The following is a 57,300-nucleotide window of genomic DNA, read 5'->3' as shown; positions in this document are numbered from 1 at the left end:
TGCGCCCGATGGTGCAGCTCGACGGTGGCCGCTTCGCCACCTCGGACCTCAACGACCTCTACCGTCGTGTGATCAACCGCAATAACCGACTCAAGCGCATGATCGACCTCGGCGCGCCCGAGATCATCGTGAACAACGAGAAGCGCATGTTGCAGGAGTCCGTGGACGCGCTCTTCGACAACGGCCGTCGTGGCCGTCCCGTCACCGGCCCGGGTAACCGTCCGCTGAAGTCTCTGTCTGACCTGCTCAAGGGCAAGCAGGGCCGCTTCCGTCAGAACCTGCTGGGTAAGCGCGTGGACTACTCCGGTCGTTCCGTGATTATCGTCGGTCCGCAGCTGAAGCTGCACGAGTGTGGTCTGCCGAAGCTCATGGCCTTGGAGCTGTTCAAGCCCTTCGTGATGAAGCGTCTGGTGGAGCACGACTACGCTCAGAACATCAAGTCCGCGAAGCGCATGGTGGAGCGCCAGCGCCCCGAGGTGTGGGACGTGCTGGAAGAGGCCATCTCCGAGCACCCGGTGATGCTCAACCGTGCCCCCACCCTGCACCGCCTGGGTATTCAGGCCTTCGAGCCGGTGCTCGTCGAGGGTAAGGCTATTCAGCTGCACCCGCTGGCCTGTGAGGCCTTCAACGCCGACTTCGACGGTGACCAGATGGCCGTGCACCTGCCGCTGTCCGCCGAGGCTCAGGCCGAGGCCCGCATCCTGATGCTCGCCTCGAATAACATCCTGTCCCCGGCCTCCGGTAAGCCGCTGGCCATGCCGCGTCTGGACATGGTGACCGGCCTGTACTACCTGACCCTAGAGAAGACCCCGGATCAGCTCGGCGGCGAAGGCGCCTACAGCGCTGCCACCGAGGATGGTCCCGAGCAGGGCGTGTACTCCTCCTACGCGGAGGCCATCATGGCCCGCGACCGTGGGGTGTTGGGCCTGCAGGCCCCGATCAAGGTGCGCATCTCGCACCTGCGCCCGACCGCTGAGATCGAGGCGGAGCAGTTCCCCGATGGCTGGCAGCCCGGCCAGGTGTGGACCGCCCACACCACGCTCGGACGCATCATGTTCAACGAGCTGCTGCCGTGGAACTACCCGTACCTTGAAGGCATCATGGTGCGTAAGGGTGGCGGCCAGGACAAGATCATGCTCGGCGATGTGATTAACGATCTCGCCGCCAAGTACCCCATGATCACCGTGGCCCAGACCATGGACAAGATGAAGGATGCTGGTTTCTACTGGGCAACCCGCTCCGGTGTGACCATCACCATGTCCGACGTGCTGGTGCTTCCGAACAAGCACGAGATTCTCGAGCGCTACGAGGCCTCGGCCCGAGAGATCGAGAAAAAGTACTGGGAGAAGGGTGCTCTCACCCCGCGTGAGCGCTATGACCGCCTGGTGGAGCTGTGGAAGGACGCCACCGACACCGTGGGGCAGGCCGTGGAGGACCTCTACCCGGACGAGAACCCGATTCCGATGATCGTGAAGTCGGGCGCCGCCGGTAACATGCGTCAGATCTGGACCCTAGCCGGTATGAAGGGCATGGTTGTGAACTCGAAGGGTGACTACATCACCCGCCCGATCAAGACCTCCTTCCGTGAGGGCCTGTCGGTGCTCGAGTACTTCAACAACTCCCACGGTTCCCGTAAGGGCCTGGCCGATACCGCTCTGCGTACCGCCGACTCGGGTTACCTGACCCGTCGTCTGGTGGACGTCGCCCAGGATGTGATTGTGCGCGAGGACGACTGCGAGACCCGCCAAGGCATTCGCGTGGCCATCTCCGAGCCGGTCACCGATGCCTCCGGCGAGATCACCGGCTACACCCCGGATCCGCTCAATGAGACCAGTGTGTACGGCCGCGTGCTCGCCGCCGATGCCACCACCGACGAGGGCGAGGTTGTGCTGCCCGCCGGTACCTACATCGGCGAAGAGGAAGTCACTACCCTCATCGCTGGCGGGATCCAGGTCATCAAGCTGCGTTCGGTGCTCACCTGTGAAACCCCGGCCGGCGTCTGCGCCAAGTGCTATGGCAAGTCCATGGCCACCGGTAAGCAGGTGGAGATCGGCGAGGCCGTTGGTATTATCGCCGCCCAGTCGATTGGTGAGCCCGGTACCCAGCTGACCATGCGTACCTTCCACCAGGGTGGTGTCGGTGGCGACATCACCGGCGGTCTGCCCCGTGTGCAGGAGCTCTTCGAGGCCCGTGTGCCGAAGAACCGCGCTCCGATCGCCTCGGTGGCTGGTTCCGTCAAGCTGGAAGACACCGGTAACTTCTACACCCTCACCATCGTGCCGGACGACGGCTCCGATGATGTGGTCTACGAGAAGCTCTCCAAGCGTCAGGGCCTGGCCCAGGTGCGCGTACCCATGGAGTCCAACCCGCAGTCCACCATCGAGCGCACCCTGCGCGAAGGCGACCGAGTGGAAGTGGGCCAGCGCCTGCTCCGCGGCCCGGCCGATCCGCACGATGTGCTCGAGCACCTCGGCCGACGCGGCGTCGAAAAGCACCTTATTGATGAGGTGCAGGCGGTGTACCGCACCCAGGGTGTGGCGATCCACGATAAGCACATCGAGATCATCATCCGCCAGATGCTGCGCCGCGGCACCGTGATCGAGTCCGGCTCCACCGAGTTCCTTCCCGGTACCTTGGTGGACCTCTCCGAGGCGAAGGCTGCCAACCTCGAGGCCCGCAAGTCGGGTGGCGAGGCCGCACAGCTCCGCAGCGAGATCATGGGTATCACCAAGGCCTCGCTGGCTACCGAGTCGTGGCTGTCCGCCGCGTCCTTCCAGGAGACCACCCGTGTGCTCACCGATGCCGCTATTAACAAGCGCTCGGACAAGCTCATTGGCCTCAAGGAGAACGTGATCATCGGTAAGCTGATCCCGGCCGGCACCGGTATTTCGCGCTACCGCAACATTGCGGTCAAGCCCACCGAAGCCGCCAGCAGCCCGGCGTACTCGATCTCGCCCTTCGGCGATGCGATCTACGATCCGGACGGAAGCTACCAGGAGTTCACCGGCGCCAATGTGCCGCTGGAGGATACGAACTACCACGCCTAGTTCGGCCCTCGGTCTGCATTAGTACACAGCCCTTCTACCCTTCATCATCCGCCACAGAATTCGGCGGGGAGCGGCTCCTCAAAGTGGGAGAGGAGCCCTCCCATAACCGCTGAATACACGAGCGGCGAAGAACGGGTAGGAGGGCTGTTCTGTGTGTCACGGTGCCTACGGTCTAAGCTAATGCCGAACCTCGGAGCACACAGACAAGGTGAGATATGAGAATTTTATGGCCGTTGCGCGGCGGAATAGCGGTGATCGCGGCGTGCACCCTCGCCGGCTGCACCATCGGTATGGACTCCGATAGCCCCGTCACAGAGTCCAGTTCTTCGAACCCACGGCCCTCCTCAACCACCCGCGCCGGGGTCCCGCGCATCGATCATGCGGCGCTTGACGACGCCGTCTCGCAGCTAGAGAAACGCTATGGCCCCTTGGGTATCGCCGTCGATGGCGAGGTGCATGGCAGCCTCACCACGGGAGCAGCATGGTCCACCTCCAAGGTGGCCATCGCCATTGCCGCCGAGCGCGTCGGTGTGGCTGATCCCAGTGTGGTGGAGGCCGCCATCGCGGCCTCGGACAATGCCGCGGCAGAGATTCTGTGGAATGCCATCGGCGGTGGGGAAGAAGCGGCCCTCGCGGCCAATGAGGTGCTGCGCGATGGCGGCGATACCGAGACCGATTACAACGCCTTCCACCAAGGCCAATTCACTCCATATGGCCAAACCGAGTGGGCGTTGAAGGATCAGGTGCGTTTCGGTGCCAGCCTGCCCACCCTCGAAGGGGCAGAAACCATCTACGAAGCCATGGGTGATAGTGCTGAGCACCAGCCCTATGGGCTTGCCGTCCTGCCCGAACCGCGTTTCAAGGGCGGCTGGGGCCCCGATGATGCTGGGCGCTATCTCGTGCGCCAATTCGGGATCGTGCTGGGGCCCGATAACCGAGACCTACCGATCGCCATCATGGCCGAGCCCAAGGATGGCAGCTATGAATCCGGGCAAGAGGCGCTCACGGCGCTTGCTCGCAAGCTCAAGGATAGCGCGCGCACCTCGAGCTAAGCCGCGGAATTACTTCTGGATGGGAAGTGGAGCTCAGTGATTCTGCAGGTGGGGCTCTTGATTGTGGGATGGGTGTGAACTATACTTGCCCAAGCTTGAAAAAGATTTTTTGGGCGGCTTGCCATCACAGTGCCTGTGTGCTGCAAGAACCACCCCTGACACACCACCCAGTAGGCCAGCGAGAGCGGCTGACTGGGTTTGCCGTGTCTTGATTATTGGTTCTTTCATCGCCGGGTTGCGGTGGCAAGGAAAAATAAAGAGAACACCCGAAGACTGCGTAGAGGGCACAGTGGGCGTAAGCCCGCAGTGTTCACTGAGGGACTGCTAGGCGGACGCCTCCTGCGGCCGCCGGTGATGTCCTTGTGGAGTAGCTCCAGCACCATAGCCTCACCATGGGAATCCAGGTAGCTGTCTATTCGACGCGCTAGTCAGATACAGAAAGAAGTTCATGCCAACTATTCAGCAGCTGGTCCGCAAGGGCCGACATGATAAGACCGCAAAGGTGAAGACCGCGGCTCTTAAGGGCTCTCCGCAGCGCCGTGGCGTGTGCACCCGCGTGTACACCGTCACCCCGAAGAAGCCGAACTCCGCGCTCCGTAAGGTCGCCCGTGTGCGTCTGACCTCCGGTATCGAGGTGTCCGCCTACATTCCGGGCGAGGGCCACAACCTGCAGGAGCACTCCATGGTGCTCGTGCGTGGTGGTCGTGTGAAGGACCTCCCCGGTGTTCGTTACAAGATCGTGCGCGGCGCACTTGACACCCAGGGTGTGAAGGACCGCAAGCAGGCACGTTCCCGCTACGGTGCGAAGAAGGAGAAGTAAAACATGCGTAAGGGCAAGGCACCTGTACGTCCTGTAGTTAAGGACCCGATTTACAACTCCGAGCTCGTCACCCAGCTGATCAACAAGGTTCTGCTGGACGGCAAGAAGTCCACCGCTGAGCGCATCGTCTACAGCGCTCTCGAGATCTGCAAGGAAAAGACCGGCACCGATCCGGTGGGCACCTTGGAGAAGGCTGTTGGAAACATCAAGCCCGACCTCGAAGTTCGTTCCCGCCGCGTGGGTGGCGCCACCTACCAGGTTCCGGTCGAGGTTCGTCCCGGCCGTGCAACCACTCTCGCACTCCGCTGGATGGTGACCTTCACCCGTCAGCGCCGCGAGCACACCATGGTTGATCGTCTCGCTAATGAGATCCTCGATGCCGCAAACGGCCTCGGTGCTTCCGTGAAGCGCCGCGAGGACACCCACAAGATGGCTGAAGCTAACCGCGCATTCGCCCACTACCGCTGGTAGTGTCATTTTTCGTGTCCTGCTTGATGGGCGCCCCACTGGGAGATGCTTTGCATCTCACTGGTGGAGGCGAGCCCGAACAGCACGGGCGATGAGCCGCCATAGAGATGGCGTCGACTAGCTAACGGGCGATACGCTCGCGCGGATAGCTGAGAATGAGACAACTGTATCCACTCAGGGCGCCATTTGGCGGCCTACACCAACCAACAATTGGGGATTTACTGTGGCACAAGAAGTGCTTAAGGATCTAAAGAAGGTCCGCAATATCGGCATCATGGCCCACATCGATGCCGGTAAGACCACCACCACCGAACGTATTCTGTTCTACACCGGTATTAACCGTAAGGTCGGTGAGACCCACGACGGTGCCTCCACCACCGACTGGATGGAGCAGGAGAAGGAACGCGGCATTACCATTACCTCCGCAGCAGTGACCTGCTTCTGGGAGGGTAACCAGATCAACATCATCGACACCCCGGGTCACGTTGACTTCACCGTTGAGGTGGAGCGCTCCCTGCGCGTGCTCGATGGCGCTGTTGCTGTCTTCGACGGCAAGGAAGGCGTTGAGCCGCAGTCCGAGCAGGTGTGGCGTCAGGCTGCAAAGTATGACGTCCCGCGTATCTGCTTCGTGAACAAGATGGACAAGATGGGCGCGGACTTCTACTTCACCGTCCAGACCATCGTGGACCGCCTGAACGCGAAGCCGCTCGTTATGCAGCTCCCGATCGGTGCTGAGGACGACTTCGACGGCGTTGTCGACCTGCTCGAGATGAAGGCCCTCACTTGGCGTGGCAAGACCGATATCGGTACCGAAGCCACCGTCGAGGAGATCCCGGCCGATCTGCAGGAGAAGGCCGAGGAGTACCGCGAGAAGCTGCTCGAGGCCGTGGCTGAGTCCGACGAAGAGCTCATGGAGAAGTACTTCGGCGGCGAAGAGCTGACCATGGACGAGATCAAGGGCGCCATCCGCAAGATGACCGTCAACTCCGAGATCTACCCCGTGTACTGCGGTACCGCCTACCGCAATAAGGGTGTCCAGCCGCTGCTCGACGCTGTTGTGGACTTCCTGCCGAACCCGCTCGACGTGGGCGAGGTCGTGGGCCACAAGGTGGGCGAGGAAGAGGTCAAGCTGACCCGCAAGCCCTCCGACGACGCCCCGCTGTCCGCTCTTGCCTTCAAGATCGCAGCGCACCCGTTCTTCGGTAAGCTCACCTTCATCCGCGTGTACTCCGGTACCGCTGAGCCGGGCGAGCAGGTCCTGAACTCCACCAAGGACCGCAAGGAGCGCGTGGGCAAGATGTTCCAGATGCACGCCAACAAGGAGAACCCTGTTGAGAAGGCACACGCTGGTAACATCTACGCCTTCATTGGCCTGAAGGAGACCACCACTGGTGACACTCTCTGTAACGCCAATGACCCGATCATCCTCGAGTCCATGGACTTCCCGGATCCCGTGATCCAGGTGGCCATCGAGCCGAAGTCCAAGGCCGACCAGGAGAAGCTGGGTACCGCTATCCAGAAGCTGGCCGAAGAGGACCCGACCTTCACCGTGAACCTGGACGAGGAGTCCGGCCAGACCGTCATCGGCGGTATGGGCGAGCTGCACCTCGACGTTCTGGTTGACCGCATGAAGCGCGAGTTCAAGGTTGAGGCCAACGTGGGTGCCCCGCAGGTGGCGTACCGCGAGACCATCCGCAAGCCCGTGGAGAAGCTCGAGTACACCCACAAGAAGCAGACCGGTGGTTCCGGTCAGTTCGCGAAGGTCATCATCTCCATCGAGCCCTACGCACCCGATGCAGAGGAGCTCGAAGAGGGCGAGTCCGCAACCTACGCATTCGACAACCAAGTCACTGGTGGCCGCATCCCGAAGGAGTACATCCCCTCCGTGGACGCCGGTATCCAGGACGCTATGCAGTACGGCTTCCTCGCTGGCTTCCCGCTGGTGAACATCAAGGCCACCCTGCTCGACGGCCAGTACCACGAGGTTGACTCCTCTGAGATGGCCTTCAAGCTCGCCGGTTCCCAGGCGCTGAAGGAAGCTGTTGCCAAGGCAAAGCCGGCACTGCTCGAGCCGCTGATGGCCGTCGAGGTCATCACCCCCGAGGAGTACATGGGCGAGGTTATTGGCGATATCAACTCCCGCCGTGGCCAGGTTCAGTCCATGGACGACCGCTCCGGCGCGAAGGTTGTCAAGGCCCTCGTTCCGCTGTCTCAGATGTTCGGTTACGTCGGTGACCTGCGTTCGAAGACTCAGGGTCGTGCTAACTACACGATGATCTTCGATTCCTACGCAGAGGTTCCCACCAACGTGGCGCAGGACATCATCGCCGAGCGCACCGGCGCCTAAGCTCCGGCCGTGCCCTGGTTTCCAGCGAGGTTTTTGCCAGACCTAGCTGGGAACTGCGGGTAACGGCCCGCTGAGCGGGCACACTCTCCATGAGAGAGACCCGTTGAGCAGGCCGTTACCTGCGTTGGCCCGCACGCACCCATATCCTTATCCATCAGGGACGAAGGACGATGGTGGCGATGGGCCGGAATGGAAGTGAGGATGGTTTGAAATCTGCCATCACCACACCTATTATCATGTAACTGGCAATAAATGACCCGCTATATCTTCCTAAGTGAGATGCAACCGCATTGAGCCTATGGGGAAATAGCAAACAACTTGTGGCTGCGAGAGTCGTAGCCACCGCGAAGTCCAGGAGGACACAGAAGTGGCAAAGGCTAAGTTCGAGCGTAACAAGCCGCACGTAAACATCGGTACTATCGGTCACGTCGACCACGGTAAGACCACCACCACCGCAGCTATCACCAAGGTTCTGGCAGAGAAGTTCCCGGACCTGAACGAGGCTTCCGCTTTCGAGGCGATTGACAACGCCCCCGAGGAGCGCGAGCGCGGTATTACCATTAACGTTTCTCACGTTGAGTACGAGACCGAGAAGCGCCACTACGCACACGTGGACGCCCCGGGCCACGCCGACTACATCAAGAACATGATTACCGGCGCTGCTCAGATGGACGGCGCAATCCTCGTGGTTGCCGCTACCGACGGCCCCATGCCGCAGACCCGTGAGCACGTGCTGCTCGCTCGCCAGGTTGGCGTGCCCTCCATCCTCGTTGCACTGAACAAGTGCGACATGGTGGATGACGAGGAAATCGTCGAGCTCGTCGAGATGGAGGTCCGCGAGCTGCTGGCCGACCAGGAGTACGACGAGGAAGCTCCGATCGTTCACATCTCCGCTCTGAAGGCTCTCGAGGGCGACCAGAAGTGGGTTGACTCCGTTGCTGAGCTCATGCAGGCTTGCGATGACTTCATCCCGGATCCGGTCCGCGAGACCGACAAGCCCTTCTTGATGCCGATCGAGGACATCTTCACCATCACCGGCCGCGGCACCGTGGTTACCGGCCGTGTGGAGCGCGGCAAGCTCGAGGTCAACGACGAGGTCGAGATCCTGGGTATCCGCGAGAAGTCCCAGAAGACCACCGTCACCGGTATCGAGATGTTCCGCAAGATGATGGACTACACCGAGGCTGGCGACAACTGTGGTCTGCTTCTGCGTGGTACCAAGCGCGAGGACGTCGAGCGTGGCCAGATTGTGGCCAAGCCGGGCGCCTACACCCCCCACACCCAGTTCGAGGGTTCCGTCTACGTCCTGTCCAAGGACGAGGGCGGCCGCCACACCCCGTTCTTCGACAACTACCGTCCGCAGTTCTACTTCCGCACCACCGACGTTACCGGTGTCGTGAAGCTTCCCGACGGTGTCGAGATGGTTATGCCTGGCGACAACGTTGACATGTCCGTCGAGCTGATCCAGCCCGTCGCCATGGACGAGGGTCTGCGCTTCGCTATCCGTGAGGGTGGCCGCACCGTGGGCGCTGGTCGCGTTACCAAGATCATCAAGTAATGATCTTCACGTCCTAGCCAGCACTTAGCTGCTCGCTAGAGCGAACTCATCCCCCTAGGTTCTCCTAGGGGGATTTTTCATGCCCGTGTGCCGCCGCTCGCGCAAGTGCAGCCCGGCGAAAGCTCCGCCTGCCCCGCTCACCACCCTGTGGCACGCTGTCAGTTTGGCCGCGGCTAAAGGGGATAGCCAAGCAAGCCCATGCAGCCGCCACGGGTACCTCAACGCCGCTGAGCGGCTACTGGCGGTTCCCCAAGGGCACCACGAGAGAGAAATACGCGGAGTGTGTGGCTTACCCGAACATGTGGAGCGGACCGCCGGACCAGGCCCACCCCATCGGGCTACCCAGCGCACGGAGGCAGCCTCACTGCGTGCACTGTGACGCTAGGGGAGTGCGCACCGAACGTGCGGGCCGCCGCGGCTGCGGTGTGCGGGGCAGAGACGCAGCAGCGCCCCTGCTCGCCGTAGCGAGGGGGCGCTGCTGGTCCAATGAGCTGTCGAGGAAGTCCAATGGCTCCTAGACGGTGCTATTGGTGGAGATGCGGCGCTGATTCGGCAGCATCTCCAGGATGTAGCGAATCGCGATCTTGGTTTCCGGCAGGGCCTCGTCGAGGCTGTGGCGGATGGAGTCGAGCTCCGGGAGGAGGCCGCTGTGTAGCGAGGCCGGCTTCGCCAGAATCGTGAACTGCATGGTGGGCTCGGAGCGATCGACGTACACCTTGGTGCGGACGCGCTCCACGCCGTCGATGGTCTCGATGGAGTCTGCGGCGGCATCGGCGAGGTCAGCGACCTCGACACTAATGCGCCCGTGCAGATCCTCGGTACCGCCGAGTCCCGTGCCGGCAGCCTCCACCGAATCCCGGGAGGCGGTACCTCGAGAGAAACGATGGGTGCGCAGGTTGGCGATGATCAGCGGCAATCCGATGAGGACGGCCACGGCGATGGTTACGGCTAGACCGATGATCCAGCCGCTGCCCTCCACGGCGTCGGGCCAATTGGGGATGTCAAGCCATGCGAAGATGTCTTGGGCCCACTGGGCGTCGAAAAGCGTACCAATAAACGGGGCAGCGAAGGCGCCGAGGAGCAGAGCTACGAGGAACACCACGAGACGGTCAATAAAAGAAAGGCGGGTAGTCATCTAGCTTTCCTTTCCGTCGTTGTGAGTGGTGATCTTCAGCTTCATGGACGAGGAGAGTGCATGAACGTGCTTCTCCTCTTCCGCGCGCAACTTGTCCAGCATGGCTTCGTCGGCGAAGTCAGTCTGTACCTGCACGCCTGCCTTCTTCTTCCGCACAGTGCTCTCCGCGGCGCGCACCCCAGGAATGCTGAGGGCGGTGGCGGTGAGCAGGCGGGCGAAGTCCACGCGACGAATATGCAGGGTGGTATCACCGTAGCTGTATTCGAGGTGCGTGGTGGAGCGCGGTTTGAATGCGATAAACAGCAGGATCAGGGCAAGCGCGGCGCACGCCCCGGCGACTGCAAACATCCACGTGGCCCACTGATCGACATCGCGCAGATAATTCAGCACGGGTTCGATCCAGCTGCTCTGGTTGGTATCGGAGAGCAGGACCCAAAGTTCCCGGCCGGCGATAGCGCCGGCGGCGACGAGGAGCAGGCCGATGAAGATCGCTACTCCGCGGGCTGCGGGTTGTGCTTTCATCGTGCGGACCTCCTCTTCTGGGGTGTGGGCTGGTAGACCGCACTGGGATGAACCACAGGACGGATGGTGGGCTTTTGCGGGTTACGACGTGGCTCGATGAGACGCGGACGCTTCGGCGCGCTCGGGCGGAAAGGCTCGATCGGCTTCGGCGCACGCACCTCCACCACGGGCACGCGGCGGGCCCGCACGGGGGTGAGTGCTGGGCGCTCCGAGGCGCTGGGGTGGTAGGGCTCGGTCGGCTGCGGGCGCTGCGCCGGACGCACGGGCACCGTGTTCACTCGCACGGGAGTGATTTCGGGGCGCGGGCGGACACGGGGCGAGTGCGGGGTGGCGCGTTTCGGCGCCTGCACCGGCACCGCCGTGATGCTCTTGGGAGCTTGCACCACGATCGGCTCTTGGCGCTGCGGCGCGCGTACCGGACGTGGTTCGGCGCTGCGATTGACCTTAATGGGCTGAAGCGGGGAACGCTCAGCTACCTCGATTTCAGCGAGCGCAGCACTCTGCTTATCGACACTCACCTCGCGGCCTTTTACGCCGGGGTAATAGTCAGCGGTGGTGATGGCGGTGAGCTGCTCGGGGCGGCGATTCACCAGCTCCACGGGGGTGGGGATGGGATCGTAGTGGCGTAGCTCCTCGAGAGAGAGTCGCTGTTCGCCACGGACCACGGTGCCAACAACCACGGAGACTGATTCACACTCGTAGTCGAGATAGGTCTTCACCGCGCCGGCGATAGCGCGGCGGGCCATCTCTGCCACAGAGGTCACTGGGGCAGGGAAGGAGCAGGCGATGAAGGCCTCCACAGAGACGGTGCGGTACTCGTTGTCCACGAGGGCGTCGATACGCGGGAAGCTGCGGCGGCCAAGCCGCTCGAGCTTCACTGTGCCGGGGACAGCGTTCAGCGCTTCGAGGATGATCGTGCGAGTGACGCGTTCGTCGATGCTGGTGCGGCCGCGGCCATCAGTAGTACTGGGGGCCGTCACGTGCTATCCCCTTCCGCGATTGTTCACGGAGTCGAATGCGCGTCGCAGGTCGATCTCGCCACCGAAGTGGGCCCCGAGGACGCCGCCGAGGGCGCCCAGCGCGAGCGCAAGGAAGAAACCGCCGAAGCCGCCGAAAATGCCAGCGAAGGCAAGCGCGAGGCCAATGACGATTCCGAGTTCAAATTTACTCATGGAATGTGTCCTTGAAGTCTAGAAATGATGTGGGGTTCACGCCCTGGGAAGGGGTGAACCCGCTACGCGGCGACGTCGGCGATGGTGACATCGATAGCGCCAGAAACATAAGGGGATGCAACCTCGCGGCACCGTTGTGCCACGCCCTGTAGGTCAGAGAGGGCATCCTGGGTGACCACGAGATGGATCTCCAGTCGCTGGTCGCCATTATCGGACGTGCGCTGAGCCAAACCCGGGTAACGAACACCGGGATAGAGAAGCGCAATCTGCCCGTATCGCCCGGAGTGGAGGGAGTCAACCCCGTCCACTCCGAGGAGAGCATCGCTCAGTTCTGCCGCGTGTGTCTGGTCAAGACGATGCGGTGTATGAGACATATGGTTATGAACGCTGATGAGGCTGTTCGCAGTCGCGTTTAGTTGACGCGAGGAGCGGCGGACTCTTCCTCGTCCTCGTTCTCGTCCTTAGGGAGGTTGACGTCGTGAACCACAACGTTGACCTCGGTGACCTTCAGGCCGGTCATGGACTCGATAGCGTCGATAACGTTCTGGCGGATAGCCTCAGCCAGCTCGTGGATGGCTACGCCGTACTCGGCGATGATGGCGACGTCGGCAGCAGCCTCGGTCTCGCCAACCTCAACGTCCACACCCTGGCGCACGTCGGTGCCAGCGTTGAAGGAGTCGCGCAGAGCGCCAACCATACGAGCAGCGCCGCCGCCTAGGTCGTGCACACCGGAGACCTCGCGGGCAGCGATGCCAGCGATCTTGGCAACCACGACGTCGTCGATGCTGGTGCGGCCGCGCTGGGTGTCCAAAACGGAATCGTTCTTGACGTCGATGTCGGTGCCGGTCTTCTTCTCGTTCTCAGCCATGAGAAATTCTCCTTTATATAAAGTATTGAAAATTCTGTGCCGCCCCCTTTATCACCAGAGAACTTATCTCGAGGTGAGACGGCCCAATATGCAGGGCCGAGGGTGTTCGGCGGTCGTGCGGTCTTAATAATTAAGGCCGCCCTCGCCATTTTAGACCTAACCTGCTGGTTTGGCACCCTTCGGTAGGTATCAGTTCAGTAACGAAGAAAAATACGTTAACGACCGCCTTTTACGCCTCAAGGGGCTATTTTTCAATCTTCTTAGTGGAATTGTGTGCGGGTTAGACACATCGTCGCGGCGCGGGATAAACAACAGAAAACCTCGACCACCGCGTGGGTGGTCGAGGGTAAGGTGGTCGGGCGCGCTAGGCGTTACTTAGCCAAAGAGTGGGAAACTGCTCGGGTCCGAGAAGGAGTTGACGAGCAGGATGGTTCCGCCGGACAGAGCGCCAATGACGTGGCGTTTTCCGTCCGCGCCGGCCACGTGTAGCGGGCCACCGGAATCACCCTGAATGGTGGGCACAACGGCAACGACGGTGGAGGACTCCGGATCGGAATAGACAATCACGCCACAGGTGCGCCCCAAGGAGCCGCCTTCCTGGCAAGCAGTACGGCCAACGAGGTCAGGAGTGATGGCCTGGGGCTCGCCGAGTTCCCAAGGGGAGTTCCATGCGTCGTAGAACGGATTGCCCTTGACGAGCTCGCTCAGGATGGGACGGTGGTGCGAATAGGAGTGGATGGTGGTGGCGTCATACTCTACGTTAGCGGCGAGCGGGAATACCGCTACGTCCTGTACCTGAGGGGGCAGAAGCTCGTTGTTCTCGCCATAGAACGTCTTGAGCTCGTCCAGCTCGGCGTCGGTGGCGAGAACCTGGTTATCGCCGGCGGAGCGGACGGAAACGACGTCGGCTTCTTCGAAACAATGGCCCGCGGTGACGCCCCACGCGCGGCCATTGTTGTCCTGGCGAATATCGGTGAGGGTGCAGCCATAGGTGTTGCCATCGGCAGTGTCCATCAGGATGGAGTCACCGGCATGGGTGGTGGCGTTGGCAACTGGGGCGAATGCGACGGCTGCGGCCATGATTCCGGCGGCCACGGTGGCGAAAAGGGAGGAAGGCTTCATTAATCTCATTCTCTTCGGTGGTAACTGGGGGAGCGACTCTCTCGTCATGGTAACACCCGATGGCGCTGTAGCCGAGGCCCCGAGGTAAGGGCATCCTGTCTGGATGCTGGTTCCGTGCGGCCTGAGGGGTGGCCTCGTCCGAGGCTACAGCGTGCTCCGGAGACGAGGACTTCCTCGTGCCGCCTGATGTGCGGCACGTAATGTAAAACGATTTCGCGCTGCGTTGCGTTACATCGGCCGGTGAATGTGGGCGTGGGGCGCGGCTGACGAACCGAGGGGGCGTCGACAAGCATCATGCGGAGCGGAAAATCAGCAACTACTTGCGCTTATAGCGGGCTCTGTGTTTAAATACTTGAGTTGCCTTAACACGGCGGCGCCTCAAAACCGCCCTCTAGCAGGGTGGATAGGGGTTGGCCGGCGCTGGTAGGGCAAGCATGAACCACCTTCTGCCACATCTTCGGATGTGGCCGTAGAGATGGAGTCCGCACACAAGGTTGTGCGGAGACCGGATCGCGAAGAAGGGGCATGGTAAGTAAACAGCGGCAGTATGGAAACCGGATGAACAATCCCTTCCAGCTTGGATAACTACGGTCATCGTCTCGCTCTCATCCAGTGTGAACTAGGGGGAAGCGGAACTAGCACGTAGGGATACAAAGCACTGGGCGTGATGTTTGCATCATGCACCCAACTTTCTTTCCTACTTTGTGAGAAACCGACAAGTAACACTGGCGTTGCGACCAGCCCCAACTGACCGGCCGGACAACGTTATAGAGAACATGAAAGCGATTCCCACCACTCGAATTCGATGTGGGACAAGCGAGGAAGAGGATTAGCGTGGCGGGACAAAAAATCCGCATTCGGCTCAAGGCCTATGACCATGAGGCGATCGATGCGTCTGCACGCAAGATCGTGGAGACGGTCACCCGCACAGGCGCCCGTGTTGTCGGCCCTGTGCCACTGCCCACTGAAAAGAACGTGTACGCCGTTATTCGTTCTCCCCACAAGTACAAGGACTCTCGCGAGCACTTCGAGATGCGCACGCATAAGCGCCTGATCGATATCCTCGACCCGACGCCGAAGACGGTTGATGCCCTCATGCGCATCGATCTGCCGGCCAGCGTCGACGTGAACATTCAGTGATCGACGAAACTTTTTGGCACGGAGAATAAATAATGAGTGAACAAGAGATCAAGGGCATTCTGGGTACCAAGCTCGGCATGACCCAGGTCTTCGACGAGGAGAACCGCGTTGTGCCGGTGACCGTCGTCGAGGCTGGGCCCTGTGTGGTTACCCAGATCCGAACCGTTGAAACCGATGGCTACAACGCCATCCAGATCGCCTATGGCGACATCGACCCTCGCAAGGTGAACAAGCCTGGCGCTGGTCACTTCAAGAAAGCTGGCGTTACCCCTCGCCGCCACCTCACCGAGATTCGTCTCGACGATGTGAGCGGATATGAGGTCGGCCAGGACGTGACCGTGGAGATCTTCGAAGGCATTGACTTCGTGGATGTCACCGGCACCTCCAAGGGCCACGGCTTCGCCGGCGGTATGAAGCGTCACGGCTTTGCTGGCCAGGGCGCAGCCCACGGTAACCAGGCCGCTCACCGCCGCGTCGGTGGCATTGGCGCCTGCGCTACCCCGGGTCGCGTTTTCAAGGGCAAGCGTATGGCTGGACGCATGGGTAACAACCGCGTCACCACCCAGAACCTGAAGGTTCAGAAGATCGACGCCGATTCCAACCTGTTGCTCATCAAGGGTGCTATCCCTGGTGTACGCGGTGGAATCGTAACCGTTAAGACCGCAGTGAAGGGCGGTGCACACGCATGACCAATCTCAAGCTTGACGTCCACACCGCTGACGGTGGCACCGACGGCCAGGTTGAGCTGCCCGCATCCATTTTCGACCAGGACGCCAGCATTGCGCTGATGCACCAGGTTGTGAATGCACAGCTCTCCGCCAAGCGTCAGGGCACTCACTCCACCAAGACCCGCGGCGAGGTCCGCGGCGGTGGTAAGAAGCCGTGGCGCCAGAAGGGCACCGGCCGTGCTCGCCAGGGTTCCATCCGTGCTCCGCACTGGACCGGTGGCGGCATTGTCCACGGCCCCAAGCCGCGTAACTACGCTCAGCGCACCCCGAAGAAGATGATCGCCGCCGCTCTGCGTGGCGCTCTCTCGGACCGCGCTCGTCACGACCGCATTCACGTGGTCTCCGAGCTCGTGCCGGGCCAGGTGCCTTCCACTAAGAAGGCCAAGGGCTTCCTCGAGCGTCTCACCGACCGTCGTCAGATTCTGGTTGTCGTGACTCGCGAGGACATCACCGCGCGCAAGTCCGTCAACAACCTGCCGCACGTTCGTACCCTCGTCGCCGATCAGCTCAACACCTACGATGTGTTGTACTCCGACGACGTCGTGTTCTCGGTTGAGGCACTGAACGCCTTCGTGACCCGCGCACAGCGCGTCGAGAAGGAGGAGAAGTAATGGCTAAGATCGCCAATCCCCGCGACATCATCATCGCTCCGGTTGTCTCCGAGAAGTCGTATGAGTTGATGGAGCAGAACACCTACACCTTCCTGGTGGACCCCCGCGCCAACAAGCGCGCTATTGGTCACGCCATCGAGGAGATCTTCGGTGTCAAGGTGGCTCGCGTCAACACCGCCAACCGTGAGGGCAAGCGCAAGCGCACCCGCACCGGCGGCTACGGCCAGCGCAAGGCAACCAAGCGCGCCTACGTGACTCTGCGCGAAGGCAGCGACGCAATCGACATCTTCGGCGGTTCGGCCGCGTAACCCGCGAGTCGAGACATTAAGGACTGAGAAAGTATGGCTATTCGTAAGTACAAGCCGACTACGCCGGGTCGCCGTCAGAGCTCTGTCTCCCAGTTCGAGGAAATCACTCGTTCCACCCCGGAGAAGTCTCTGCTGCGCCCGCTGAGCAAGACCGGTGGCCGTAACGTACACGGTCACATCACCGTTCGCCACAAGGGCGGCGGACACAAGCGTCGTTACCGCGTGATTGATTTCCGCCGTAACGACAAGGACGGTATTCCGGCCAAGGTCGCTCACATCGAGTACGACCCGAACCGTACCGCCAACATCGCTCTGCTTCACTATGCCGATGGCGAGAAGCGCTACATCGTGGCGCCGAAGAACCTGAAGCAGCACGCGATCGTTGAATCCGGCCCCAATGCTGATATCAAGCCCGGCAACAACCTGCCGTTGCGCAACATCCCGACCGGTACCACCATTCACTGCGTGGAACTGAAGCCGGGTGCTGGTGCCAAGCTGGCTCGTTCCGCTGGTGCCTCGATCCAGCTGCTCGGTAAGGAAGGAAAGTACGCTGTGCTGCGTATGCCCTCCTCCGAGATCCGCCGCGTGGATGTGCGCTGCCGCGCCACCATCGGCGAGGTCGGAAACCAGGATCAGATCAACATTCGCTGGGGCAAGGCTGGCCGTATGCGCTGGAAGGGCGTACGTCCTACCGTCCGCGGTGTCGTGATGAACCCGGTTGACCACCCGCACGGTGGTGGTGAAGGCCGCACCTCTGGTGGTCGCCACCCTGTGTCGCCTTGGGGTAAGAAAGAAGTTCGTACCCGCAAGCCGAACCGTTACAGCAACGACATGATCGTTCGCCGTCGTCGTTCCAACAAGAAGCGTTAAGAGGAGGGAATTTAGATGCCACGTAGCCTCAAGAAGGGCCCGTTCGTCGATGAGCACCTCCTCAACAAGGTGGATGTTCAGAACGAAAACGGTACCAAGAAGGTAATCAAGACCTGGTCTCGTCGTTCCACCATTCTTCCCGATTTCATCGGTCACACCTTCGCCGTCCATGACGGTCGCAAGCACGTGCCGGTGTTCGTGGATGATTCCATGGTGGGCCACAAGCTAGGCGAGTTCGCACCGACCAAGACCTTCAAGGGTCACGTCAAGGATGACAAGAAGGGACGTAGGTAAGCGATGAGTGACCAAATCACTACCGCCCGCGCTACCGCGCGCTTCGTCCGGGTCTCCCCGATGAAGGCACGTCGTGTCGTGGACCTGGTCCGCGGCAAGTCCGTGTCCGAAGCACTCGCGATCCTGAAGTACGCCCCCCAGGGCGCTTCCGATCCGGTCGCGAAGGTCGTTGCTTCCGCTGCGGCTAACGCAGAAAACAACTTCGGTCTGGACCCGAAGACCCTGGTTATCTCCCAGGCATGGGCAGACGAAGGCCCGACCATGCGCCGGATCCGTCCGCGCGCCCAGGGTCGTGCTTTCCAAGTTCGCAAGCGCACCAGCCACATCACCGTGGTTGTCGAGAGCCAGAAGGAAGGTGCCTAAGCATGGGCCAGAAAATCCATCCCCACGGCCTCCGGCTGGGTATCACTTCTGACTGGAAGTCCCACTGGTACGCCGACAAGAACTATGCAGACTACCTCGCTGAGGACATCAAGATCCGCGAGTTCCTCTCCAAGGGTCTTGACCGCGCTGGTATCGCCGATGTTGTCATCGAGCGCACCCGCGATCGCGTCCGCGTCGACATTCACACCGCCCGCCCGGGCATCGTGATCGGCCGTCGTGGTTCCGAGGCCGACCGCATCCGCGGCCAGCTGGAGAAGCTGACCGGCAAGCAGGTCGCCCTCAACATCCTCGAGGTCAAGAACATCGACGCTAACGCTCAGCTGGTGGCTCAGTCCATCGCCGAGCAGCTCGCTAACCGCGTTGCTTTCCGTCGTGCTATGCGCAAGGCCATCCAGTCCGCGATGCGCCAGCCGCACGTCAAGGGCATCAAGGTGCAGTGCGCCGGTCGTCTCGGCGGTGCCGAGATGTCCCGCACCGAGCGCTACCACGAGGGTCGCGTTCCGCTGCACACCCTGCGCGCCGAGATCGACTACGGCACCTACGAGGCCCACACCACCTTCGGCCGCATCGGCGTGAAGGTGTGGATCTACAAGGGTGACGTCGTCGGTGGCAAGCGCGAGTCCGAGCTCAACGCACCGCAGGCCCGTCGCGGCCGCGGCGACCGTCGCGAGCGTCCGCGCCGCGGTGGCCAGCGCCGTCAGCGCGCAGAGAAGAAGGAGGGCTAAACCTCATGCTTATTCCCAAGCGCGTGAAGTACCGTCGCCAGCACCGCCCGCACCGTCGCGGTATGGCCAAGGGCGGCACTCGCGTAACCTTCGGTGACTACGGAATCCAGGCTCTCGAGCCGGCCTACGTCACCAACCGTCAGATTGAGGCCGCACGTATTGCCATCAACCGCCACGTCAAGCGTGGTGGCAAGGTGTGGATCAACATCTTCCCGGATCGTCCCCTGACCCAGAAGCCGCTCGGCGTGCGTATGGGTTCCGGTAAGGGCCCCGTGGAGAAGTGGGTCGCCAACGTGAAGCCGGGTCGCATCCTCTTCGAGATGAGCTACCCGAACGAGGCAGTTGCCTTGGAGGCACTGCGTCGCGCTGGTCAAAAACTGCCCATGAAGTTCCGCATCGTTAGGAAGGAGGACCAGTTCTAATGGCTACCGGTACCCCTGCACACGAATTGCGTGAGCTTTCCGCAGAAGAACTGACCACCAAGCTGAACGAGGCCAAGGAAGAGCTGTTCAACCTGCGCTTCCAGTTGGCTACCGGTCAGCTGACCAACAACCGCCGCCTGCGCACGGTCAAGCGCGACATCGCCCGCATTTACACGGTTATCCGCGAGCGTGAGCTGGGCCTGTCCGTGGTTCCGGGAGCTGAGGCTTAACAATGAGTGAGGCAAACGTGAACAAGAAGGAAAAGGGCGCTCAGAAGGTCCGTCTCGGCTACGTGGTTTCTGACAAGATGCAGAAGACCATCGTGGTGGAGCTCGAGGACCGCAAGCAGCACGCCCTCTACGGCAAGACCATCCGCACCAACTCCAAGGTGAAAGCACACGATGAGAACGAAACCGCCGGTATCGGCGACCGCGTCCGCATCGAAGAATGCCGCCCGCTGTCCAAGGACAAGCACTACCGTCTCGTCGAGATCGTCGAGAAGGCCCGCTAAACCTGTAGCGGCATAAGAAAAACCGGCCCCGCCCATGAGGTGGTGGCCGGTTTTTTGCGCTTATCGACGCCGCCTCCCCGGACGCTGCACCGAACCTCCCCAGCTCCCCACGTGCCGCACACCTCCTCCGTGCCGCGCGCGATTAGCGTAACCTAAGCACACAATGCACTCGCCCCGTGGGTGAATCTGAAAAGTGATTATTGCCACGTGGGCGATGTGTGTGTGGTGTACCGCCTCCCCATACTGAACAGCACAGCCCGCAGCATGGTGGGCCCTACGTGCTAGGAGGCGCAATGCTAGAGAACTTTATCAATAATCGTTTCGTGCCAGCGGAGACCTCCGAGGCTTTCGACCTCATCAGTCCCGTGACGGAGGAGGTGCTCGGACAGTCCCCGATCTCAGGCCAGCAGGATATTGATGCTGCGGTCGCCGCGGCCGACGCGGCCTTTAGCCAGTGGAGCCGCACCACCCCCAGCGAGCGGCAACGCTACCTGCTGCAGATCGCCGACGCTATCGAGGAGAACTCTCGCCACTTGGCCGAGGTGCAATCCCGCGAAACCGGCCAGCTCATTCACATGATCGAGGCCGAAGAGTGCCAGGTCGGCGCCGACCAGGTCCGCTTTTTCGCCGGCGCCGCCCGGACGCTGTCGGGGGTGGCGCAAAGCGAGTACATGGAGGGACACACCTCCTCGATCCGCCGCGAGCCGCTGGGCGTGGTGGCGCAGGTAGCGCCATGGAACTACCCGCTCATGATGGGACTGTGGAAGATCATTCCCGCCATCGCTGCCGGCAATACGGTGGTATTTAAGCCGAGCGATACGACGCCCTCCTCCACTCTGGCCCTCGCTAAGCTCCTGGCAGATATTCTGCCGGATGGTGTCGTCAATATCGTTCTCGGCGATGCCTCCACCGGCGCGGCTTTGGTGGCGCACCCGACGGTGCGGATGTGTGCGATTACCGGCTCGGTTCCGGCCGGGCGCGCCGTGGGGCGCAGCGCCGGTGAGAACCTCAAGCGCTCGCACCTCGAGCTGGGCGGCAAGGCCCCCGTGATCGTCTGTGCTGATGCCGATCTCGCCGCTGCTGCCGAAGGCATCGCGCAGGCTGGCTTCTTCAACGGCGGCCAGGATTGCACTGCCGCCACCCGGGTGCTGGTGGAGGCGAGTGTGGAGGAAGAATTCACGTCCTTGCTGGTGGAGCAGGCCGAGAAGTTGCGGCCGGGCGCACCGGAGGACACCGAGGCCTTCTATGGCGCGCTCAACAATCCCCGCCATTTCGAGAAAGTACTGGGTGTGCTCAACGACCTTCCCGAGCACGCCCACATCGCCACCGGCGGGGAGCGCGTGGGCAGCGCGGGGTTCTATCTGGCCCCCACCGTGATTACGGGGCTGCGGCAATCGGATCGAGCTATCCAGGAGGAGAGCTTCGGGCCGATTCTCACGGTGCAGCCCTTCGCCGATATCGATGAGGCGCTCACCTTGGCCAATGACGTCTCCTATGGTCTGGCCTCCAGCATCTGGACGAGCGATGTGCGGGTCTCGGATCGCGCCAGCCGGGAGCTGGACTTCGGATGTGTCTGGATCAACTGCCATATCCCGCTGGTGGCAGAAATGCCCCATGGCGGCTTCAAGGACTCCGGCTATGGCAAGGACCTCTCCCTCTACGGCTTGGAGGAATACACCCGTATCAAGCACGTCATGAGCGCCCACTAGCGGCTCATCCCCGCGGCGAGTGAGGCCGCATCCACGGGCTGTATCCACGGCCCTTATTACTACGGGCGTTGTCACGTCCCCCCTGCATTATCGAAGGAGTTTTATCATGTCTGAGCACCGCACTGTCGATGTTGCGATCATTGGCGCCGGTCCCGCCGGCCTGTCCGCCGCGCATCGTCTCACCGAGGCCGGCCACAGCGTGGCCGTTCTCGAGGCCCGCGACCGAGTGGGCGGGCGCACCCGCTCTGATGTCATGGATGGTGGCTGGTTCGAGATCGGCGGCCAGTGGGTGTCGCCGGATCAAACCGAGCTGCTCGCCACCCTCGATGAACTCGGCTTGGAGACGTTTCAACGCTACCGCGAGGGCGAGTCCATCTACCTCGGTCCCGATGGCGAGGTGAAGCGCTATACCGGCGAAATATTCCCGTGCGCCGAATCCACGCAGCGCGAGATCCTCCGCCTTATCGCGCTGATGGATGAGCATGTCTCCGACATGGATCCGGCCCGGCCGTGGGAGCATCCGCGCGCCGAGGAATGGGACAATGTGACCTTCCAGCACTGGCTGGAGCAGCAGTCCGATGATGAGGAGGCGCGCAAGAACATCGGCCTCTTCATTGCCGGCGGCATGCTCACCAAACCGGCCCACACCTTCTCCGCGCTGCAGGCGCTGCACATGGCCGCCTCGGCGGGATCATTCAGCAATTTGGTGGATGAGGACTTCATCCTCGATGCCCGCGTGGTGGGCGGTATGCAGAAGGTGTCTCTCACCCTCGCCGAGCGGATTGGCTCGGAAAATATCCTGCTCGGCACCCCGGTGCGCACCATCGAGCGCAGTGATGAGGGCGTGGTGGTCTACGGCGATAACGACACCGTGGTGGAGGCTGCCTATGCCATTCTTGCGATCCCGCCGAATCTTTACAATCGCATCTCCTATGTGCCGGAGATGCCCCGCACCCAGCACATCATGCACCAGCACCAGTCCATGGGTCTGGTGATTAAGGTGCACGCCACCTACGCCACTCCCTTCTGGCGCGACAAGGGGCTATCGGGTACCTGTTTCTCCTCGGAGCACCTGGTGCAGGAGATCTACGACAACACCAATTACGGCGATTCCCGCGGCACCCTCGTGGGCTTCATCATCGATACCCGCGCGGAGGAGATGTTCGCGCTGCCCGAGGAGGAGCGTAAGCGCACCATCCTCGACGCCATGGCCGTGATGCTCGGCGAGGAGGCCCGCGAGCCTGAGTCCTTCTACCTCTCCGATTGGGGCGCCGAGGAATGGACCCGCGGCGCCTATGCCTGCTCCTACGATATGGGCGGGCTCTTTCGCTGGGGGAAGTACAACGAGGAACCAGTCGGGCGCATGTACTTCGCCTGCTCGGATATTGCCGGCGCGGGCTACCAGCACGTTGATGGCGCGATCCGCATGGGGCATAAGGTTGCGGCCACCCTTCACGATCTGCTCGAGGAGTGATCATGCGATGTGTAGTCGGCTATGAAGCCACCCCGCAAGGGCTCGACGCCCTGAACTTGGGCATTGATGTGGCCCAGTCCCTCGATGCCGAGCTCACCATCGTGCTCGTCTTGCGCCGCCACGATGTGTTTAGCCACGAATACCCGCCCACCGGCGATGCTCACGACATTCTGCTCAACCAAGGGTTCCGCTGGCTGAAAGAAGCGCTCTCCCTCGTGCCCGAGGACGTGCGCATCTGCGCCCGTATCTACTCGGGGGCCACGACTGCCGAAGGTCTCAGCCGTGCCGCCGAGGAACTCGAGGCGGATCTGCTGTGCGTGGGCGGGGCGTCCTCCAGCCCGCTGAAGCGGCACAAGTTGGGAACCGTGGCCACGGACTTGCTCTTCGGTTCGCCGGTGCCGGTGGCCTTGGCGCCGCGGGGCTATCGCCGCCACCCGCTCCGCCGCATTACCTGTGCGGTGGGTACCCGCCCCGGGTCGGGCAGTCTCGTCGAAACAGGGCTGCTCACGGCGCGCCGGGCAGAGGTGCCGCTGCGACTACTGGCGCTGCTGGGGGTCAATCACGATGAGGCCCGAGAGTCCTTCGCCCAGGAGAACGCCCAACGGGTACTCGATGATGCGCGGGTGACCCTCGGCATCGCCACTCGCGCGGTGCCGGTAGCGATCGAGATGGGCAAGAGCAGCGAGATCACCAGCGCGGTGAACACCGTGGAGTGGCGCGAGGGGGATCTACTGTGTGTGGGCTCCTCGCGAGTGGAGCAATCCCGCTCCGTCTTCGCCGGCTCCATCACCATGCGCATCCTCAAGCACCTGACGGTGCCGATGGTCATTGTGCCTCGCGGCCATTGCGTGCGCTTTGCGGTGGAGGAGGGGAGGACATCATGAGCGAGACCCCCTCTTTGTCCGTATCCAAGGGGCTGAGCTCCGGCACCGTCGGCATCGTCGGCGCTGCGGTGATTGGTATCTCCTGTATTGCCCCGGCTTATACCCTCTCGGGTGCGTTGGGCCCCACCGCCAGTGAGGTCGGCGAACACATGCCGGCTGTGCTCTTGGTGGGGTTTGTGCCCATGCTTTTGGTGGCCATCGGCTATCGCCAGCTCAATGAATCGATGCCGGACTCGGGAACGACGTTCACCTGGGCCACCCGCGCCTTCGGCCCGGTCATCGGCTGGCTGGGTGGTTGGGGATTATTGGCCGCCACCATCTTGGTGCTGTCCAACCTCGCGGGTATTGCGGTGGACTTCTTCTACCTGCTGCTATCGCAGGTATTTCTCCGCCCCGAATTGGCGGCGCTAAAAGATAATGTGCTGGTCAATATTCTCACCTGTTTGGTGTTTATCGTTATCGCTTCTGCCATCTCCTATCGCGGTCTCGATACCACCAAGACCATCCAGTATGTGCTGGTGGCCGTGCAGATCGGGGTGCTGCTGCTCTTTTCTGGGATGGCGTTATTCAAGGCAGAAAATGGCAGCGCTTTCGATAGCACCCCCTTCAGTTGGGAGTGGCTCAATCCCTTCGGGGTGAGCTCCTTCTCGGCCTTCGCCGCCGGTATTGCGCTATCGGTGTTTATCTACTGGGGCTGGGACGTGGTGCTCACCATGAGTGAGGAGACCCAGGGATCCAATTCCACCCCGGGCAAGGCAGCCACCGCCACCATCCTGGTGATCGTCGTGCTCTACCAAATCATTGCAATTTCCACGCTGCGCTATTCCGGTCCGGGCAGCGGCGAGTTCGGTTTGGGCAATGAGACGATTCAGGAGAATATTTTTGCCGAATTGGCTGGTCCGGTGATGGGGCCGGTGGCGATCCTCATGTCTATCGCGGTGCTCGGGTCCTCGGCGGCCTCGCTGCAATCTACCTTCATTGGCCCCGCCCGCACGATGCTGGCCATGGGATTTTATGGGGCGCTGCCGCAGCGTTTCGCGCAGGTGACACCCAAGTACCAGTCCCCGGGTTTCGCCACGATCGTGGCCGCGATGGTCTCCTTTGGTTTCTATGCGATCATGCGTGTCATCAGCGAGGCCGTGCTGTGGGATACCATCACGGCGCTGGGCATGATGGTCTGCTTCTACTACGGAGTGACGGCCTTCGCCTGCGTGTGGTACTTCCGCCACCAGTCCTTGAAGAGCTGGTCCACGGTGCTCACCCAGTTTTTGGCGCCCTTCATCGGCGGGGCGTTGCTGCTCATTTTCTTCTTCCAGACCTCCCACGACGCCATGGATCCCGCCTATGGCTCGGGCTCCGAGATCTTCGGCATGGGCTTGGTGTTCGTGCTCGGAATAACCATTTTGGTGCTGGGTGTGCTGGTTATGGCGCTGACGTGGTGGCGCAATCCCACCTTCTTCCGCAGCGAGGGGCTGAAGCGAGGTCTGCCGAGTGATGAGATGGTTACCGTCGATGATGTCCTCGACCTCGATCCCTACTAAAGGGGCTTGCACGCTTATCGACGCCGCCCTCCCCAGCCCCCTATCGCGTGGGGTGGGGAGGGCGTAGCGGTGATGTGGCCTATTGCCAGGCCTCCGGAACGAGGTGCAGCAGCAGCGCGATGCTGAAGAGGAAGGCGGCCATGTAGACCACAACGATGGTGCCTTGGATCAGCGGATGCGCCTGCCAGGTGGTCTGCCATGCGGCGGGCTTGTCGCCGTGGGCGCGGGCGGTATTGAGTAAGAGCACTGGCACGATAGACATGATTGCCCCGGCAAAGCCGCCGGCATAGCTGAGCGCACTGACGAAGCCGCCGAAGCCCGCCAGAGAGATGAGCAGCGGCGGGAGCACGGTGATGCCGACGGCGGCGACGCGCTGCCAGCCATATTCCGGCCAGTGGGCGATGTTTAACACATTGCGCATTGTGGTGAAGCCGATGGCCAAAAAGGAGGTCAGCATGGCCAGCAGGGCAAAGACATTGGCCAGCAGGTAGGCGACGTCGCCAAGCTTCTCGCCCCACGCGAGGGTGACGACCTCGGTGACATCGCCGCCGAGCAGCCCGAGCGCGGCGAAGGGCACGAGCGTGAGGGTGAAACCGGTGATGCACATGCCGGCAACAATGGCGTGCGGAATGGAGGAGGGGTTATCCTCGGCGAGCCCGCGCGCCAGCTCGGGCACCACATACTGGGCGAGGAAGGTAAACACCGCCAAGTTCATGATCGGCACAATGTAGTAGGGGCGCAGAATCCACAGATTCTCCAGATCAATGCCCGGGCCAAAGAAGGTCCAGCCGCAGAGGATGGCGATGATGGCGGCCATGCCGGTGGTGATCGCGCCCTCGGCGATGCCGGTGGCGTGCAGTCCCTTCCACATCACCACCGAGCCCAGGAGGAAAAATAGCAGCGTGCCGAGGGTGGGGGAGATGTCGAGGAGATTGTGCAGGAGCCGGCCCGAGCCGGCGGCGTAGGCGATGAGCGCGCCGATACCGTTGATAAGGATGGCGCTAAACACCAGCCAGCGGCCGAGATTGCCGAGGTATTTCTCGGCGAGGCCGGAGAGCTGCAGCGGCTCCTGGGTACGCAGCGACACCTCGGCCACATAGAGCATGGAGATCGTGGTGAGAGTGCCGGCGATGAGCAGCGCGATCACGAGCGCTAAGAACCCACCATTTTTGCCGGCATAGGGCAGGGAGAGGATGCCGGCACCGATATTGGTGCCGAAAATCAGCGCCACTCCTTGCAGCGGGGTGATGCGGTGTTCTCTGTCCGCGCTGGTGCGAGTCTGTGTGCTCATAGATCACTCCTTGAGAAGATCGAAAAGGTATATGGGCCTAAGAGAAACCGCACTAGGTGCCTGTGTGGGGCCTCTGGTGCGGTGTATGTGGGGCGCTGATACGCGCCCAGCCTCTTGTTCCACCAGCCCAGCCGCGAGTCGGGCTGGTGGGGGAGGGCAATAGAAGGGGGGCTAGGAACGGGCGCGAATCTCGGCGGCGAGAATGTCTAGGCCTTCGCGGAGCAGCGCCTCGCTGATCACGAGGGAGGGCAGCAGGCGAATGACATTGCCATCGATGCCGCAGGAGAGAATGAGAATTCCCTGTTCCTTGCAGGCAGCTGCCACCTCACTGGTGAGGGCGCCAAGGGGCTCGCCGTCACTAGTGGCCAGCTCGATGGCGATCATTGCGCCGCGGCCGCGGACCTCAGCGACAGTGTCGAGCTCGGTGAGGGGCTCCAAGACCTCGCGGATGATGCGTTCCATCTCGCGGGCGCGCCCCGCTAGATCGTGCTCCTCCATCTCGCCGATGGCGGCCAGCGCGGCGTCGCAGGCGATGGGGTTACCGCCATAGGTGCCGCCAAGCCCGCCCACCACGGGCGCGTCCATCATCTCGGCGCGGCCGGTGACTGCCGAGAGCGGCAGACCGCCGGCAATCCCCTTGGCCATGGCCACGAGATCCGGCACCACCTGCTCCTCCTCGCAGGCGAACCACTGGCCCGTGCGGCAGAAGCCGGCTTGGATCTCATCGGCCACGAAGACCACATTGTTGTCCCGGCACCACGCCTGCAGGGCGGGCAAGAAGCCGCGAGCCGGTTCGATGAAGCCTCCCTCGCCCTGGATCGGTTCGATCACCACGCAGGCGAGATTCTCGACGCCGATCTCCTGCTCCATCATGGTGGTGGCGCGGGCGGCGGCACTAGCCCCATCGAGACCATCGCGCAGTGGATAGGACATCGGGGCGCGGTACACCTCGGCGGCGAAGGGGCCGAATCCCGTTTTATAGGGCTTGTTCTTGGCGGTCATCGCCATGGTGAGGTTGGTGCGGCCATGGTAGCCGTGATCGAAGACAACCACGGCGTTCTTGCGGGTGTGGGCTCGGGCGATCTTTACCGCGTTTTCCACAGCCTCGGCGCCGGAGTTGAGCAGCACCGACTTCTTGTGGTGATCGCCCGGAGTGAGCTCGGCTAGCTTCTCGCACACGGCCACATAGGACTCGTAGGGCGAGACCATGAAGCTGGTGTGGGTGAAGTGGGTGGCCGACTCGGCCACCGCCTCCGCCACCTTCTTATTGGAGGCGCCCACCGAGGTGACGGCGATGCCAGAGGCAAAGTCGATAAAAGAATTGCCGTCGGCGTCGACAAGCACACCGCCATCGGCGTCTACGACGAAGCCGGGCAGTCCCGGGCACAGGGCGCGGGCCACCGCAGCTTCGCGACGCTCACTCAAGGCAGCGGAGCGCGGTCCCGGCAGGCTGGTATGCACGGCGCGTTCCTGGGGGAGGCGATAGGTGAAATCGTGCATGGGCAACTCCTTTGAGCGTGGTTGGGGACTCTGAAAGCGTGATGCGTGGGCGCGAATCCACTAGTAACTGTGACCTATATCGCGCCAACGCCGGTAGCCTTGAGTATGCACCCCGAGCCCGCTCGAGGAATATCGCCATCTAGTCCAAAAAATTTATATAGATTGGACGCCATGGCGAATCCTGTGCGTGCGGCAGAACCGGCGCTGTCCGGCACCGCGACCTCCCCGTTGACTACTGACTGGCTGCTGCAACGACAGAGCCTCGAACTCACCCCACACAACGAGTGGAGCACCCAGTTTTTAGACATTCAAACCAATGAGCTGAAGAAACCCGCCGATTTCATCATCGCCAACTCCATCATTCTCACCCTCGGTATGTCCTTTACGGACACTCCTGAAGCACTGGGCGACTATGTGGATACCCTCGTCCACGCTGGGGCGGTGGCCATCGGCTTTGGCACTGGCTATGCCTTTGAGACGGTGCCGCAGCCACTGCTTGCTGCGGCGGAGCGGCACCGCATCCCCGTCTTTGAGGTTCCCCCGCACATCCCTTTTATCTCGGTGATCCATGCAGTGCACAAGGAGCAGGCGCGCCGCGCCGCCCAGGGGGAGCGCTGGCAGCAGCGTGTGCAGCAGCAGCTCAATAAGGATGCCGTCAGCGGTGATGTGCACCGGCTGCTCCACAGCGCCTCGGCCTCGCTGCAGGCGGCCATCGCGATTGCGGATAATGACGCTCGAGTGCTGGTGAATGTGCCCTTCGGTGGTATCGACGCGGGGGAGCTTGTGGTGGCCGATATTGCGGCCGGTCATCGCCACTCGCGGGCCGGGCGGACAGGAGAACTGGTGCACCTTACCCAGCGGCTTTCTGAACAGGGAGAACGCGTGAACCTGATGATGGTAGTGCGGCGCAGCAGCTTCCACACCCGGGAGCGCAGTGTGCTCCAGCACTGTAGTGGTCTGGCGGACATCTTGTTGCAGCGTCCTACCTTCCTGCGGGCCGCCCGTTCGGAGATGAACTCGCTGGCGCTGGCGCTGCTGCTCGGCATCGACCAAGAGGGCTCCTCGGTGGCTCATGCCATGCGCCATGCCGTGGATTCCCAAGGGCGCGTTCGCGCCGTGGTGGTGCGTGCGGATGATCCCGCAGCCCTGATGGCGGCGCGTACCACGCTCGACTCACGGCTACAGGCCCATTCCCGAGCGCTCTTTAGCCTGCCGCTGGACACCGACATGCAGCTTTTCCTATTTCGCGGCTCCCGCGATGATCACGACATTGTGGAGCACTTCGGTCCAGAGGTGCGCGAGGTAGCGATCGCCATGGGGGCGGCTATCCGGTGGAATGAGCTCAGCCGCGAGCATGTGGCTGAGCTGATGCGCCGCGCCCGGGCGACAGCCACCGGCGCGCATGTGGGCCCCTTCAATGTAAAAGCCTCCTGGCTACATCGGCCCGAAGTGCTCAGCGCCTTGCAGGCCCGCGGCGCGGAAACCTTCGATGTGCTCGCCGCCGCCGATGAACGCGACGGCACGGAATATGCCCGCACCCTCGAGCTGTATCTACGACTCGGCGGGCATATCGGAGATACCGCGGCGGCGCTGGGGGCGCATCGTCACACCGTGCGCAGCCGGCTCGCGCATATCAGCGAGGCGTGCAACGTTGACCTCTCCGATGCCGTGATCCGGGCCGAGTTGCTTTTTGTGGTGATTGCGCGGGACTAGGAGACAGCGGGCGCAATGTCCATCGATCCTGTGCTGCGTCAGAAGAAATTAATGAGCGTCTATTTCTAAATGCTCAAAACTCTTAAGCGGTTTCCTGTTCGAAGTCTGAGAGTGGCTCCTAGGTGTGGAAAAGGGGTCTGTTCAGTGTCGACAAATGTCGATAGCATGGTGGGGCAGTTCAGTATTTCTCGTGCCCAGATAGCTGTGGCAGATAATTGGCGGGGTTCTTCGCAGAAATATCCACAGCTATCTATATATAAGTGAGAAAGGCATTGTATGGCTCGGACACATAGACAACAGGATATATTTCCCATTACCCTGCGCGACCTCGAGGTGGTGCAGGTTCGTGATATTACGCCCAATCTCCGGCGCATCACTCTCGCTGGTGAGCAGCTCCAGGCCTTTGCCGGGTATGGCGTAGATAATCCGGAGTTCATCAGTACGGGTTTTGATGATGACGTCCGATTGGTCTTTCCGCACCCTGTCAGTGGCGATCGTCCCTATCCGCCGCCGCTGGGCAATGGCGCCCTCGATTGGACGGAAGAAGTAAAGAACCTCTTCCGCACATATACCGTGCGCCGATTCGATAAAGAGGCGGGCACCGTTGATATCGATTTCGCCCGCCACCACGACGGTCTCGCTGAGACATTTAGTGCCAAGGCAACTATTGGCGACAAAGTATATGTGGTGGGTCCGAAGAGAAGTGCCGCGCTGCCGACACACACGGACTGGCTTTTTCTCTGCGGCGATCACACCGCGCTGCCGGCTATCTCTCGCTGCCTCGAAGAGCTACCGCAGGGGCATCGCGTGATCGCGGTGATTGAGGTTGCTGAACGTTCGGACATTATGTCGCTTCCGAGCGATGCCGATGCAGACATCCACTGGGCGGTGGTCGCGGAAGGGGAGTCCTTCGCGGAGCGGGCTCTCAGCCTGCGAGATAGCCTGCCTGATGGTGAAGGCTTTGTGTGGGCGGCCGGGGAAGCGGGTGCCCTGAAGCAGATTCGTGCCCTCGCGAAGGAACTCGGCGTGGGGAGAGAGAACACCGAGATTGTCGGCTACTGGCGGGAGCACACATCCACCGTGGCTGAGGACGGCGCTCCGCTCAACACGCTCATGGCTATACGAGAAAAGCTCAGGGGAATGAGCAACATTCTCCCCATCTTTGCAGCGCAGGCCGCACTCCGCTCGGGTGTGGTGGCGCGGCTGTGGGAATTCACAGAGGGCGCTACCCCAGCGCAGATCACTGAGTCCGGCTGCGAACTTGATACCCATGCGGCACAGCGCTTGCTCCGCTATCTGTCCACTACCGGCCTTGTTATTGAGCAGGATGGACGCTTTGCTCTGAGCTCCGAGCTTGCCGAGGTGCTGGACTACGAGACCATGAGCTATCTCCTCGCCACGGACTTTAAGCCTGAGGTTATGGGGCTAGGGGAAGCACTGCGCGGCGGTCAGCCTCGTGGTGCATCTCCCGCAGCCGCTGCCCCTCAGCGTCATCCGCTGGATAGTTCCACCGCGCCGTGGATGGCGCCCGCCGTGGCGGCCGCCATCTCTCCGCAGCGCACGCTCAGTATCGGCGGCCCCGATGCAGAGGTGTACGCCGCCGAGATCGCGAGCCGCAAGGGCGTGACCGTCACGGTCGTTGTAGACGATGAGCGCGAGCTAGACCAGCGCGCTCAGGCCACGCAGGGCGAGCTAGAGCACGCAGGCATCACGCGTGCTTCGACATGGCAGGGGGATAGCGCGATGGTGATTACTCCCTGCGCGCTGGGTCCGATCGAGCAGCTCGGAGAGCTGCTGGAGCGCATCGCGGCGGCAGGAATCTCCACGTGTTGGATCGTGGAAGAGCTCATGGTCACGCACAGAATCCATGCGGAAGCATGCGAAAACGATTTGCAACGGCTCTGCGCTAACGGTGGCTGTGTTCCCTCTCAAGAGGAGATCACGGACGTGGTCACAGGCGCGGGGTGGCGAGTCGAAGCCGTACAGCCGGCCGGCTGGGGCATGCAGCTGCTCACCTTGAGCCGTTAAACCGCGGCCCCACATCGCCGGCCGCCTTAGCCCCTCAACACACAGCACCGTCCCGCTGGATATTTGGCAGCGCGCCGGTGTCGGTGTTTTTAGAAATCGGGTGATTCAGGCAGGATCTGGCCGCCATCGACCACAATGCCCTGACCGGTAATATAGCGGGCGGCATCGCTGGCGAGGAAGGCGACGGTGTGGCCGATGTCCTCGGGTGTGCCGAGGAATCCCAGCGGCACGGTGGCCTCCATGTCCGCGATGTACTTCTCGCCCATCTCCTTCAGGCCCGGGGTGAGAATATTGCCGGGAAGCACGGCGTTTACGGTGATGGACTGCGGCGCCAGCTCGATGGCGGCACTACGCACAAAGCCCATCTGGGCGGCCTTGGTGGCGCCATAGTGGGACCACAGCGGATAACCGGTGTAGTTACCCGTGATCGAGGAGGTAATCACCACGCGTCCCGCACCGGAGGCCGCGAGCAGCGGGGTAGCGGCCTGCACCATGTGGATGGTGCCCTTGACGTTGACGTCGAAGATGAGGTCAATGTCCTCATCGCTCATCTCCGCAATGGAGGATTGCGGATAGATGCCGGCGTTGCTGGCCAGGATGTCCAGGCTGTCGAAGCTCTCGAGGAGCTGGGTGCAGGCCTCGGCGTCGCGTACATCGAGGACATGTGCCTCAAACTCGGAGGCGGCGCACTCCTCCTCGGTTAGGCCGGTGACGATCACGTGGGCGCCTTGGGCGGCGAGAGCGCGGGCGATTCCCGCCCCAATGCCGAGGGTGCCGCCACTAACGAGTGCAGTCTTGCCATTCAGGGTATTCGGTGAAGTACTCATGTTTCTTTAGTGTAAGTATTTTCGTTAAGAATGGAACCCCTCCTGAGCTGGCCCGCATGCGCGGGCGGAGCACGCTTATCGACGCCACCTTGGGGACAGGGGGTGCATCTGAGAGGGGATGCGGGTCGCTCGGTGGGGTTACACAACACAGGTCCCTGTAATACGAATCGGGGCCAGAATGTACACCCCTTCGTAATTTATATTATGCATTATACTGAATATTAGTGAGAAGTTTTGTGGTCCCTATTGGGAATGGGGCACTCTAATCTGCGCTATTGTTGTTTCCTGGAGCGAGAGTTCCACGCTGGCAGGCTATATGTAGGAAAAATGCTGCATGTTCAACAATCTGACCTGTGCAGTGCGGCTAGCCTTACAGTTTCTGGTGACGCGTTGTGACGTGTCCCGTGAGTGCGTAGAGAAGAAAGGCGACGTTTTATGCCGACAGGGACTGGCGATATTGACGCTGCAATTTTGGATGCTGCGCGCCAGAGTGTGCTCGAGGAGGGCCTCGAACGCACCACAATGTCTGGTGTGGCGCGCCGGGCCGGCATTTCTCGGCCCACTCTCTATGCCCGATATAAGGCCCTGTCTGATCTGACCACCACGCTGCTCACCGAGGAGCTCTTGACTGTGGTCTCCGCACTCAATCCGGCCCCAGAGACCGTGGAGGATCTCATCGCCGCGCTGGTGGTCTCCGCTGAGCAGGCCTCCGCTAGCGAGCTTTTGGAAGCGGTGCTGCGAGCGGATTACTCCCACGCCTATACCTTCACTATTGAACGCCTCGGCAGTGGCCAGCTGCGCATCGTCGCCCTGCTGGAGAAGATCATCCAACGCATCCAAACCGCCGATGAAGTCCGCCTCGGAATCGGTGGGCGCGGCGCCGCCTCCGATGTGCCGTGTATCTCTGCCCGTGACCCGCGGGTATTGGCGCTGGTGAGCTACGGCATGGTGCGCCATGTTGCCGTCACCTCCACGCTCGCCGATAACGCCCTCGAGGGGCTATCGACCTGGCAGGAGGAGCTGGCCCGCAGCCTGCGCGGCTACCTGGTGGATCCCGAGCCGCAGCATCAGCGGGCTCGCCGCGCTTAACCCGCCCTGCGGTTTGGGTCTCGCGGGTACGGGTGGGGTGGTTGCGAGTGGGCGTCGACAAGCATCTGCGTGTGGCGAGAAAAATTTGGTGCACACGGTGGGCATGTGGTTGAATGTTCGGGTTGCAACCGTCACGCGACGGCATACATTCGGTGCGTTCCGAGCCGGATGGTCGTTCCCCGCTCATTAGGGCGGGTAGTAGTGGTTGTACGCAGAAAGACATAGACCGTGCGTGTACAGGACGGAAATCTGACACGCGTTATATCCAGGTCAGGAGAGACCCACTGTGATTCAACAAGAATCGCGTCTGAAGGTCGCCGACAACTCTGGTGCACGAGAGATTCTCTGCATCCGTGTGCTCGGCGGTTCCACCCGACGCTTCGCAGGAATCGGCGACGTCATTGTCGCCACCGTCAAGGAAGCTGCTCCGAATGGCAACGTGAAGTCTGGCGAGATCGTCAAGGCTGTCATCGTTCGCGCCAAGAAGGAGACCCGTCGCCCGGACGGCTCGTACATCAAGTTCGATGAGAACGCTGCAGTGATCATCAAGAACGACAACGAGCCCCGCGGTACCCGCATCTTCGGCCCCGTTGCTCGTGAGCTGCGCGACAAGAAGTTCATGAAGATTGTTTCTCTCGCTCCGGAGGTGATCTAAGACTATGAAGATCCACAAGGGCGATAACGTCATCGTGATCTCTGGTCCGGATAAGGGCGCTAAGGGCAAGGTCATTCAGGCTTTCCCGAAGCGGAACAAGGTCCTCGTCGAGGGCGTCAACCGCATCAAGAAGCACGTCGTCAACTCCGCACCCGAAGCCGGTGCTGAGTCCGGCGGAATTGTCACCCAGGAGGCTCCCATCCACGTGTCCAACGTGATGGTGCTCGACTCCGATGGCAACCCGACCCGCGTTGGCTACCGCTTCGACGAGAACGGCAAGAAGGTTCGTATCTCCAAGCGCAACGGGAAGGACATCTAACAATGGAGAACTACACCCCGCGTCTGAAGACCCGTTACCGCGAGGACATCAAGCAGAAGCTGGCTGAGGAGTTCAACCACTCCAACGTCATGGAGATCCCCGGCCTGACCAAGATCGTGGTCAACATGGGTGTGGGCGACGCCGCCCGCGACTCCAAGATGATCAACGGTGCTCTCGAGGACCTCACCGCTATCACCGGTCAGAAGCCGCAGATCCGTCGCGCCAAGAAGTCCATCGCGAACTTCAAGCTGCGTGAGGGCATGCCCATCGGCGCCCGCGTCACCCTGCGTGGCGACCGCATGTGGGAGTTCTTGGATCGTCTGCTGACCGTGGCTCTGCCGCGTATTCGTGACTTCCGTGGTCTGTCTGATCAGCAGTTCGATGGTCACGGTAACTACACCTTCGGTCTCACTGAGCAGTCCATGTTCTACGAGATCGACGTGGACAAGATTGACCGTCCGCGCGGTATGGACATCACCGTGGTTACCACCGCCACCAACAACGAGGAAGGCCGCGCCTTGCTGCGCCACTTGGGCTTCCCGTTCAAGGACAAGGATGGCAAGATGCAGCGCCCCTAAGGCGTTCATCGCTCGGCGCCGGCTAGTGAGTAGTCGCTAGGCAGCGCTGGGCATCTGTCTCAAGACTAGATAACCCGCCCCTTCTTTCCGGATCCGTTCCGGGGAAGGGGCGGGTTTTCTCTCTGTCTATCTTCGTTATGGCTGTGGCTGGGGGCGGGTGTTAAAGACCAATGCCATGGCGATAAGAGAGACGGGCAGGGCCAGGATGGGCCAGATATAGATCGCGCCGACTACGTTTTTGCTGATGATAAGCAGTGCGCCGATATGGGTGCTGATGGTGCCGAGCGCGGCGATGCTCAGTGCCAAGCGCTGGGTGAGGTTCCAGCGGTAGTAGCACACTGCAGCCACGAATCCGGCCCCGAGAACGAGGAGCAGGATTGTGGTGGGAAGGGTGAAAGCGAGCATGCCCAAGGCGGCCAGCGCGACGTAGCCCATCATGAGGAAATAGACGATGGGTGGCGCAGGCGTGGGGGATGGGTGCAGCAGCCCGCCGCGGGGAGCTCGCCGTCCTGTGCTGCGGGTGGCTCCTGGACCCCAGAGCTCCGCCCACGTGCCAAGGAGCGAGCCGCCGCAGGCCAAGGCGGCTACCAGTATGCCTATCCAGACGTCATAGATGCGTTCGGTGGCCACGATGGTGATGCCCGCTGCGACAAAGAGCGAGAAACGGGCGAGCGGCGGGAAGGTGGGGACCAGCGCGGCGTGAATAACCATCGCCAGCCCGCAGAGCACACAGAGCAACGCCGAGCCATCCGAGTAGCCCTCCTTGAGGGCCATAATCGCTAAAAAGAGCACCCCGGCAGTGATACTCAGGGCTCCCGTGGACAGCCCGATGGCGGGAATATCTTTGGTCGTTTGATGCTTCATACCTTCAGCTTAACGATCCATCGGCAACTGGGGTGCGATGATTAATCGCTATCGATGCGGCGGTAGCATACACACTGTGCCTACGTGCGCGGGGGAAGCTCGCGTCGGGCAGCGATGCAAGGAAGGGGACCGCCGCCACCGTGTCCGACGAGGATCTGCCCGCCCGCTCACTCGCCCACCCTGGTGCACACTCGCAGCGCTATCCCTATTACTCCGGCCCCTTGGGGGTGGTGTGTGACCGGCATGATCCGCACGCGGGGGCAGATTTTTATCTCTGGGCACCGACCGCACGTTCGGTGAGTCTGCATCTAGCGCCGCCGCAGCAGCCGCTCGGCGGCCCAGCTGGGGGCGTCTCCTCGGCCGAACCGGCGGTCTATGCTCTGAAGCGCGGTGCACACGGTAGCTGGCACTGCCGGGTAGATAGCGATGTGTGGGGCTGGGACTACCACTATGTGCTGGAGTTTGCCGATTACAGCACTGCGGCGGTGGACCCCTATGCCACCGCGGTCACGGCCAATGGGGTACGCGGTGTCGTGCTGGATCCGGCGCATCTGCTGCCCGCGGTGCAGCGGGCTCCCACCTTCGGTGCGCTCGAGGATGCGGTGATCTACGAAGCACATATTCGGGATCTCACGATCGGCGAGGACAACGGCATCACCCACAAGGGCACGTTCCTGGGCCTGACAGAGGAAGGCACCCGCACCGCGGCTGGTTATCCTTCGGGACTCGATTATCTCTGCTCGCTCGGGGTGACGCACATTCAGCTCCTGCCGGTGAGCGATTTCGCTACCGTCGATGAAACCGCGGACCTCGGTTTCAATGCCCAATACAACTGGGGCTATGATCCGGCGCACTATAACGTCCCCGAGGGCAGTTATTCCACCGATCCCACTGACCCCGCGGCCAGGATAAGCGAATTCCGCGCACTCGTGGACGCCCTGCACGCCCGTGGCCTGCGGGTAGTGATGGATGTGGTGTACAACCACGTCTACGATGCGACACAGCACCCTTGGCAGCGCACGGTTCCCGGCTACTTCTTCCGCACGGACGACGAGGGCCAGCTGAGCGATGGTTCCTTCTGTGGCAATGAGACGGCCTCGGAGCGATCCATGATGCGCCGCTATATTGTGGATTCCTTGTGCTATTGGGCCAGCACCTATGGCGTCGATGGCTTCCGGCTGGATCTCATGGGGCTGCACGATGTCGCCACCATCAGGGCGGTGCGCGCCGCGCTGGATGCGATCGATCCCGGCATCGTGCTGCTGGGGGAGGGCTGGGAGATGGGCAATCATCCGCCCGAGTCACTTGGTGCGAATCAAAGTAACGCGCGGCTGCTGCCGCGGGTGGCGATGTTCAATGACACCTTCCGCGATGTGATCAAAGGCGGGGTGTTTCACGCCGACTCTCGTGGATTCATCTCCGGTGGCGGCGGGGGACAGACGCTTATCGACGCCCACCTCGGTGCCCGTACCACCCGCACCTATCTCAGCGCGGCCCAATCGGTGGTGTACAACGAGGCGCACGACAACCTCACCATGTATGACAAACTTCTGGCCACCGGGGTCAGTGATCCGGTCCGGCGGCATGCCCTCGCCACCGAGATTCAGCTGCTCTCCCGCGGGGTGATGTTCCTGCATGCCGGGCAGGAATTCTGCCGCACCAAGCACGGGGTGGAGAACTCCTATAAGTCCCCGGATACGATCAACGTCTTCGACTATGACCGCGCCGCTGGCTTCCCAAATATGGGGCATGTCGTGCGGGATATGCTGCGGTTGCGGCGGGAGCACTCCTGGCTACGAGAAAGTGACTATGCCCAGATCGCGGCCCGCACCACGGTGCTGCACTGCGGCGAGGAGCGTCTGGCCTATGTGGTTCGCGCCGCCTTCGGCGAGAACGCCGCCCTAGTGCTCATCAACGGCTCCGAGGAGGCGTGGGTCCCCGCGGCGGAATGGGGCCTGGGGGAGGTGGTGGCGCTGCATCTGCATGACCATAGCGTGCGGCGCCAGTCGGTGCGCGCGGATTCGGTAGCGGAGCTGAGTATCCCGCGCCTGAGCGTGACCTTGGCGGAGCTGCAAGAAGAAGCGCAGCCCTGGCCGGTGGGGCAGTGGCGGCGCTAGCAGGAATTCACCCCCGCTGCGTAACGGTGAGTTTAAGAAAAGTTAACGCGGCGTAAAACCTTGGAGGAACGTAAGAGAATGTGGTGAAAAACCGGTTCAACTGGGGAAGGATCCTGTTATTCTTAGCCGAGTGAAACGCCGACACTTTCTCGCATTAACCTCTGCCACGGGGCTTGCCGCTGTGGCTCCCGTGAGTCTCGCTGAGGCGAGTGAACCCGCCCCGCTGGGGGGCTACTTTCAGCACTCGGTGGCCTCCGGTGACCCGCTGCCCCATGCAGTTATCATCTGGACTCGGCTCACCCCTACCGCCGAGGCCCTCCCCGGCTCTGGGCTGGGGCCTGCCGTCGAGGTGTTCTGGGAGGTGGCTACCGATGAGACTTTTCGCCATATCGTCTCCACAGGTGTAGCCCACACCAGCGCGGAGCGAGATCACACCATTTCGGTGGACGTCACTGGTCTGCAACCGGCCACCGAGTACTACTACCGTTTCACCTACCGTGAGGCGCATTCTCCCATCGGCCGCACCCGCACAGCGCCTGCGGCAGGAGCGATGGATCCCGTGCGCTTTGCAGTGTGTTCCTGTGCCAACTACGAGGCCGGGTATTTTCGTGGCTACCGACACATCGCAGAGCGAGATGACCTCGAATTTGTGCTGCATTTGGGTGACTACACCTATGAGTATGAAACCGGCGGCTACACCGGCGCCTTCGATACCGTGGTGCGTCGTGTACAGCCGCCGCGTCGCACCACCAGCCTGCAAGATTTCCGCATCCGGCAGGGGCATTATAAAAAGGATCCTGATCTCGCGGCCCTGCATGCTCGATTGCCTATGATCTGTATCTGGGACGATCACGAGTTCTCCGATAACGCCTATAAGGATGGTCAAGGCGGTGGTGCGCCGGAGTTCGGCGAGGATTATCAGCTGCTGCGCCGCAATGGCATGCAGGCCTATTACGAGTGGATGCCGGTACGCACCCAGGAAGGCCGCGAGACGATCTACCGCAGCTTCTCCTATGGCAGCCTTTTCGACCTCATCGTTCCGGACCTGCGCACCTTCCGCGATGCCGCGCTGGTGCACTCTGGAGACAATAAGGATCGCAGCGATCCTCTCTTCTGGGCCCACGCGAATGATTCCGAACGCTCCATGCTGGGAAGAGAGCAATTCGAGTGGTTTAGCGAGCAGCTGGCCAATTCCACCGCCCGGTGGCAGGTGGTGGGCAATGAGGTGATGATCGCACCCATGACGCTGCCTACCGGGCTCGATCCCCTGCTCCGCTCCTTCCTGCAAAAGCAGGTGGGGCTACCCGAAGAGGGTGTGGCACTGAATACTGACCAATGGGACGGCTTCATGGCGGAGCGCCAGCGCATTGTCGATAGTATCGTCGGCGCGGGCGGTCGCAATGTGCTCTTCCTCACCGGAGACATTCACAGTAGTTGGGCCAATGATGTGCCGCTGGATCCGCAAGGCTACCGAGACGGGAACCGACGGGTGGCCGCGACGGAATTTGTAACCACCTCTATCAGTGCTGCCGGCGCCTATGATGCAGTGAGCCAGAAAATCCCGCAGCATGAGGTGGTGAAGAACATGATGCGCGTCGGAGAGAGCACACTTACCGCCGTTAATCCCTGGTTTAAGCACATTGACTTCTCACGGCATGGCTATATGGCCGTAGAGATCACACCGGACTATGCCCACGCCGACTGGGTGTTGGGTGATAGCGTGCTCGAACCGGGCGCACCACTCTGGGTAGACATGAGCTACCGCACCTATGCGGGAAAGCCGGGGGCCCAGCCCCACCCCCACGCCCTCGCCTAGACGAGAGGCGCCAGCACACCTCCGCGCCGCCGCATGGACGGCACGTCAGCACTGAAATGTTCTAAGGAGAAAAAACACTCATGGTGAATCCTCGTCGAGGTCGTGCCCTCACCCTGGCCGCCGTCCTCGGAAGTGTCATGATGATTGTCGCCCCGCTCGCCCAGGCGGATATAGCTGAGCCGACCCCGCAGCCCTTCGCAGCCAGCGACTACGTGGGATATATCTCCGATATCAGCTCCTATCCCGGTGGGGTGTATCTGCAGCCGGTTGCGGGATTCTGGGATCTCGAGCGCAACCACCCCGAGGTGGTGCAGGACAACCTTGCCCGCACCATCGCCATCAATAACGCCGCCGCCGATAACCCCGAGCTCATCGCCGCTGCCCAAGAAGGGGCGCTCGCCGATAAAAGGGGACTGCTGCCGGTGGTCACGGATGCTCTCGGGCCGACGCTCGCCCAGCATGTGCGCGAAGCATTAGCGGCGGGGCGCCTACCTAAAACGGAGATGCTCCTCGGGCGCGGGTGGCTGGCGCGCGCCGGTGGCCCCGCCAGCTCCACATTCGCTGAGAAGGCGGCCTTCGGCTATGACCGGCCCTTTAAGGTGGCCCCCGAGCGGATCAACCGCTACAACCCCGAAGGTGAGAACCTCTATAAAGACAGCAAGTCCTTCCCCTCGGGGCACACCAACCAGGCTACGTGGACCACCACCTTGCTGGCCTATATGCTGCCGGAATTTGCCCCGCAGCTCATCGCCCGCGGTGCCGAATCCGGCTATCACCGCGTGGTGCTCGGAGTGCATTATCCCCTTGACGTGATCGGCGGGCGCATCACCGGCACGGCTGCGGCCGCGGACCGGCTCAATGATCCACGTATGCGCGAGGCCCTCGATGCGGCCGCCGCAGAATTGCGGGCGGAGCTAGAATGGCGCTGCCAGTCCAGCCTCTCCGCGTGCGCTGCAGGCATCGCCCCCAGCGCTGCGGTGGTGGATGCCTATACTGAGCGCCTCGACTATGGTTTCGCGCCCGTCTACTCCACCGCGGCGCCGATGATCGTTCCCGAGGCTGCACCGGTATTGCTGAGCTCGATATTTCCCGAACTCACTTGGCAGCAGCGCGCCGAGGTGCTGCGCCAGACTGCCGCTCCCGCTGGTGCCCCACTGGACGATCAATCCGCCGCTGGATCCTGGCAGCGCCTGAATCTTGCGCGTGCCGCCGCCGCGACAGTGCACGTCAATGACGACGGCTCGGTGAGTGTCGAGGGATAGCCCGCTCCGGTGAGGCGAAGGGCGCACCCACCATTTCTCCGGCCGTAAGCAGAAAACACCTAGGGCAGGTGACACCTAGGGATGCTCTCGCTTGATGCCCGCTAAGGCGAAACTTCCCGCCCCGGAACGACTCCGTATCGCGCTGGGGCTATGCTCGTGTCCAGACCAGCGGTGCCGACACGGGGTAGTGAGCTCCGACGCCGCGGGAGCGAAAGGAGGGGGCCGTGGACCGAGATCCCACGCGTATCCCGATCCTCCTCGAGGAGCTGCGCCGCACTTGGGAAGCCCAGCCGGAAATGCCTTTCGCCCACCTTCTGCTGGGCTTAAGCACCCATGGTGTCAGCGCTACGAGTACGGATGAGGAGGTGGCGCAGGCGCTGCAGGCTGTGCGCGGCCAGCGCCTGCCCGCGCTGCCCCCGGAACTATCGGAGACCGACCGCTTTGTGCTGCGATTCGCGGACCACCCCCGGCTGCTTACTCTGCATGGCAGCACGGTAGTCAGCTGGCAACGGCAAAGCTCCGAGCGCACTTCTCGACGCTCCGCTGCCCGCCCAAGAGACGCAGAAACCAGCCCGCGCACCCCGCTGCGGCCATCGGTGTGGACCTTCTCCAAGGTGCGCCGCGCCGAGATGTCCATGCCCCTCGTGCTACTCGATGCCGAGGGAGTGAGCCATCGCTTGGGCGTGATTGAGCGCATTGAGCGCCTCGCAGACGTCGAGTGCAGCCCCGAGGGGCTGCACCGCAGTGAGCGTGGTGCGGGTTGCTGGTGCATCGATGTGGAGGATGATGTGCGGCTGCAGCTAGGCCGTGAGCTGGTGGAGTTTCGCCGCGGCCGGCGCACGAGTTCGACGCGCAGCTACCGCTGGGAGCAGGTGCTCGAGTGCAGTCCCGGTGTCCCGTTGCGGGTGCGCACGGCGGGCGGGGAGACGCGTCAGTTCGGTGCTGTAGTCACGTGGGTGCAATTAAAGGATCGGTAGGAGACAACAATGCGAGCACAACCGGTTTTTTATTATGACGGCGACTGCGGGTTTTGCCAGGCCTGCGCGCTCAAGCTCGCTCAGCTGGCCCCGCAGGTCGCGGTGGAGCCGGCCAGCCCCAGCGATGAGGGCTTGGCACGGGTTGTACGCGCGGAAATTACCGACCACGCCCTCTACACCACCGGCATGCGGCTCTATCGCGGGAACACCGCCATTGGCATGGCCTTGCGCCAACACGGGCGCAGCCTCGGTATCCGCACCCTCGGCCTTGCGTGTCTCCTGCCTGGTGCGGGGATCGTGTATCGCTGGGTGGCGCGCAACCGCAGCCATATCTCGCGGCTGCTACACCTGCGCTAAAGCGCGCTAGTCCAGACCGACCTTCGCGGCGGAATCCTCCCATAGCCGGGCGGCGGTCCGGCTATCTCGGCCCTTCGGCGGCAGTGGGAAGCGGCGATTGCGGACATAGTAGCCACCAGGCTCTACTCCCTCGCCGAAGGGTGTTTCTGCGAGATACACCATGCGGGTGGCCGAGGTCTCTGGGGTATCCATCACCTTTGGTGCGAGGCGACTGTTATAGAACGACCCCATGAGATTGCTGGCGTCGCGGGCAAAGGAAGTAGAGACCACACCGGGATGTAGCGACAGCCCTGTGATGCCGCGATCGCCCAAATGGTTGTTGATCTCGGCGCAGAACAAGGTAGTGGCCAGCTTGGAATCAGGATAGGCCTTGCGCCACGAGTAGTCCTCTGTGTGCATGAGGTTAGAGAAATCCACCTTGCCCACGAGTGCGGCGATGGAGGAGGTGCCCACCACCCGTCCTTCCCCAGCCGCGAGCTGCGGCACTAAGAGATTGGTGAGCAGGAAGGGGGCAAGGTGATTGAGCTGGTAGGTGCGCTCATAGCCATCGGCGCTGAGCCCATAGTGCTGGAACATGCCGCCCGCATTGTTCATGAGCACATCGATGCTGTCCCAGTGCCCGGCAATATCCGCAGCGAGGCGGCGTACCTGGTCGAGCTCGAGATAATCCGCCAAAAAGTAGGTGCAGTCCAGCTGGGTGGCCAGCCGGATTGTTTTCTCCTCGTTGCGACCAACAATCAGCACCCGGTGGCCACGCTCCACAAGCTGACGAGCGGTCGCCGCCCCCACCCCATCACTGGCACCGGTAATCACAATATTTTTCATGTCCTCTAGCCTAGTGCGGCGCTCCAGCGAAGGATGCTGCTCGGCAACGCGCGACAGCGGCTGCGGGATGGCGTCGATAAGCGAAAACTCCCCGCCGAGGCGGGAAGACGTGCTATGAGGAGGGCGAAGTTGGGGTGTTGGAGGCGATAATCTGCTCCGCCTCATCCGAATCGGAATCGATGTCCACCTCGGTAAGGATCTCGGAGATGAACTCCTTTTCCGGAATATTGGAGTTATAGGCGATTGTGCGCAGCTCCCGGGCCTCGGTGCGGGTGAGCTTCTCGTCGGAGGTGACCCGCTTGCCCAGCAGCTCGCGGGCGCGGCGGCGCAGCTCCGTCTCCGACTCTAGGTCACCGCGGTGCTTCCACCATGCCCAGCCGATGATGATCATGATGAGGATGCCCATATAACCCAGGATCGGGTAAATCCAACCGATCAGATTGGAGAACCCAATGAAGCTGAGCACGAAACCGATGAGCACGGCGATGCAATAGGCCTTGTAGAAGTTCTGTGGCTTGTTCTTGGTCACGCGCTTGGCGAAGGCGTAGAACATACTGATCGCCGTGTTGTAGATCATGCCATAGATGGCGAAGGTCATAATGAAGCCCAGCGTCGGGTGGATGCTATTGATCATCGCCAAGGTGGGCATGTCCGTTTCCATGACGGTGTCCACAGACATGTACATGGACCCCACCAACACCGCCAGCAGGAAGAGGAACACGAAGCCGCCAACAATGCCGCCGATGCCCACCTCGCGGGAATCGAGGAAGTTACCGCCGATCACGATGGCCATCGACACCACCACGATCACCTGCAGGCCGAGGTTATTGAGCGCGGAAATCCACCAATTGGGCAGTGTGGTGGGGATCTGGGTGGCCTGGTCGTGCAGGGTCGAGAAGTCTGGGTTGGAGTGGACAATCGTCCACAGGGTGGCGGTACTGATCAACACGATGATGAAGGGGGTGATGGCGCCGATGACGATGGTCACCTTATCCACGTCCAGCAATCCCGTGAGCAGCACCAGGATCAGCATTGATATTGCGCCCACCCACACCGGCCAGCCGAATTGCTGCTCGAGATTCGCCCCAGCGCCGGCGAACATGGCGAAGCCGATACAAAACAGGGTGATCATGGTGGCGCCATCCAAAATCTTGGAGGTGACCGGGCCAGAGATCGCGTCGAAGACGTTGGTGTGCTCCTTCGCGCGGTGATAACTTCCTAGCTGCAAAATGGTGACGCCGGCAATCATCATTGCCAATGAGGCCAAGACAGCCCCCAAAACGCCCCAGTTACCGAAGGCCACATAGTATTGCAGCGCCTCGCGGCCCGAGGCGAAACTGGCTCCCACCAGCACGCCAATGAAGGCCATGGCGATTTCAAGTGAGCGGCGAATCATCGTTTATTCTCCTTTATTCAATAATGAAGCACTATCGGGCAGTGTCTTCCAGCCGCGCGGCAGTGCCGCGGCGCGGGTAGCCCCCGATGCGGTGGCGGGGCGAGGACGTGTGTCTTCCCTTTAATCTCACGCTGTGGCCGGCCGGGCATGCTGCTTCATGCCCGCTAGCGGCGCGGGGCCCGCTGGTGTGCACAGGCCCTGCGGTGGCGTGAGGCCCTGCGGTGGCTGCCGCCTCGTGGACGCGATAAGTCGCTGGCGCAACGACACGATCGTGCTGCCGGCGGCGCCGAGGCGCTGCGTGCTGTGCCCCAGCGATCTTGGAAGAACCGTAAACACAAGCAGGGCGGACGTAGAGAGCCGCGGGCAGCATCCTCCAGGGTGGGCACCGTGCTGGGTGGGCGAGCCGCTCGCAGCGGGCGCCTTGCAGCAGCGTACAGCCTTATACGCAGATCCCATACGGCCATCGCTCGGTGCCAGCGTCCATGACATAGAGTAGTGCCCCGCGCCCAGTAGCGAGGGCAGCGGGGGTAGGGGTGTGCGGGATGAATCGCGGCGGCAGCGGATAGATCAAGGGGTTAATCAGGAGTTGATGTGCCCGCCCTGCGGCGTGCTGAGTCAGAGCATAGTCAGCAGCTAGCTCTCGGTGTTCACCGCGGCCAGCTCGCCGGAGTAGAGGTTGAAGCGATCGCCTCGGTCAAACCCTACGAGCAGCAGCCCGGTGGCGCGGGCGAGGTCCACCGCCAGACTGGTGGCGGCTGATACCGCGACCAGTCCCGAGCACCCGGCCAGTACGGTTTTTTGTACCAGCTCGAAGGAGGCGCGCGAACTCATCACCATGATGTGCCCGGCGAGCGGAAACTCCATGCCCGCCATCAGCGCCGCCCCGATCACTTTGTCGCAGGCATTGTGCCGGCCCACGTCCTCGCGAATAAACAACGGCGTGCCATCGGGTGCGAAGAGCCCAGCGGCGTGAATGCCCCCGGTTTTCTCAAAGGCTTTTTGCTCGGTGCGCAGCGCCTCCGGCAGCGCGGCGATGAGCCGTGGGGGCGGGGTGATGGGGGTGATGGGATACCGGGCGGCGCGGGTGATCTCCTGGATAGAGTTGGTGCCGCACACACCGCAGGCGCTGGTCATGGTGCCGAGGCGGGGCCGCAGCGGGAGAACATCGCTTAAGGAGCACTCCAGCACGTTATAGGTGTTGGCGCCGTCTTCTCCGGTCGCCCCAGCGCAGTAGCGGGCTTCCTGTACATCCTCCGCGTTGCTAATAAGCCCTTCGCTGTAGAGGAAGCCGTGCATCCACTCGATATCGTTGCCGGCGGTGCGCATGGTGGTGGTGTAGGTGGTGCCGCCGACGCGCAGCTCGAGGGGTTCTTCCACCGCCACCGCATCGCTGCGCTCGTTCATAAAGATCTCATCATCGCGCAGGATCACCCGAGTGATGCGGGGGTTATCAATAATTCTGCCCACAGCTGTGCTTTCCACCTTATCTCGCAGTGGGCAGGGCGCTTATGGACACTGCGCTCCTGCCCACCACTACGGACTGGTTTAGTCCTCGATCAACCCGATGAGCCGCTCGGCGCGCTCCCGTACCGCAGCGCGCACCTGCTCGGGATCCAGCGCGCTGCTGTCTCCGGCGGTGTCCGCCCCCACGGCGAGGCCGAGCAGGAAACAGCTCAGCGGCGCGCCGGGGCGGCTAGGGCCATGGGCGATGCGCCCAGTAAGCCCCAGGAGCTGATCGGTGTTATCACTGGCCACGGCGCGATCCAAGCCTAGCTCCGAGCACACCTGATCGAGCCATTGCTGCATGGCCGCCATCTTCTCTGGGTCGTCTTTCTTGCCCTTGGCGGGGGAGGAATTAGTCATTGACATTCCTTCCCAGCGGCTCGATGAACACGCGGCAGGACTTGGACACTGGGGTGTGGGAGATGTGGGCGCGGGAATCCAGCGGCACCAGCACATTCGCCTCGGGAAAGTAGGTGGTCACGCAGTCCTTGGCCACGGGGAACTCCACGATGCGGAAGTTCGGGGCGCGGCGCTCGCTATCGGAGTAGCGGGAGACCAGATCCACCAGGTCGCCATCGCGGACCCCGCGCTCGCGGGCGTCCTCGGGGTTCATGAACACCACGCGGCGGCCATTCTTGATGCCGCGGTAGCGATCGTCCAGACCATAGATGGTGGAGTTGTATTGATCGTGCGAGCGGACGGTGTTCATCAGCAGCTCGCCCTCACGCAGGTCGATCACATTGGTCTCGTTGACGGTCAGGTGGGCCTTGCCGTCGTGAGTATTGAACTCACGCTGGCGCGGACCATTAGGCAGCATGAACCCGCCCGGGTTTTCGATGCGCTTGTTGTAGTCCTCGAAGCCAGGGATGGTGGCCGCGATGTGATCGCGGATCACCGAGTAGTCGTCGATCATCGGCTGCCACCACTCATCGCCGAACACCATCTTGCCGATGGTGCCCAGGATCTCGATTTCGCTGCGCAGCGAGAGATCGTGGTTGGCGGTGCGGTGGCCCTCAGAGGCGTGCACGGCACCGGCGGAATCCTCCACGGTGACCTTCTGCGGGCCGGAGGGCTTGTTATCCACATCGGTGCGGGCCAGAACCGGCAGGATGAGGGACTTCTCGCCCGGCCAGGCGTGGGAGCCATTGGGCTTGGTGGACAAATGGACGGTCAGCTCATTGGAGGCCATGGCCTGCTCCACCACCGAGGTGTCCGAAGCCACGCGCACCAGGTTGCCGCCGAGAGAGAGGAAGAACTTGGTTTTGCCACTGCGCATCGCCTGCAGCGAGGGCACGGTGCCCAGACCGTCCTCGGCGGGGCAGTCGAAACCGAAGCGCTCTTCGAGGGCGAGGCGGAAGGGTTCCTTGATCTTCTCCCACACGCCCATGGTGCGGTCGCCCTGCACATTGGAGTGGCCGCGCAGCGGCGCGGTGCCGGCGCCCGGCTTGCCGATATTGCCGGTGAGCAGCAGGAAGTTCACCATCTCGCGGATGGTGTACACGGCGTTTTCGTGCTGGGTCACGCCGAGGGTCCAAGTAAGCACCACGGTGCGGGCTTCCTCCACCATGTCGGCGGCCTTCTTGATATCCGCCATGCTCAACCCGCAGCCGCGCAGCAGCTCAGCATCGTCGAGGGAGTTGAGGTGCTCGATCGTCTCCTCCACACCGGAGCAGAAGTTATCAAGGAACTTGTGATCGAGGGCGTCGCGACGGATCAGTTCCTTGTTGAGGGCCTGGAAGAAGGCGCGGTCGCCATCCAAGCGCACCTGCAAGAACTCATCGGCCAGCTTGGCGGGCTTGCCCACCAGAGCGGCGGGCTCCTGGGGGTCGCGGAAGCCTCGGAGCCCGGTCTCCGGCATGGGGTTAATCGCGAGGATTTTGCCGCCGTTTTCCTTGCACTTGGAGAAGGAACCGAGGGCACGCGGGTGGTTGGTGCCCGGGTTTTGTCCCACCGAGATAATCAGGTCAGTGCGGGAGAAGTCCTCAATCACCACGGAGCCCTTGCCCAGGCCGAGAGTTTCGCCCAGGGCGGCGCCGGTGGAGTCGTGGCACATATTCGCGCAGTCGGGCAGGTTATTGGTGCCGAAGCGGCGGGCCAGCAGCTGAATCATGTACGCCGACTCATTCGAGGCGCGGCCGGAGGTGTAGAACACAGCCTCATCGGGGTGAATGGTGCTCAGCTTGTCCGCAATGAGGGAGAAGGCATCCTCCCAGGAGATGGGGCGGTAGTGCTCATCGCCGCTGGAGCGGTCGTAGAGCAGCGGCTCGGTAATGCGGCCGCGCTTGCCCAACCAATAATCGGTTTTTTCGCGCATTTCGGGCACGGAGACGGAGGCCCAGAAATCACGATCGGCGCGATTCGGGGTGGTCTCTTCCGCGATAGCTTTGGCGCCGTTTTCGCAGAATTCCACAATGCCCAGCTCGTGCTGTGGCGGTTCGGGCCACGCACAGCCGGGACAGTCCACGCCGCCAGGCTTGTTCATAGTGAGCAGCGGCAGCAACCCGCGGTTCGGCACTGCGTGCTGCATCGCGTGCGCAACACCGGGAATACCCGCAGCGTAGGGCTTGGGCTTGCCGGTCGATTCGGGATTATCAAACTCGTTCGCCACGGGATTGACGGGCGCAGGCCTGAAACCGCCTGCGGGAGGGCGGAAACCAGAATCAACATGTGCGATAGTCATAGAATTGAGTATATAAGTCCTCCGAGCTTGCCCCTATATGGGGGAAATAGCTGGGGGTGGCTCCCCCACTCGGGGCTAAGCCGAGGCACTCCGGAATCGCTGCACACCTCGTATTCAGCGCCGCGTGTCCGGCTGCGCCGTGGGCGGCTAAACGCCACGCACCTGAGCGAGGGCGGCGAGGAGGGCGTCAATATCCTCGTGTTCCATCGTCGTCTGCACCGTGAGCCGGAGCATGGCGGCACCGCGGGCCACGGTGGGGTAGCGAATGGCATTACAGAAAATCTGGCGTTGTTTCAGCGCCTCGCTGACAGCCATGGCCTCGCGCTCATCCCCGATCACCACCGGCACGATGGGCGACACCCCAGGGCTGGGCAGCCCTTGGTCGGCCAGACCCGCGCGCAGATAAGCAATATTGTCGTGCAAGCGCTGCTGGTGCTCCGGCTCCTGCGTAAGGATCTCTAGGGCGGTGCGGGCGGCGGCCACCGTGGCCGGCGGAGAGGAGGTGGAAAACACGAAGCTGCGGGCCCGATTGCGCAGCAGAGTGGCGGTGTCTTCATCACAGAGCACAAAACCGCCGGCACAGCCCAGCGCCTTGGAGGCGGTACCGATGAGCACATCGGGGCGAGAGATACCGTCGAGGCTGCCCCGGCCGTGTTCGCCGAGGGCACCCACACCGTGGGCATCGTCCACGAGCAGCCACATGCCGCGGCTGAGCGCGATCTCCTCCAAACGAGCGTGATCGGCGACCGCACCGGACATGGAGAACACACCGTCGGAGACAATGAGTCCGAATGTGGTGGGGCAGGTGGCGGTGAGCTCAGAGAGCGCGTCATAGTTGGCGTGCGGGAAGACAGTCACCTGGCAGCCGGCGGTGTGCCGCGCCATGCGGATGCCGTCGATAAGGCTGGCGTGATTGAGCGCATCGGAGAAGATCGTCAATTCACTGCCTGCAAGCTGAGCCAACGTGGCGATGGTGGAGAGATTGGCCTGGTAGCCGCTGCCGAACCACACTGCGTCCTCATAACCGAAATGCTCGGCCAGCTCCCGCTCGAGGGCGCCGTGCATGGTGGTGCCGGTGGTCAGGCGCGAGCCGCCCGAGCCGGTGCCATAGCGCTCAGTGGCGGTGGTAGCCGCAGCGCGCATACGCGGGTGAGTGGATAACCCCAGATAGTCCGAACTGGAGAACTGGAGATAGTACTCGCCGTCGATCGTGCCGCGCGGCTGCTGCGAGCCGTCAAAGGTGTGAATCTGGCGTGCCAAGCCCTCGGCGGACCACACCTGATTGGCGGCGCGGGAGTGGTGGGAGAGTGTGCTCATAATTCAACTAATACTGGGATGTTTTCAAGATAGTTAATTGTCGCCGCGAGATCCGCGTCCGTACCCCTATATATAAGGACACGAGTACCACGTGTGCTGCCCTGCTCTTTCATGTTCAACAGGCGCCGGTAGTGGCCCGCGGTGGCGATATAGCCGGTGGTGTAGTCGGGGTCATCAGACATGCACAGCTCCGCCACAATGCCGGGGGCGCTCAGAGCCTTGGAGGCGAGGGTGAGTGCCTCGCGATAGTGTTCCTTCTCCGCAGACATCGAGCTGGCAGTGGCGTCGAAGGTGGATACCCGCACCCCGCGCTGGGGATCGGGTTCGCGCCGGGCGCCGGTAGCGGCATCGGCGATCATCGCCCCGCGCAGCCCCGATACCTCGCGCAATAGCCGCACGAAGGGGGCGGCATCCGCCACACCCACCTCGGTGAGAACCTCGGCGATCACCGCGTCGGCCGCGGCCGGGGAGTCGGTGGGCACCGTGCTGGTTTCTAGCGCGGGCACAGTAACGATCTGCTCATCCGCTACCGCCGTGGCGTGCAGCGAGATCTCCGCAGCCTGCCCCTTGGGGTGGGTCAGCGCGCGAGTGACGAGGATCTCTGCCATCTCCGCGAGCTGCTCCTTCGGCAGGATGCGCTCAGCTCCCGAAATGTGCTGGCCGTGCGCACTGGCGTGCATTTTGATGCTGTAATAACCCACGTGTGGTGACTATACCGGCGATGATTGAACAGCGTTAAGGGCGGCGCGGCGCGACGCTGTGCGTGCCGTGCCGCCTGTGGTGCTTCTCGCTGCCGCGCTAGGTGCCCTTGATGTTGAGCACCTGGCGCAGGGTGTGGCGGATGTGGACCAACTCGGCGGAGTCGGCCATCACCGCGTCGATGTCCTTATAGGCATCGGGAATCTCGTCCACCCAGGCATCGCCGTGGCGGTAAACGATCCCGCCCATGCGCTGGTCCAGATCCTCGACGGTGAAGCGCCGGCGCGCTTCGCTGCGAGAGAAGCGACGTCCCGCCCCGTGGGGTGCGGACCGCAGTGCTACTTCATTGCCCTTTCCCTCCACGACATAGCTGGCCGTGCCCATCGAGCCCGGGATGAGGGCGAGACTGCCCTCGTCGGCGCGGATGGCGCCCTTGCGGGTGAGCCACACGGTGCGCCCGTGGTGCTCCTCCTTCTCGGTGTAGTTGTGGTGGCAGTTAATGCGCTCCTCCTCCACAACCTCGGCGCCGAGGAACTCCCCGAGGCAGCGGGCAAAGCGGTCCATCATTTCTTCGCGGTTGAGATAGGCGAAGCGCTGCGCCCAGGTGAGATCCTTGATGTAGCGATCGAACTCGGGCGTGCCATCGACCAGGTAGGCCACGTCCTTATTGGGCAGCGGAATCCACCAGCGGTCCATGAGCTGCTGGGCGATACGGATGTGCATACGGGCGATCTGGTTGCCCACGCCCCGCGAGCCGGAGTGCAGAAACATCCACACCCGCTCCTCCTCGTCGAGGCAGAGCTCGATGAAGTGGTTCCCGCCGCCGAGCGAACCGAGCTGCTGCCGCCACCGAGGTGAGTGGCTCAGATCTACATCGTCGCCCTCGGCGAGCTCGTTGAGTTCGCGGCAGCGAGCATCGGCGCTGTCCGCAAGCTGCCAGTCGTTGTAGTTTCCCAGCGAGAGGGGGATGGCGGCCTCGACGGCGTCGCGCAGCTGCTCGAGGTTGCGGCCGGCAAGATCGGCGGCACTGAACTGGGTGCGCACACCGATCATGCCGCAGCCAATATCCACGCCCACGGCTGCAGGGATGACGGCGTCGATCGTGCCGAATACGCATCCCACAGAGGAGCCGAGTCCGATGTGGGCATCCGGCATGAGTGCTACGTGCGGGCGCACAAAGGGCATCGCGGCCAGCTGCTGGGCCTGGAGCAGAACCCCGTCCTCGATCTCTGAGGCGAAGTTCTTCACAATGGGGGAGTGCGGCTGCAGCGAACGGATCTCGGGATCTCTTCTGCGGCGGCCGCGTCGTCTGCGCTGTGGTGACATAGGTGCTCTCCTTCGATGAGCAAAGTGAGTGTCGGTGGGTGGTGACCACACCGCCGCCTCTGTCCTGTGCCGCAGTAGCGGGGCCGCTTATCGACGCCACCTCGCCCGCCCGGCTGGCGCATAGGCATCATTAACGATGCTGGGGGAGGAGGTGAAGGGGAGCGGCAAGAAAAAACCGCGGGAAGGAGACAATCGGTGTGCGCTGTCAGCCGTACCCCGCGGTGGAATCTCGATCTAGGTGATCGGGCTCTGAATCCGCGTGGGGGCGAGGTACGGCGACAGCTTCTGCTTCACCTGTTGCTGGCCAAACATGGGGACTGTCCCTCCTTCAGTGGTGCGGATAAAAATAGTGTGTCCGGCGTGTCCCGCTAGCGCCTAGGGCTGATAAGAACACGCGCTCTTTCACTTCTAGCAGGTCAAAGTGCTCTAGGCAATGGTGATATGAGACATAGTGGAGGCTGTATTTAGCTCAGCTGCGTCTGGGCGCGCGAGTAGGTGCGGCTCGCGCCGATGAGGAATATCACCCCGGCGCCGACCGCCCAGGCGAGAGCAATGAGCAGGTGATTACCGGAATCGCTATCGGCGCTGAGGGCAGTGACCCCCTCCACGAGATGCGTGATGGGGTTATGCCGCACGAAGGGTTGTACGGGCTCTACAAAGCTGTCTGTTCCCACCACTCCGGCTGAGAGGAAGAGCAGCGTCATCAGCAGTGGGGTGACCATCATCAGCGATTCCGGATTGGTGGTGGAATACGCCATCCACGTGGCCATGAGCGCGGACACGAGCGAGGAGATCACGATTGCCAGCAGCACAACGGTGATGGTCGCCGCGCCGTGGAAGCGCGCCCCAGCGACCACTCCCACGAGGAGCGTCGCCAGTGCTGCGGAAAGGAAGCGAATCGCATAATAGAGGGTCTCGCCGCACACCAAGGGGACGGTGCCGCCTGGGCTGACGGCGATGCGGGCAGTAAATCCGGAGGTGCGCTCGCGGACGGTCTCTGAGGCGCAGTAGGTGGAGTTCATCCACTGGGCGCCGAGCACCATGAGTAGGCACACCGCCGTGAGATCGGGGCTGGTGCGGCCTTGGGAGGCGGCGATGAGATCCCCAAAGAGAATGCGCATGATCAGAAACATCACCACGGGGGTGAGCAGTGTTGCGGACATGCTGGCGCGGTCTCTGATGGTGCGCAGAATGCGGCGTCGCGTATGCAGCATGAGAGACGTGAGCTTAAGAGACATGGCCCCTCCTGAGCGCAGTACTAAATCCCCAGAATCCGGCCGCGCTGAGCACGATCAGCCACACTGCGGCCTCCACCCCGGTGGAGCCCAGTGGTTCGGCCGCGGCGAGTGCGCGCAAAGAATCCAAGATGGGAGAGAGTGGAATATGGGCGACCACCGTCCCCACATGCTCCGGCAGGGCGTCCGCGGGGACGAAGGCGGTGGATAGCAAAAGTATCGCGATGGTGAGCCCTTGGAAGGTGAGTGCGGTGGACACCGGATGGGCGGTGATGAGCACTAGCCCGTCGATCGCCGCGGAGAGCACCACGGTAATGAGGGCGAGGGCGAGCAGGAAGAGCGCCGCGGCACCGATGCCGCCGTGAAAGCGCGCACCAAGAAGAAATGCGAGCGCCAGCGGTATCGCCCCGGACCAGGTCATGCGGGTGAGATCAGCCAAGAGCCGGCCAGCCACAATCGACCAGGAGGGCACAGGCATGCTGAGCAGGCGAGAGTAAAAACCATCTTCTTTATCCTCGGCGACTGCTAGGCAGGAGCCACCAGCCGTGAAAATGATCGCCTGGGTGACGGCGGAAGGAAGGATGAAGTCGGCATAGCTATCCATAAAGTGCTCCGCGGAGCGGGCAAAGGACGCATAGAACGCGAGCATAAATATCGACGGAATCATGATGCTGGAGATCATCGCCGCCTGATTGCGCAGCAAGCGCAGCATGTCTCGTTTCCAGATGCTGGCGATCGCCCCGAAAGGCCGTGGAGTTGCTTCGAGGGGGTGGTGGATGCGAGTGGAGGTCATGGCCGCCCCCGCCGGTCGCTGCCCGCATCCGCAGGCTGCTCGCTGCTGGGGGAGGGGGTTATGTGCTGTCCGGCCACATCGCCGCTATCGGCAATGGCGGCGTAGACATCATCGAGCGAGGGCGGGGTGAGTGCCACGTCCACGATGCTGCTGTCCTCGCCCTCCCAGAGACCGAGCAAGCGACCGAGATCGCGGTGCCCACGGGGTGCTTCGGCGCGCACGCAGTTGTGTTCCACTTGGGCGGATAGTCCGGCCTTGTGGGCCTGCATGCAGAGCTTCTCGGCATGGGTGGCGCTATCCATGCTCACCTCGCAGATGAGCATGCCATAACGGCTCTTGAGTTCGGTGGGAGTGCCCTCATCAATCACCACGCCGTCGGCAAGCACCGCGATGCGATCGGCGAGACTATCGGCCTCGTCGAGATATTGCGTGGTGAGCAGAATGGATGTGCCCTCATTGCTGAGCCGGGTGATGAGTTCCCACACGTGGGCCCGCGCTGTCGGGTCGAGGCCGGTGGTTGGCTCATCGAGGAAGAGCAGGGTGGGCGGGGCGGTGAGGGAGATGGCGATGTCTAGCCGGCGGCGCATACCGCCGGAATAATCCGCCACTCGGCGATGGGCGGCGGCATCCAGCTGGAACTCGCTGAGTAGCTCGGTGGTGCGGGCTGTGGCAGCGCTGCGAGACAGCCCCGCGAGACGGGCGAAGTAGATGAGATTTTCCGCTCCGGTGAGTCGCTCATCCACCGTGGCGAACTGCCCCGTCATGCTGATGTGTCGCCGCACCTCGGCGGGCTGGGTCGTGACATCGAGGCCCGCCACCCGCGCCGTGCCAGAGGATGCGGGAAGGAGAGTCGACAGCACATTGATGAGAGTGGTCTTACCGGCGCCATTGGCACCTAAGACCGCGACAATCTCGCCAGACGCTATGTGCAGGTTCACGCCTTTGAGTACGGGGATACGCTTCTTCGCCGGCCCTCGCTCGCAGCGCAGGTCCTTGACCTCAAGTGCGAGCTGAGAGTCGTGGTAGCAGGGATCAGGCACAAGTACCACCTCACTGAACTAGGGAAAGTATTCATACGCACCTAATTTCAAGGTTAGGCTACGCTAATGCTTAGGGCTAGAGGGGTGAGTGTGGAGGCACAGGGGATGCCCCCTTATGGTGTGTATCTCGGCGATAGGGGGGGGGCAGCAGGCTCGCGGCCCGAGGGTCATGGGCGGGGTGTGAGGGTGTGCTCGCGGGTGGAGTTTGCACGGAGGGCTCTGTGCTAAAAGGCCAGAACAGCCATTCTTAATCGTTCAAGAAATGTCGGATGAGCTGGGCAAACGCATTTGACAGCGGGGAGGGCGCTTCCGTTGAATCAATAGTTATGCTAGGTCTTTGTCTTTCCCACCGTGTGTCCTCGCCGTACTCGCGGCACGCCACCTCCACCGCCACTATTCTCATGGCCCTCATCGGGGTGCTGGCGCTGCTTCTTAGCGGCTGCTCTTCTACCGGCGGCGCCCCGCGTCCCAGCGACTCCGGCGGCGGCACGGGCGGCGGCCCCGGCTTCGGCGGGGCCGATACCGATCGCGCGGTGGTGGCGATGGTCAGCCACGGCGCGCCGGGCGATACCTTCTGGGATCTGGTGCGCAAGGGCGCGGAGGATGCGGCCAAGAAGAGCAATATTGAGCTGCGCTACTCCTCCGATCCGCAGGCGCCCAATCAGGCGAACCTGGTGAAGTCGGCGGTGGATGCCGGGGTAGACGGCGTTGCTGTCACCCTGCCGAATGCGCAGGCGATCGGCCCCGCCGCCCAGAACGCCGTGGATGCCGGTATTCCCGTCGTGGGACTCAATGCCGGAATGAACGAGTATCAGAACTACGGCCTGAGCGGCTTCTTCGGCCAGGATGAATCCGTGGCCGGCGAGCTCGCCGGTGAGCGCCTCGCCGCAGATAATGCATCGAATGTGCTCTGTGTGATCCACGAGCAGGGCAACTCCTCCCAAGAGGCGCGCTGCGAGGGCGTGAAGAAGGGCCTCGAGAAGGTCGGTGCCGGCGGCTCGGTGGAGATTCTCTATGTCAATGGCATGGACCTCACCTCCGTCACCTCTACTCTGCAGGCGAAACTCACGGAGGATCCGAGTATCGATTGGGTGATGGGGCTGGTGGCCCCAGTCGCGCTGGCCGCCGTGAAGTCCAAGGAGCAGGCCGGTTCCGAGGCCAAGATCTCTACGTTCGACACCAATGCGGAACTGGTGAGCGCCATCACCGCTGGAGATGTCGAGTGGGCAGTGGACCAGCAGCCCTATCTGCAGGGCTATCTGGCCGTGGATTCTCTGTGGCTGAATATGCGCAATGGCACCACCGTGGGCGGTGGCCGGCCGGTCTATACCGGCCCCTCCTTCGTGGACGCCAGCAATGTGGACGCCATCGCCGCCGCGGC

General features: G+C 62.3%; 55 protein-coding genes (2 of these 55 running past the window's edge). 33 read left to right on the top strand and 22 right to left on the bottom strand.

Going from position 1 to position 57,300, the window contains the following annotated elements:
- The 6 genes from GBB18_RS03090 to tuf form a co-directional block, all read left to right on the top strand.
- Positions 1-3,047, top strand: partial view of a DNA-directed RNA polymerase subunit beta' gene (locus tag GBB18_RS03090; protein ID WP_151549456.1) — the 3' portion only. Its footprint begins 970 nt before the window's first position; 3,047 of the gene's 4,017 nt are visible here — the last part of the coding sequence; the start codon falls outside the window, past its left edge; the stop codon is at positions 3,045-3,047.
- A 215-nt stretch (positions 3,048-3,262) separates the two neighbouring features.
- A complete protein-coding gene (locus GBB18_RS03085) occupies positions 3,263-4,099 on the top strand; it encodes a hypothetical protein (protein ID WP_151549457.1) in 837 nt (278 codons plus the stop codon).
- Between the two features lie 448 nt (positions 4,100-4,547).
- A complete protein-coding gene (gene rpsL / locus GBB18_RS03080; RefSeq protein WP_151528973.1) occupies positions 4,548-4,919 on the top strand; it encodes a 30S ribosomal protein S12 in 372 nt (123 codons plus the stop codon).
- A 3-nt stretch (positions 4,920-4,922) separates the two neighbouring features.
- Positions 4,923-5,390, top strand: a complete 468-nt coding sequence (gene rpsG / locus GBB18_RS03075) for a 30S ribosomal protein S7 (RefSeq protein ID WP_151528972.1) — start codon at positions 4,923-4,925, stop codon at positions 5,388-5,390.
- Positions 5,391-5,610: 220 nt separating this feature from the next.
- A complete protein-coding gene (fusA, locus tag GBB18_RS03070) occupies positions 5,611-7,734 on the top strand; it encodes an elongation factor G (protein ID WP_151528971.1) in 2,124 nt (707 codons plus the stop codon).
- Positions 7,735-8,101: 367 nt separating this feature from the next.
- Complete coding sequence (gene tuf / locus GBB18_RS03065; protein WP_151549458.1) at positions 8,102-9,292, top strand: elongation factor Tu; 1,191 nt, start codon at positions 8,102-8,104, stop codon at positions 9,290-9,292.
- A 514-nt stretch (positions 9,293-9,806) separates the two neighbouring features.
- Here the strand turns inward: tuf and GBB18_RS03060 are convergent.
- The 7 genes from GBB18_RS03060 to GBB18_RS03030 all read right to left on the bottom strand — a co-directional run bounded on the left by GBB18_RS03060 (position 9,807) and on the right by GBB18_RS03030 (position 14,111).
- Positions 9,807-10,427 (bottom strand): hypothetical protein, encoded by a 621-nt coding sequence (locus GBB18_RS03060; protein ID WP_151549459.1) that lies wholly within the window; start codon positions 10,425-10,427, stop codon positions 9,807-9,809.
- Positions 10,428-10,949: a DUF6286 domain-containing protein gene (locus GBB18_RS03055; RefSeq protein WP_151549460.1), complete on the bottom strand. Its 522-nt coding sequence runs from the start codon at positions 10,947-10,949 to the stop codon at positions 10,428-10,430.
- Positions 10,946-11,929 carry a hypothetical protein gene (locus GBB18_RS03050; protein ID WP_151640718.1) on the bottom strand — a complete coding sequence of 328 codons (984 nt, stop codon included), beginning with the start codon at positions 11,927-11,929 and terminating at the stop codon, positions 10,946-10,948. Before GBB18_RS03050 ends, GBB18_RS03055 begins: the two co-directional genes overlap by 4 nt.
- 3 nt (positions 11,930-11,932) lie before the next feature.
- A complete protein-coding gene (locus GBB18_RS03045; protein WP_151640717.1) occupies positions 11,933-12,121 on the bottom strand; it encodes a hypothetical protein in 189 nt (62 codons plus the stop codon).
- A 62-nt stretch (positions 12,122-12,183) separates the two neighbouring features.
- Positions 12,184-12,495: a hypothetical protein gene (locus GBB18_RS03040; RefSeq protein WP_151549463.1), complete on the bottom strand. Its 312-nt coding sequence runs from the start codon at positions 12,493-12,495 to the stop codon at positions 12,184-12,186.
- 38 nt (positions 12,496-12,533) lie between these two features.
- On the bottom strand, positions 12,534-12,989 hold the full coding sequence (locus GBB18_RS03035) for an Asp23/Gls24 family envelope stress response protein (protein WP_151549464.1): 456 nt from the start codon (positions 12,987-12,989) through the stop codon (positions 12,534-12,536).
- Between the two features lie 375 nt (positions 12,990-13,364).
- The gene (locus tag GBB18_RS03030) at positions 13,365-14,111 is read right to left on the bottom strand and encodes a trypsin-like serine protease (protein WP_192795901.1); all 747 of its coding nucleotides are present in this window, start codon (positions 14,109-14,111) and stop codon (positions 13,365-13,367) included.
- Positions 14,112-14,945: 834 nt separating this feature from the next.
- Between GBB18_RS03030 and rpsJ the strand changes: the two genes are divergently transcribed.
- From rpsJ to GBB18_RS02955, 15 genes are all read left to right on the top strand, one after another.
- Positions 14,946-15,251, top strand: coding sequence for a 30S ribosomal protein S10 (rpsJ, locus tag GBB18_RS03025; protein ID WP_003854291.1), 306 nt, complete (start codon positions 14,946-14,948; stop codon positions 15,249-15,251).
- A 32-nt stretch (positions 15,252-15,283) separates the two neighbouring features.
- Positions 15,284-15,940: a 50S ribosomal protein L3 gene (rplC, locus tag GBB18_RS03020; RefSeq protein WP_151528962.1), complete on the top strand. Its 657-nt coding sequence runs from the start codon at positions 15,284-15,286 to the stop codon at positions 15,938-15,940.
- Positions 15,937-16,590, top strand: coding sequence for a 50S ribosomal protein L4 (gene rplD, locus GBB18_RS03015; protein ID WP_151528961.1), 654 nt, complete (start codon positions 15,937-15,939; stop codon positions 16,588-16,590). Before rplC ends, rplD begins: the two co-directional genes overlap by 4 nt.
- On the top strand, positions 16,590-16,898 hold the full coding sequence (gene rplW, locus GBB18_RS03010; RefSeq protein ID WP_151528960.1) for a 50S ribosomal protein L23: 309 nt from the start codon (positions 16,590-16,592) through the stop codon (positions 16,896-16,898). The genes rplD and rplW overlap by 1 nt, the downstream gene beginning before the upstream one ends.
- Positions 16,899-16,931: 33 nt before the next feature.
- Positions 16,932-17,768 (top strand): 50S ribosomal protein L2, encoded by an 837-nt coding sequence (rplB, locus tag GBB18_RS03005; protein ID WP_018018661.1) that lies wholly within the window; start codon positions 16,932-16,934, stop codon positions 17,766-17,768.
- A gap of 15 nt (positions 17,769-17,783) precedes the next feature.
- Positions 17,784-18,062 carry a 30S ribosomal protein S19 gene (gene rpsS / locus GBB18_RS03000; RefSeq protein WP_018018662.1) on the top strand — a complete coding sequence of 93 codons (279 nt, stop codon included), beginning with the start codon at positions 17,784-17,786 and terminating at the stop codon, positions 18,060-18,062.
- Between the two features lie 3 nt (positions 18,063-18,065).
- A complete protein-coding gene (gene rplV, locus GBB18_RS02995) occupies positions 18,066-18,425 on the top strand; it encodes a 50S ribosomal protein L22 (protein ID WP_151528959.1) in 360 nt (119 codons plus the stop codon).
- Between the two features lie 2 nt (positions 18,426-18,427).
- On the top strand, positions 18,428-19,171 hold the full coding sequence (gene rpsC / locus GBB18_RS02990) for a 30S ribosomal protein S3 (protein ID WP_018018664.1): 744 nt from the start codon (positions 18,428-18,430) through the stop codon (positions 19,169-19,171).
- Between the two features lie 5 nt (positions 19,172-19,176).
- A complete protein-coding gene (gene rplP / locus GBB18_RS02985; RefSeq protein WP_018018665.1) occupies positions 19,177-19,593 on the top strand; it encodes a 50S ribosomal protein L16 in 417 nt (138 codons plus the stop codon).
- Positions 19,593-19,823, top strand: coding sequence for a 50S ribosomal protein L29 (rpmC, locus tag GBB18_RS02980; RefSeq protein ID WP_018018666.1), 231 nt, complete (start codon positions 19,593-19,595; stop codon positions 19,821-19,823). Before rplP ends, rpmC begins: the two co-directional genes overlap by 1 nt.
- Before the next feature lie 2 nt (positions 19,824-19,825).
- Positions 19,826-20,104 (top strand): 30S ribosomal protein S17, encoded by a 279-nt coding sequence (gene rpsQ / locus GBB18_RS02975; protein ID WP_151528958.1) that lies wholly within the window; start codon positions 19,826-19,828, stop codon positions 20,102-20,104.
- Positions 20,105-20,397: 293 nt separating this feature from the next.
- Positions 20,398-21,813, top strand: a complete 1,416-nt coding sequence (locus GBB18_RS02970; RefSeq protein WP_151549466.1) for an aminobutyraldehyde dehydrogenase — start codon at positions 20,398-20,400, stop codon at positions 21,811-21,813.
- Between the two features lie 106 nt (positions 21,814-21,919).
- Positions 21,920-23,287, top strand: coding sequence for an NAD(P)/FAD-dependent oxidoreductase (locus GBB18_RS02965; protein ID WP_151640715.1), 1,368 nt, complete (start codon positions 21,920-21,922; stop codon positions 23,285-23,287).
- A 2-nt stretch (positions 23,288-23,289) separates the two neighbouring features.
- The gene (locus GBB18_RS02960) at positions 23,290-24,171 is read left to right on the top strand and encodes a universal stress protein (RefSeq protein WP_151549468.1); all 882 of its coding nucleotides are present in this window, start codon (positions 23,290-23,292) and stop codon (positions 24,169-24,171) included.
- Positions 24,168-25,712 (top strand): APC family permease, encoded by a 1,545-nt coding sequence (locus GBB18_RS02955; RefSeq protein WP_151640714.1) that lies wholly within the window; start codon positions 24,168-24,170, stop codon positions 25,710-25,712. The genes GBB18_RS02960 and GBB18_RS02955 overlap by 4 nt, the downstream gene beginning before the upstream one ends.
- 79 nt (positions 25,713-25,791) lie before the next feature.
- Here the strand turns inward: GBB18_RS02955 and GBB18_RS02950 are convergent, their stop codons facing one another.
- On the bottom strand, positions 25,792-27,003 hold the full coding sequence (locus tag GBB18_RS02950) for an amino acid permease (RefSeq protein ID WP_151640713.1): 1,212 nt from the start codon (positions 27,001-27,003) through the stop codon (positions 25,792-25,794).
- Positions 27,004-27,174: 171 nt separating this feature from the next.
- Complete coding sequence (gene gabT / locus GBB18_RS02945; protein WP_151640712.1) at positions 27,175-28,503, bottom strand: 4-aminobutyrate--2-oxoglutarate transaminase; 1,329 nt, start codon at positions 28,501-28,503, stop codon at positions 27,175-27,177.
- A gap of 171 nt (positions 28,504-28,674) precedes the next feature.
- On the opposite strand from gabT, the gene GBB18_RS02940 reads away from it, so the two are divergent.
- Entirely contained in the window at positions 28,675-30,216 is a 1,542-nt protein-coding gene (locus GBB18_RS02940; RefSeq protein ID WP_192795900.1) for a PucR family transcriptional regulator, read from the top strand.
- Positions 30,217-30,492: 276 nt separating this feature from the next.
- Positions 30,493-32,244: a siderophore-interacting protein gene (locus GBB18_RS02935; protein ID WP_151640710.1), complete on the top strand. Its 1,752-nt coding sequence runs from the start codon at positions 30,493-30,495 to the stop codon at positions 32,242-32,244.
- Positions 32,245-32,333: 89 nt separating this feature from the next.
- Here GBB18_RS02935 and fabG read toward each other — a convergent pair whose 3' ends face one another.
- Positions 32,334-33,071 (bottom strand): 3-oxoacyl-ACP reductase FabG, encoded by a 738-nt coding sequence (fabG, locus tag GBB18_RS02930; protein WP_151549474.1) that lies wholly within the window; start codon positions 33,069-33,071, stop codon positions 32,334-32,336.
- Between the two features lie 435 nt (positions 33,072-33,506).
- Between fabG and GBB18_RS02925 the strand changes: the two genes are divergently transcribed.
- The 4 genes from GBB18_RS02925 (at position 33,507) to rplE (ending at position 35,712) form a co-directional block, all read left to right on the top strand.
- Positions 33,507-34,160 (top strand): TetR/AcrR family transcriptional regulator, encoded by a 654-nt coding sequence (locus GBB18_RS02925; RefSeq protein WP_151549475.1) that lies wholly within the window; start codon positions 33,507-33,509, stop codon positions 34,158-34,160.
- Between the two features lie 286 nt (positions 34,161-34,446).
- Positions 34,447-34,815, top strand: a complete 369-nt coding sequence (gene rplN, locus GBB18_RS02920; protein ID WP_151528946.1) for a 50S ribosomal protein L14 — start codon at positions 34,447-34,449, stop codon at positions 34,813-34,815.
- A gap of 4 nt (positions 34,816-34,819) precedes the next feature.
- Positions 34,820-35,134 carry a 50S ribosomal protein L24 gene (rplX, locus tag GBB18_RS02915; RefSeq protein WP_151528945.1) on the top strand — a complete coding sequence of 105 codons (315 nt, stop codon included), beginning with the start codon at positions 34,820-34,822 and terminating at the stop codon, positions 35,132-35,134.
- Positions 35,135-35,136: 2 nt separating this feature from the next.
- Positions 35,137-35,712, top strand: coding sequence for a 50S ribosomal protein L5 (rplE, locus tag GBB18_RS02910; protein WP_151528944.1), 576 nt, complete (start codon positions 35,137-35,139; stop codon positions 35,710-35,712).
- Positions 35,713-35,847: 135 nt separating this feature from the next.
- Here the strand turns inward: rplE and GBB18_RS02905 are convergent, their stop codons facing one another.
- On the bottom strand, positions 35,848-36,576 hold the full coding sequence (locus GBB18_RS02905) for a hypothetical protein (RefSeq protein WP_151640709.1): 729 nt from the start codon (positions 36,574-36,576) through the stop codon (positions 35,848-35,850).
- Between the two features lie 140 nt (positions 36,577-36,716).
- Here GBB18_RS02905 and pulA point away from each other — a divergent pair, with 140 nt between their 5' ends.
- From pulA to GBB18_RS02880, 5 genes are all read left to right on the top strand, one after another.
- The gene (gene pulA / locus GBB18_RS02900) at positions 36,717-38,693 is read left to right on the top strand and encodes a type I pullulanase (protein WP_192795899.1); all 1,977 of its coding nucleotides are present in this window, start codon (positions 36,717-36,719) and stop codon (positions 38,691-38,693) included.
- A 130-nt stretch (positions 38,694-38,823) separates the two neighbouring features.
- The gene (locus tag GBB18_RS02895; RefSeq protein ID WP_151640707.1) at positions 38,824-40,509 is read left to right on the top strand and encodes an alkaline phosphatase; all 1,686 of its coding nucleotides are present in this window, start codon (positions 38,824-38,826) and stop codon (positions 40,507-40,509) included.
- A gap of 140 nt (positions 40,510-40,649) precedes the next feature.
- Positions 40,650-41,771 (top strand): phosphatase PAP2 family protein, encoded by a 1,122-nt coding sequence (locus tag GBB18_RS02890; protein WP_151549541.1) that lies wholly within the window; start codon positions 40,650-40,652, stop codon positions 41,769-41,771.
- Positions 41,772-41,995: 224 nt separating this feature from the next.
- Entirely contained in the window at positions 41,996-42,748 is a 753-nt protein-coding gene (locus GBB18_RS02885) for a hypothetical protein (RefSeq protein ID WP_151640706.1), read from the top strand.
- A 9-nt stretch (positions 42,749-42,757) separates the two neighbouring features.
- Entirely contained in the window at positions 42,758-43,105 is a 348-nt protein-coding gene (locus tag GBB18_RS02880; protein ID WP_151640705.1) for a DCC1-like thiol-disulfide oxidoreductase family protein, read from the top strand.
- Between the two features lie 6 nt (positions 43,106-43,111).
- Here GBB18_RS02880 and GBB18_RS02875 read toward each other — a convergent pair whose 3' ends face one another.
- The 11 genes from GBB18_RS02875 to GBB18_RS02825 all read right to left on the bottom strand — a co-directional run bounded on the left by GBB18_RS02875 (position 43,112) and on the right by GBB18_RS02825 (position 55,919).
- Positions 43,112-43,930 (bottom strand): SDR family NAD(P)-dependent oxidoreductase, encoded by an 819-nt coding sequence (locus GBB18_RS02875; RefSeq protein WP_192795898.1) that lies wholly within the window; start codon positions 43,928-43,930, stop codon positions 43,112-43,114.
- 112 nt (positions 43,931-44,042) lie between these two features.
- Positions 44,043-45,326 (bottom strand): hypothetical protein, encoded by a 1,284-nt coding sequence (locus tag GBB18_RS02870; RefSeq protein WP_151640703.1) that lies wholly within the window; start codon positions 45,324-45,326, stop codon positions 44,043-44,045.
- Between the two features lie 633 nt (positions 45,327-45,959).
- Positions 45,960-46,793 (bottom strand): formate dehydrogenase accessory sulfurtransferase FdhD, encoded by an 834-nt coding sequence (gene fdhD / locus GBB18_RS02865; protein WP_151640702.1) that lies wholly within the window; start codon positions 46,791-46,793, stop codon positions 45,960-45,962.
- Between the two features lie 78 nt (positions 46,794-46,871).
- Positions 46,872-47,189, bottom strand: coding sequence for a DUF6457 domain-containing protein (locus tag GBB18_RS02860; RefSeq protein WP_225979182.1), 318 nt, complete (start codon positions 47,187-47,189; stop codon positions 46,872-46,874).
- Entirely contained in the window at positions 47,182-49,509 is a 2,328-nt protein-coding gene (locus GBB18_RS02855) for an FdhF/YdeP family oxidoreductase (RefSeq protein WP_192795897.1), read from the bottom strand. The genes GBB18_RS02860 and GBB18_RS02855 overlap by 8 nt, the downstream gene beginning before the upstream one ends.
- A gap of 147 nt (positions 49,510-49,656) precedes the next feature.
- On the bottom strand, positions 49,657-50,826 hold the full coding sequence (locus tag GBB18_RS02850) for an 8-amino-7-oxononanoate synthase (protein WP_151640701.1): 1,170 nt from the start codon (positions 50,824-50,826) through the stop codon (positions 49,657-49,659).
- On the bottom strand, positions 50,823-51,527 hold the full coding sequence (locus GBB18_RS02845; protein WP_151549486.1) for a 6-carboxyhexanoate--CoA ligase: 705 nt from the start codon (positions 51,525-51,527) through the stop codon (positions 50,823-50,825). The genes GBB18_RS02850 and GBB18_RS02845 overlap by 4 nt, the downstream gene beginning before the upstream one ends.
- 97 nt (positions 51,528-51,624) lie before the next feature.
- A complete protein-coding gene (locus GBB18_RS02840) occupies positions 51,625-52,851 on the bottom strand; it encodes an RtcB family protein (protein ID WP_151640700.1) in 1,227 nt (408 codons plus the stop codon).
- 464 nt (positions 52,852-53,315) lie between these two features.
- Complete coding sequence (locus GBB18_RS02835; protein WP_151549488.1) at positions 53,316-54,089, bottom strand: ABC transporter permease; 774 nt, start codon at positions 54,087-54,089, stop codon at positions 53,316-53,318.
- Positions 54,079-54,879 (bottom strand): ABC transporter permease, encoded by an 801-nt coding sequence (locus GBB18_RS02830; RefSeq protein WP_151549489.1) that lies wholly within the window; start codon positions 54,877-54,879, stop codon positions 54,079-54,081. The genes GBB18_RS02835 and GBB18_RS02830 overlap by 11 nt, the downstream gene beginning before the upstream one ends.
- Positions 54,876-55,919 carry an ATP-binding cassette domain-containing protein gene (locus tag GBB18_RS02825; RefSeq protein ID WP_225990225.1) on the bottom strand — a complete coding sequence of 348 codons (1,044 nt, stop codon included), beginning with the start codon at positions 55,917-55,919 and terminating at the stop codon, positions 54,876-54,878. Before GBB18_RS02825 ends, GBB18_RS02830 begins: the two co-directional genes overlap by 4 nt.
- A 401-nt stretch (positions 55,920-56,320) precedes the next feature.
- On the opposite strand from GBB18_RS02825, the gene GBB18_RS02820 reads away from it, so the two are divergent.
- On the top strand, positions 56,321-57,300 hold the 5' portion of the coding sequence (locus tag GBB18_RS02820; protein ID WP_151549543.1) for a substrate-binding domain-containing protein. The gene runs 19 nt beyond the window's last position; the window shows 980 of its 999 coding nt (coding positions 1-980); its start codon is at positions 56,321-56,323; its stop codon lies off the right edge, out of view.

The organism is Corynebacterium sp. 11A (genome assembly GCF_008930935.1).
GTDB classification, from domain to species: Bacteria; Actinomycetota; Actinomycetes; order Mycobacteriales; family Mycobacteriaceae; genus Corynebacterium; species Corynebacterium megadyptis.
This window is presented reverse-complemented; position numbering and strand designations above follow the sequence as displayed.

What these genes read in the sequence shown, in the direction of transcription:
- rplC (WP_151528962.1), top strand. Translation starts at nt 15,284, where the DNA reads ATGAGTGAACAAGAGATCAAGGGCATTCTGGGTACCAAGCTCGGCATG.
- GBB18_RS02880 (WP_151640705.1), top strand. Translation starts at nt 42,758, where the DNA reads ATGCGAGCACAACCGGTTTTTTATTATGACGGCGACTGCGGGTTTTGC.
- GBB18_RS03045 (WP_151640717.1), bottom strand. Translation starts at nt 12,121, where the DNA reads ATGAGTAAATTTGAACTCGGAATCGTCATTGGCCTCGCGCTTGCCTTC.
- GBB18_RS03055 (WP_151549460.1), bottom strand. Translation starts at nt 10,949, where the DNA reads ATGAAAGCACAACCCGCAGCCCGCGGAGTAGCGATCTTCATCGGCCTG.
- GBB18_RS02955 (WP_151640714.1), top strand. Translation starts at nt 24,168, where the DNA reads ATGAGCGAGACCCCCTCTTTGTCCGTATCCAAGGGGCTGAGCTCCGGC.
- GBB18_RS02935 (WP_151640710.1), top strand. Translation starts at nt 30,493, where the DNA reads ATGGCTCGGACACATAGACAACAGGATATATTTCCCATTACCCTGCGC.
- rplB (WP_018018661.1), top strand. Translation starts at nt 16,932, where the DNA reads ATGGCTATTCGTAAGTACAAGCCGACTACGCCGGGTCGCCGTCAGAGC.
- GBB18_RS02960 (WP_151549468.1), top strand. Translation starts at nt 23,290, where the DNA reads ATGCGATGTGTAGTCGGCTATGAAGCCACCCCGCAAGGGCTCGACGCC.
- GBB18_RS02835 (WP_151549488.1), bottom strand. Translation starts at nt 54,089, where the DNA reads ATGTCTCTTAAGCTCACGTCTCTCATGCTGCATACGCGACGCCGCATT.
- rpmC (WP_018018666.1), top strand. Translation starts at nt 19,593, where the DNA reads ATGGCTACCGGTACCCCTGCACACGAATTGCGTGAGCTTTCCGCAGAA.
- GBB18_RS03035 (WP_151549464.1), bottom strand. Translation starts at nt 12,989, where the DNA reads ATGGCTGAGAACGAGAAGAAGACCGGCACCGACATCGACGTCAAGAAC.
- rplV (WP_151528959.1), top strand. Translation starts at nt 18,066, where the DNA reads ATGAGTGACCAAATCACTACCGCCCGCGCTACCGCGCGCTTCGTCCGG.
- GBB18_RS02940 (WP_192795900.1), top strand. Translation starts at nt 28,675, where the DNA reads ATGGCGAATCCTGTGCGTGCGGCAGAACCGGCGCTGTCCGGCACCGCG.
- GBB18_RS02905 (WP_151640709.1), bottom strand. Translation starts at nt 36,576, where the DNA reads ATGAAGCATCAAACGACCAAAGATATTCCCGCCATCGGGCTGTCCACG.
- rplP (WP_018018665.1), top strand. Translation starts at nt 19,177, where the DNA reads ATGCTTATTCCCAAGCGCGTGAAGTACCGTCGCCAGCACCGCCCGCAC.
- GBB18_RS02950 (WP_151640713.1), bottom strand. Translation starts at nt 27,003, where the DNA reads ATGAGCACACAGACTCGCACCAGCGCGGACAGAGAACACCGCATCACC.
- GBB18_RS03085 (WP_151549457.1), top strand. Translation starts at nt 3,263, where the DNA reads ATGAGAATTTTATGGCCGTTGCGCGGCGGAATAGCGGTGATCGCGGCG.
- GBB18_RS03030 (WP_192795901.1), bottom strand. Translation starts at nt 14,111, where the DNA reads ATGAAGCCTTCCTCCCTTTTCGCCACCGTGGCCGCCGGAATCATGGCC.
- fabG (WP_151549474.1), bottom strand. Translation starts at nt 33,071, where the DNA reads ATGAGTACTTCACCGAATACCCTGAATGGCAAGACTGCACTCGTTAGT.
- GBB18_RS02870 (WP_151640703.1), bottom strand. Translation starts at nt 45,326, where the DNA reads ATGATTCGCCGCTCACTTGAAATCGCCATGGCCTTCATTGGCGTGCTG.
- rplW (WP_151528960.1), top strand. Translation starts at nt 16,590, where the DNA reads ATGGCTAAGATCGCCAATCCCCGCGACATCATCATCGCTCCGGTTGTC.
- GBB18_RS02875 (WP_192795898.1), bottom strand. Translation starts at nt 43,930, where the DNA reads ATGAAAAATATTGTGATTACCGGTGCCAGTGATGGGGTGGGGGCGGCG.
- GBB18_RS02830 (WP_151549489.1), bottom strand. Translation starts at nt 54,879, where the DNA reads ATGACCTCCACTCGCATCCACCACCCCCTCGAAGCAACTCCACGGCCT.
- GBB18_RS03040 (WP_151549463.1), bottom strand. Translation starts at nt 12,495, where the DNA reads ATGTCTCATACACCGCATCGTCTTGACCAGACACACGCGGCAGAACTG.
- GBB18_RS02890 (WP_151549541.1), top strand. Translation starts at nt 40,650, where the DNA reads ATGATTGTCGCCCCGCTCGCCCAGGCGGATATAGCTGAGCCGACCCCG.
- rpsG (WP_151528972.1), top strand. Translation starts at nt 4,923, where the DNA reads ATGCGTAAGGGCAAGGCACCTGTACGTCCTGTAGTTAAGGACCCGATT.
- GBB18_RS02840 (WP_151640700.1), bottom strand. Translation starts at nt 52,851, where the DNA reads ATGTCACCACAGCGCAGACGACGCGGCCGCCGCAGAAGAGATCCCGAG.
- rpsQ (WP_151528958.1), top strand. Translation starts at nt 19,826, where the DNA reads ATGAGTGAGGCAAACGTGAACAAGAAGGAAAAGGGCGCTCAGAAGGTC.
- rpsS (WP_018018662.1), top strand. Translation starts at nt 17,784, where the DNA reads ATGCCACGTAGCCTCAAGAAGGGCCCGTTCGTCGATGAGCACCTCCTC.
- GBB18_RS02965 (WP_151640715.1), top strand. Translation starts at nt 21,920, where the DNA reads ATGTCTGAGCACCGCACTGTCGATGTTGCGATCATTGGCGCCGGTCCC.
- rpsL (WP_151528973.1), top strand. Translation starts at nt 4,548, where the DNA reads ATGCCAACTATTCAGCAGCTGGTCCGCAAGGGCCGACATGATAAGACC.
- GBB18_RS02855 (WP_192795897.1), bottom strand. Translation starts at nt 49,509, where the DNA reads ATGACTATCGCACATGTTGATTCTGGTTTCCGCCCTCCCGCAGGCGGT.
- rplD (WP_151528961.1), top strand. Translation starts at nt 15,937, where the DNA reads ATGACCAATCTCAAGCTTGACGTCCACACCGCTGACGGTGGCACCGAC.
- GBB18_RS02970 (WP_151549466.1), top strand. Translation starts at nt 20,398, where the DNA reads ATGCTAGAGAACTTTATCAATAATCGTTTCGTGCCAGCGGAGACCTCC.
- rpsC (WP_018018664.1), top strand. Translation starts at nt 18,428, where the DNA reads ATGGGCCAGAAAATCCATCCCCACGGCCTCCGGCTGGGTATCACTTCT.
- rplE (WP_151528944.1), top strand. Translation starts at nt 35,137, where the DNA reads ATGGAGAACTACACCCCGCGTCTGAAGACCCGTTACCGCGAGGACATC.
- GBB18_RS02850 (WP_151640701.1), bottom strand. Translation starts at nt 50,826, where the DNA reads ATGAGCACACTCTCCCACCACTCCCGCGCCGCCAATCAGGTGTGGTCC.
- GBB18_RS03060 (WP_151549459.1), bottom strand. Translation starts at nt 10,427, where the DNA reads ATGACTACCCGCCTTTCTTTTATTGACCGTCTCGTGGTGTTCCTCGTA.
- rplX (WP_151528945.1), top strand. Translation starts at nt 34,820, where the DNA reads ATGAAGATCCACAAGGGCGATAACGTCATCGTGATCTCTGGTCCGGAT.
- GBB18_RS02925 (WP_151549475.1), top strand. Translation starts at nt 33,507, where the DNA reads ATGCCGACAGGGACTGGCGATATTGACGCTGCAATTTTGGATGCTGCG.
- gabT (WP_151640712.1), bottom strand. Translation starts at nt 28,503, where the DNA reads ATGCACGATTTCACCTATCGCCTCCCCCAGGAACGCGCCGTGCATACC.
- GBB18_RS02860 (WP_225979182.1), bottom strand. Translation starts at nt 47,189, where the DNA reads ATGACTAATTCCTCCCCCGCCAAGGGCAAGAAAGACGACCCAGAGAAG.